This window comes from Rhodococcus sp. T9N, assembly GCF_024436645.1.
Classification (GTDB): domain Bacteria; phylum Actinomycetota; class Actinomycetes; order Mycobacteriales; family Mycobacteriaceae; genus Rhodococcus_F; species Rhodococcus_F qingshengii.
The window spans coordinates 1-57,671 of the sequence record NZ_JAMSKS010000025.1 but is presented as its reverse complement, the minus strand read 5'-3'; the positions used below and the strand labels follow the sequence as shown (position 1 = coordinate 57,671).

Genomic DNA, 57,671 nt, shown 5'->3' with positions numbered 1-57,671 from the left:
CGCGAACAGAACGGTGGACTCGTCGAGCGTGTATCTGAGGTCGTTCGCGCACAGGTACTCGTCCACGCGGACGTCTTCGAGCAAGTCCGTCGCAGACCGATCCTGCAGCGTGACGATTACTTTCAATCCGGGAAGCCGCACGATCAGATCCACGATTCGGCGTCCCACCTCGTCACCCTCAACCAGGTCGATGCGGTTGAACACCAACACGAATGGTGCGGGTGACGAGTCGAGGAGTGATTCGATCGCGCCCACTGGATCCTCGCGCATTCGTGGCGGGGCCTCGAGTGATTCCAGCGAATCCTGAATTACTGCGAGCGCGGTGTTCCAGTACTCGAGGGGGGTCATCCGATGCGATGGCGCCGGCACCCAGACTACCGGTCTGCTCGGCACCTGCCCGAGAGTCGTGAGCCACAACGCGGCGAGTTCCGTCTTGCCGAACCCAAGTGGCGAATCGATGACAGTCAATCCCGCCGAGCGTTCCATCAATCCGAGGAGGCGGGGACGAATCGCCGTGGCTCCACGCCCGGCAAGCCGCCTTTGCAGCGTGCCCCTTCCTCGAGGATTTCGCTTTGCTCGAGATAGCTGCGATCGATTCGAAGTGGACGTCATGATGGCCGACAAACGAGCAGTCGATCCCCGCCGAACTCGAGATTTCGTTCGAGCATCGAACTCCCAACCTGTCCACCCATAACGAACAACATAGACAGCTTCGCCGCGACACGCGAGCACTGGCCGTCTCACAAATACGCCCGATTTGTCTCATTATGTGGGCTCGGTCACTATTGACGTCTATTTGCGGGAGAGTGACTGCGACCTGCGGGATCTGACATATCATGCCCGCGTGTCGATGAATTCCGCCCGCATCCGCGTGTCGACCCGATCGGTCGATCCTGCGGACGCCGACGACTTCTGGCGCAGTGTCACACGTCCGTTCTTCGTCACCGACCGAATTGACCCTGACACATCTCTCGAAGGCTCGATCACAGCGCTTTCCATCGGAACCTCGTTGATCGGTCAAACTACCTTCAACGCACAGAAGTACACCCGAAACAATCGGCTGATCGCCGAGAGCGGACTCGACGATGAATACATGGTCCAGGTCGTCCTCGACGGGCAGTTGAGCGGCAACGCCGACGGAGTCGATTTCGTCGCACGTCCAGGCGATGTCACATTCTTCGACCTCGGGCGTACCTGGACCGCCGACGCGGAGGCGGAATCGACAGGGCGCACCATCACGCTCCTCGCACCGCGTTCCCTCGTCGAGGCCGAGTCGAAGGGTCGTTCTCTACACGGGACGGTACTGCGCGGAGTTCCTGCCGTCGTGCTCGCTCAGTGCATGCAATCGGTCGTACTCGCGCTACCGCATCTCGATCCCGATGCTGCGGCCGGCTACGAGGACGTCGTCGCTTCCCTCCTTCGTGTCAGTTTGGGTATCGCCGAACCTGATCTGTCGCCGCGGCCCGATCACTCTCTCCGCGATCGTGCGTACGCCTACATCGCCGAGCATCTCTCGGAGACCTGGCTCGGCCCGACGAGCATGTGCGCAGCATTGTCCGTCTCCCGGGCACAGCTCTATCGCGCATTCGCATCCGACGGCGGAATAGCTCTTGTCATTCGGCGGAAGCGTCTCGAACTCGTCTACCGCGAATTGACCAGAACCGAGATGCCGAACGAAACGATCGAAGCGTTGGCCCTGCGATGCGGCTTCACCTCGAAATCCCAGTTGGCGCGAGCGTTCAAGGACTTCTACGGGATGACCCCGAGCCAAGCCCGAACCGACGGCAGACGCACGATCGGGGACCCGTCGATCGCACGCCTGCACCGCCGACTCGAGTTCTTCAGCCCCTGAATCCGAGATACTCCACAGCCTCGCGAGCGTGCCTGTGTTCTAGTTGATCCATGAGCTGGGTCGACAAGGAACTGAGTCTGGCTGCGCTCACAGGTGCGGTCACAGGTGTCGCCGTGATGATCCCGATAGTCGGCGATGGAGCCTGGTCCTGGGTAGGACTGTTCATACCCGCCTTCATCGGAGCGCTGGCAGGGCTGATTGTCGGCTCGAGCGCTGTTGCAGGTGGGCGCTGCGCCCTGAGAACAAGCCACACATGGCCGGCGCGCACAGTCTGCTGCTGGAAGCATCGGTTCGCTGCGTGCTCTGCCTTGGCGGTGACATTGCTGGTAATCGGAGTGTCCATGGCGGCTGTCGTCGCTACTGGTGACCCGGTGCGAGATGCCGCAGGGTTCCCGATGTCCTTGATCGTACTGGCGGTCATCGCCGCAGTTACGTACGTGTTCTCCTACCTGCTCGCCCCCGCCCAGGCCTCCCAGACGCCGTAAGAACCTCTATTTCATCGCAATTCATCACTCGAACCGCGGAAGCGACGACTGAACTATCCGCACCCGGCAACGAGCTCAGATCACTTCAGCTGGAAATGAACCGGAGAACAAACTGCTCGATGCCTTCCGATATGACCTTGGTCAGCGCGGTGAAGTCGTTCGACCAGCGTTGAATATCCAAGCTGCTCATCACTTTCCTCCGTTCTTCGTCCCGCTGCCCGTGACGCACAACGTAAGCGGGACATTGGGGCGCATTGGAACTATCTGCGAGAACACGGTTTCCGTTACCAATTGACCGATCGAACAGCGACGCAGGTTCATTCGAACCTGATACTGCAACTTCGCCGAACGGTTGCAACAACGCCGAGCAGAGTTCGAGCGAAAAGCACTATCCACCAGAAGTATTAGCTCGAAAGAACTACGATTAACTCGATTCCTGGACGCACCACACCAGACGCGCCGACTTGCGATAAGGGCGAGCTGACAGGCAACAACCGGGACAAAGCCATCCGACGATCATGCACGAAATACGGCCACGCCGCTCGAGGAATAATTCGAAGTCTTCCAAGGGATCGGCTCTGCTCACTCACTTCGCTGATTTCGCCTGGCGACGATGGCGAAGTTCAACGGTATCCGCGGAGAGTGGCTCGGCAGAGTCCATCCGTTGGCGCATGGAACGAGTTCGGGGAAGGCCGGCCAGTCCATATAGGGAAGTTCCGAAACTGATTCGATATGAAGACCCGCATCCAGCAAGGAACCAATGACCTCGCCTAGGTCGTGGCGCCATTCGTGGTTGGCAGTGTGCGCTATCTGCCCATCGGAGGTCCCGGTGTAAGTCGCCGAGTCTTCGTACGATCGCATGCCGCCTCCGGAGAGGTAGTCGTCGGTGATCATCCACGGCTCGAACGCCATTGCGCCGAGGATCGGATGATCGTCCCGGATCTGAAACACCCCACCAGGCTCGAGGAGGTCGTGGATCGACTGAGCCCAAGCGGTGAGTTCCGGCAACCAGACGATTGTTCCGGCACTGGTGACGATCGCGTCGAAACGTCGGTCGATCAGCGTCGAGGCGAATCGCGCATCACCTTCCACCCAGGTGATCTCGCGGTTGTCTGCCTTTGCGATACGAGCAGCGTGGTGCAGAGAGTTGGGTGACAGATCAAGCCCGTGTACGTCGATCGCACCAAGACGCGCCCAGGAGATCGTGTCGATCCCGATGTGGCACTGCAAATGCAGGAGCGAGTGACCTTGCACTCCTGACTGTGGCAGATGCGGGGCCAGAATCGACAAGTCGTTCTGCACAACTGTGGAAATGGTCGCTCTGTTGGCGAGAAACCCGCCGACGTCATACATTTCGGAGCGCACATGCACATCGGCGCGATCGTCCCAATTTGCCTTGTTTCCGGCGATGGCTTCGGCCTCGTGCTTCGCTGCTGCCCCTTGCATGACTACCCCTCCGAGATCGGCCTGAACTGCCTTTCTAACACGTCTGTAGTCGTGTTCGCCGTCGTGTCTTCGAGGACACTTTCGTCTACCGGATCAGAAGGTAACTTCTTCGACCGGTTTCTCCTCGTGGCTCGCCGCGCCGAAGACGGCCACGGCGACGGCACCCGCGATTGCCCCGACGAAGCCGACGACGGCAAGCCATTCCAGGCCCGGTCTCGACGCGTCGCCGAGCACCACGACGCCAACGATTCCCGGAACCACCGTCTCGCCGACAACCAGAGCCGCTGTCGCTCCGTTGACGGATCCCAGTTGCAGCGCCACCGTGTGCAGATAGAAACCGCCCAGGCCCGAAACGAGGATCGCCCAGCCGGCCGGATCGCGGAGCATCGTACCGATTTCGAACGGATCGATTCCGTAGACCACGCGTACGGCAATGGCCAGACAGCCGAACAGCACACCCGAGATCAACCCGGCGACAACTGCTGCGCGTGAGCCCAACCATCGGATCAAACCGATGCCGATCAGCAAGATCAACGCCGAGCCCACGAGGACACCCCAGTGGACGACGTCGTTGGAACTCCCCCCGCCCGCGTGACCTGACGACAATCCGAGCAGCAGGAGCGATCCGATCACCGCAGCGATCGCGAACCAGTCGCGACGATGCAACTGGATGCCGAGGACCACGGTCCCCAGCACTGCCGTGATGACGAGATTGGCACTGACCACTGTCTGCGACAAGAACAGTGGAATGAGCCGCGCGGAGATGGCACTACCGGCGAATCCGACCGCATCGAGCACGGTGCCCAGGATGAACGACGCCGTCAGCGCGGCCGCGAACGTCGAACGCAAGGTCGGGCCACCCGACGCCGTCACGTGTCCGGCCTCGCCACGCTGCTCGGCGGCAGCTGCCGACTTGCGCGCGCCGTAGGCTTGCAGCACGGATGCAACGCCGTACCCGACGCATGCCACGATCGCGGCAATCAGTCCGATCAGCATCGAAATTCCACACGAAGTTCCCGGGCAATGGTCATGGAGATAGACCCTGCCCTATTTCCCCAGGCCTGACATCACCCTCAGGTATTCGAACAAGTGCTACCCGAGAAGTACACCGACCGCCCCTGACCGGTACCTGGGGACACCCCGCCCCCTAGTGGAATTGCTTGAGAGCCCTGATCTTGTTCATGACGTCGAGCGCCGCCACCTTGTACGCCTCGGACAGTGTCGGATAGTTGAAGACGGCGTCGACAAGGTATTCGACGGTCCCGCCGCACCCCATCACCGCTTGGCCGATATGCACGAGATCCGTTGCACCCGAGCCGAAGATATGAACACCGAGCAGTTTCAGGTCATCCGTCGACACCAAGATCTTGAGCATCCCGTAGGTGTCGCCTGCGATCTGCCCGCGCGCGAGTTCGCGGTATCGGGAAACGCCAACCTCGTACGGCACCGATTCCTTGGTCAAATCGACCTCGGTGGCGCCCACGTACGACACCTCGGGAATCGAGTAGATGCCGATCGGCTGCAGATCCATCAGCTTCGCGCCTGGTTCGTCGAAGGCATGATAGGCCGCGAGTCGACCTTGATCCATCGACGTCGCCGCCAACGCCGGGAATCCGATGACGTCACCGACGGCGTAGATGTGTTCGACCTTGGTGCGGAAATTGTCGTCGACGTAGATACGGCCACGTTCGTCGGCTTCGAGCCCGGCGTTCTCCAGCGCGAGTGGCGCCGTGAGGCCTTGCCGTCCAGCCGAGTACATCACGGTCTCGGCGGGAATCTGCTTGCCGCTGCGCAGCGTCGTAAGCGTTCCGTTCGCTCCGACGTCGACGGCCGTCACTTCTTCACCGAATCGGAAAGTGACCGCCAGATCGCGTAGATGGAATCGAAGCGATTCGATGACCTCGGGGTCGCAGAAGTCCAGCATCGACGTCCTCTTCTCGACGACGGTGACCTTGGTGCCGAGTGCCGCGAACATCGATGCGTACTCGATACCGATCACTCCCGCGCCCACGACGACCATGGTGGTCGGGATGGAGGTCAGATCGAGGATCCCGTCGGAGTCGAGCACCCGGTGACTGTCGAAGGACACCCCCGCCGGGCGAGCAGGCAACGTTCCGGTCGCGATCACGACGAACTTCGCCGTGATCGTCATCTTGTCTCCGCGGGAGGAGTCCTCGACGAGGATGGTGTGCTCGTCGACGAACGAGCCGACCCCTATCAACAATTCGACGCGGTTGCGCAGGAGCTGAGATCGAACGACTTCGATTTCTTTGGTGATGACATGCTGGGTTCGCGCCAGCAGGTCGGCCGGAGTGATGTTCTCCTTGACGCGGTAACTCGCGCCGTACAGTTCGCGTTGGTTCATCCCGGTGAGGTAGAGAACCGCCTCACGCAACGTCTTCGACGGAATGGTGCCGGTGTTGACGCACACACCCCCGAGCATGTTGCCTTTCTCGACCATCGCTACCCGTTTACCCAGCTTGGCCGCCGCGATGGCAGCCTTCTGCCCACCCGGGCCGGAGCCGATCACAACCAGGTCGTATTCCATCGGATCAGTCATCGCTTAGAAATACCGTCTGCATACGACCGGCAGATGCCGAGCATGTCAATACTCGGTGAACAATCCGCGCGCCGAAACGACACGACGGCAGTACACGAACCCTGTTGCAATTAAAAGAGATACAGCCGAATCCATACGAAACTTGCTACACATAAACATATTCCGACGTTCGCATGCGCACATGCTTCGTCGCCGACGGAATTCACAACGGTCTGTTGAAATTTGTTTCACCACAGAGTGATTGATCGATCAACTGACAGGTGACCAGAGCCGTAAACCGGATGTCCAGTATTCGAATTGTCCGAAATAACGAGCGGAATGTTCCTCGTCACATCCCGCACCGAAGCAGTTGCGCGGAGCCTCGGGCCGCGTTCTACTTGCCTTGACTAATCATCTGTCACTCTCGGTTACAAACATCCGCCCCGTTCACGATCCCCACCTTTCGCCATCTCGAGAGATCAGGTTTCCCAATGGAATTCACGGAACTTGCCGACTATCCCCTACCTCCAGGGACCGTCACCGAGTGGACTCCCGCCGCGGTGAATCCGCCCGAACTGTGGCCTGTCGACCAGCGTCCCGCCAGCTACATACACGAGGCACACTTGAAACATGCCCAGCAGGCGAAACGGCAGGTGCACCATCAGACCGACGTGTGCACTCCGTCGTGGCTGGGTACCTCGTTTCGCATCCACGACCGACTCGACCGAAGGATCTGGGCGGCCGCTCTCGATCACTGGATCGATCGCCACGAAGTGCTCCGAACACACGTCGCCGTGGAGGGCGAAACGATAGTCCGACGCACCGCGGCGTCTGGAGACGTCCGGATTCTGGGCACCGAGGTCGGACACCTTGCGTCCTCGATGTCTGTCTTCACGCATCTGCAGCAACTGCTCGACCGATCGACCGATCCACTTGTCTGGCCTGCGTATCAGTTCGCGACGATCGAAGGCCCCAACCACTTCACCGTGGTTTTTGCCGCTGATCATGCTCTGCTGGACGGATATTCGGTGGCGTTGACCGCGCACGAACTGCAGACGATCTACCGATCGTTGAGCGAGGGAAGCCCTCCCTCGCCGCCGGAGACCGGAAGCTACATCGACTTCGGCACCAAGGAACGAGATCTCGTGGGACACGCGGACCGCTCTCACCCGGCAGTGCAGACGTGGCGCGAGTTCTACGCGCAGGGCGAGGCTCCGTACTTTCCAGCGCTACCCGAACCGGTCACCGGACGCCGAGTCCCTCAGCAGAGCCTGTCCGCCTGGCTTCTGAGCGCCCGGGGAGCCGAACGCCTGGCAGAAGCGAGCAAGCGCAGCAACCAAGGATTCCTGGCCGCGATACTCGCGTGCGCGGCCAAGGTGACCGGCGATCTCACCGGTGCAGACGAATTCCGCGTCGTCGTGCCGCAACACACCCGTTCGGAGCTTCGATGGGCCGCGTCGCTGGGATGGTTCATCGGTGTTGTGCCGGTGAGGATTCCGATTGCCCCCGCCGCAACCCTGAGCGATCTGGCCAAGGTTGCCGGCACGGAGATACGGCGCGTCCGCCCCGCCGCGGCACTGCCGTATTCGAAAGTGTGCGAGCTGATCGACTCCCCGCAGCACCTGCCGTTCGTGCTCTCGTACATGGACGTTCGTCACGTTCCTGGTGCCGAGCAATGGACGAGCTGGCAGACCAGGGGCCTTCGTAGTCGAGATCATTCGGGAACCGACGTCTACATCTGGCTCACGCGGACTCCCGAAGGGCTCAATCTGGCCATACGCCACCCGGGCAACGCGCGCACGAGCCGCCACATCCATCAGTTCGCGGGACTCCTACGCCGCGAAATGGAGGACTTTGCCTTCTCGACCGACACTTTCGCACCTCCGACCAAAACCGCTGCACCGATCGAGGAGAACTCTCATGGAAATGACACCCATCGATCTCTGGGCACCGAAAGCCGGGACGCTCACCGAGTTCAGGCCTACTGAACAATCCCTGGCGGCGGCATCCGGGGCACCGCGGAGCGACCAACCGCTCTCGTTCCTACAGGAAGGACACATTCGTACCGCCGATCACAAGCGCGCACAAGGCGTCGACTGGTCACCGTGGATCGGATTCACGTTCACTCTGCCCGGTGATCTCGATCGGGAGGCACTGCGTCGGGCGGTCCAGGCGTTTGTCCTGCGGCACAACACACTGCACAGTTGGTTCGAGGTGAGATCATCCGAAGATCCCGACGGTAGCGGGGTCATCGACCGTCACGTGGTGGATGCGTCGACGATCGAACTCACGCCGCACAGCATCGGTTCTCTGAACACGACAGATGCGGTTCGCGAGCATGTGAGCCGAAGTTTCGCCGGCGATACCAGCCCATTGCAATGGCCCTCGTTCATCAGTGGCGTCGTCGAGCACGGCGCCGGCTTCACCGTCTACTACGGCGTCGATCACTCGCACACCGACGGCCTGTCGTTGATGCTGGGCGTCGAAGAACTTCGTGCGCTGTACATCGCCGAAAGCGCCGGCATCGACGCTCAACTTCCCTCTCCCGGCAGCTACGTCGAGTACAGCGGCGAGGAACGGACATCCGCGGGGAACCTCGACCTGGCCGCAGCGCCTGTGCAGCAGTGGATTTCGATTCTCGCCGCCAACGCCGGCCAACTCCCGACGTTCCCCCTCGACCTCGGTGTCGCGCGGGGCGAACAGACCCGGTCGACCCGCACACATATCGACGTTCTCGACAGCGACGAGTCAGCCGCGTTCGCAGCGCTGTGCAAGTCCAATGGCGTCGGCTTCTCCACGGGGATCTTCGCAGCCCTCGCCCTCACCGAGATCGAAGTTGCGGATCGAGCGAACTACTTCGCGCTCAACGCAGTCGGCACTCGCTCCGATCCGAGATACCTCTATTCCCAAGGCTGGTTCATCAATCTCGTCCCGGTCTCGTTCACGCTGAGCGGTGTCACGAACTTTACCGATGCACTCCCCCTTGCCCACGCTGCTCGCGCTGCGGTGAAGGGACTCGCGGACGTGTCCATTCACTCGGTGATCGCCCAGGTGTCGAAGTTGACCGGATCCGACATCGGTGGAACCTCGGTCCCGCCGATGGTGTCGTACATCGACATGCGCCTGATTCCAGGTGCCGAGCACCATGACGAACTCGAAGCGCGGGCACTGGGTGGGCCAGGAACGACGGGTGATCTGTCGATGTGGATCAACCGGAAGGAAGACCGTACGTACGTGATGGTCAGTTTTCCGGACACCGAGCAGGCGCACACATCGGTGAATCGGTACCTACGACACCTTCGCAACGTCCTGAGAACGGTCGCTGATACCGGCGACTACCGTGTCGTGCGTCAGGCGGATGCACGTCAGGAAGTGGAGACCGCCTGATGCACATCACGTTTCTCGACAGGTTCGAGGCACGGCCGGGCCGCATTCTGCAGTGGACGCCGAGTGAAATCTCCACCGGAACGACGTATCCGGTTCCCCCGACCTCCAATCAGCAGCTGCATCTTGCCGGCAGCCGCGGCGATACGACTTGGCTCGCTGCTACTTTCGACGTTCCCGGCCCCATCGACACGGACGCACTCAAGGCCAGCTTCGAGGAATGGACGTCCCGTCACGACGCCCTGTCGTGCTCGTTCTCCCAGGCCGAAGAATCGGGTGAATCCTCGGCACTGTTCGTCGACGTCGCCGACGTCGGCGATCTGCGCCTGCGTGAGGAAACAGTGGCTGACGCGCGAACACCGGAGCAGGTGCGAGAACTCTTGGGCGAGCGCTTGGATCGATGGTGCAATCCTTTCGCGTTTCCCGCGTACTTTCTCGGTGCCATCACCCGCGAGGACCAGTCGACAGTGGTCTGCGGGTTCGACCATGCCATCTGCGACGGCTGGTCCATGAGCATCGCAATTACCGAGATCAGCACTCTGTATCGCGAATACACGCGGGCGGACCGTGATCCGATCGCGTCTGATCTCCTTCCGGAGCCCGGGAGTTTCCTCAACTACTGCTTCCGGGAATCGGCAACCGCGGATCCAGAGCCCGGCGACCACCGGATTGCGGGTTGGCGGTCCTTCCTCCGAGCATGCGGGGGTGACACTCCCCATTTTCCCGTAGATCTGGGACTGCCCGCCGGGGCGATGTCGCCCCAGGGCACAGACACCCGAATGCTCCTCGACGCCGACGAAGCAGAGTTGTTCGACCAGAACTGCGCCGATCATCGGCACTCGTCGTTCGGTGCAATTCTTGCGTCGATCGGTTTGGCCACAACACAATTGACCGGCAAGAGGGACACGCACCTACTGTTCCCTGTTCACACGCGTCGGGAACCGCGACACAACCACACCTTCGGATGGCTGGTAGCCAATGCGCCCATCACCGTGACGAGCATGGACAATCTTCACAGCACTGCCCGGGCAGTCAATCTCGCTTTCCACGAGTCACTTTCACTGTCGTCCGTCTCGTCGAGGCAGGTGTTGCGGAGCTTGGGGCCCGAGGTTTCGCCCACTCGCAGAGACATCTTCTCGGTGTCCTACGCCGACTACCGAACCATGCCCGGTGGATCTCGCCCCCGTCAATCAAAGTCCAGCGAATCACAGCCTGCGCCGATCAATCCGCAGCAACTCAGTCGCGTCTCGAACGCCGACGACGTTCAGTTCTGGTTCTCACGAACTCACGACGGATTGGCAGTGCGGACCAGGTTTCCTGCGCCCGCTGCCCGGACAGTGCACACCTTCCTCTCGCATGTCTCCGAGATCCTGTCGACGCCGTAGACGAACGGCCGCCTATCCGTAGATCTATTTGACACTTCTTTGTTGTGCACAACTTAACTGTGCGCTACAGTTGTTCTCGTGACCAACCCACTCGCTCTCGAACGCCAGGTCTGCTTCGCCCTCTATTCGGCGTCGCGGGCCACTACGGCCGCGTACCGGGCAATGCTCGACGACCTGGGAATCACGTATCCCCAGTACCTCGTCCTGTTGACACTCTGGGAACGAGACGGCCGGGGCGTGCGTGAGATCTGTGAGGCACTCGATCTCGATACCGGAACTCTGTCGCCGCTGCTCAAGAGGCTCGAGGGTCTGGGATTCATCGAGCGCCGACGCCTCACCACGGACGAGCGTCGCGTCGAGATTCACCTGACCGAGGCGGGTTCCACCTTGCGTAGCAAGGCCGAGGACATCCCGGCCAAGCTCGCAGGCGCCACTGGTCTGAGTAACGACGAACTCACCGAACTCCGAGACGTTCTCACGCGTCTCGGTGAGTCACTTCAAGCATCCAACGCCCACTCCGACGGAAAGAAGAAGTCATGAACATCGTCTACACCGCAGAAGCACTTGCCACCGGCGAAGGCCGCAACGGTCACGCTCGCACCTCGGACGGACGCCTCGATCTCGGCCTCGCCATTCCCAAGGAAATGGGTGGCAGCGGCGAAGGCACCAACCCCGAGCAGCTCTTTGCCGCCGGATACGCAGCATGCTTCCACTCCGCTCTGCAGATGGTCGCCCGTGCCGAGAAGGCCAACGTGGCTGATTCCGCAGTCGGCGCGCGGGTCGGCATCGGCCCCAACGGTGCAGGAGGCTTCGGACTCGCTGTGACGCTGGAGGTTTCACTCCCCCATCTACCCCATGATCAGGCCGTCGAGCTGACGGAGAAGGCACACCAGGTGTGCCCGTACTCCAATGCAACTCGCGGCAACATCGAGGTCACCCTCGAAGTAAGTAAGGACGACGAATGAGCACTACCACTGTCAGCCGGGAAATCCGTCTCGCTTCACGCCCGAACGGTTGGCCCACGTCGGAGAACTTCGCCACCGCCGAAGTAGAACTCCCCGAACTCGAAGACGGCCAGATCCTGGTCCGCAACATCGCCATCTCCGTCGACCCGTACATGCGCGGCCGAATGAACGACGTGAAGTCCTACCTTCCGCCGTTCCAGGTCGGTGCGCCGCTCGACGGTGGTGCTGTCGGCGAGGTCGTCGAATCCAAGTCGACTGATCGCGCCGTGGGCGACGTCGTCGTCCACGGCCTCGGATGGCGTGAATACGCCATCCTCGACGGATCCGCAGTGACTCCGGCCGACACGTCCATCGCGCCGGCGACGGCCTACCTGGGTGCCCTCGGCATGACTGGCCTCACCGCGTATGCCGGCCTCACCGCGGTTGCGGAGTTCAAGGAAGGCGATACCGTATTCGTCTCCGGCGCAGCAGGTGCCGTCGGATCGCTCGTCGGTCAGATCGCCAAGTTGCTCGGAGCGAAGCGAGTAATCGGTAGCGCCGGTTCACCGGCGAAGGTTGCCCGACTTCTCGAACTCGGATTCGATGCGGCATTCGACTATCACGATGGCCCGATCACCGAACTACTCGCCGCTGCCGCCCCTGACGGCATCGACGTGTACTTCGACAACGTCGGTGGCGAGCATCTCGAAGCCGCAATCGATGCCATGAACCAGGGTGGCCGGATTGCCCTGTGCGGAGCCATCGCTCAGTACAACACCACCGAGAAGCCCACCGCTCCCCACAACCTGGCACTGGTGATCGGCAAGCAGCTCACACTGCGCGGATTCCTCGTGGGCGGCTACCGTCACCTCGGTGGCGAATTCCGCACCCACATGGCAGGGTGGCTCGCCGACAACAAGATTCAGTGGGACGAGACCATCGTCGAAGGCCTGGAGAATGCACCGCAAGCGTTCATCGACCTGATGCGCGGCGCGAACACCGGCAAGATGGTTGTCACGCTGTAACCCGAACAACATCTAGCTCGAACGGATATGAAGGTGGCCGCGAACTTCTCGAAGTTCGCGGCCACCTTCATATCTCAATCAAATCCCGAACGAGACTCCGGTCAACTTCTCCGACAGTGTCCACAAACCCGAGGCTGTCTTCGTATCGTGTGACTTCTTGTTCGACCCCACGACCTTCGGATACCCTCGCTGCTCGAACGGACCGTCCGGTCCGATGTAACTGCCGCCGAAGGCATCCGGCGCGGTTGCCGCCCACAGTTCGGGAAGGGCGCCCGTCTCCGCGGACTGCGCGAAGATCGAATTGCCGATTCCCATCAGCTTGTCCTGGATCGACTCGGTGTGCCCCTGCAGGTTCGTCGACGCGTACCCCGGATGCGAAGCGAGCGCTTTGAGCGAAGATCCCGACGCCGCGAGCCTGCGTTGAAGTTCGTACGTGAACAACAGATTGGCAAGCTTCGACTGCCCGTAGGCCAACCAGCGGTTGTACTTCCGACGCTCGAAATTGAGATCGTCCAGATCGACACTTCCGAGCTGATGCAGGGCACTGGACATCGTCACGACACGATCGGTGAGCTTGTCCTTCAGCAATCCGGTCAACGCGAAGTGTCCGAGATGATTTGTGCCGATCTGCATTTCGAATCCGTCGACCGTCCGGCGGAACGGAACCGCCATCACGCCGGCGTTGTTCACCAGGACGTCGACCTTCTCCGTTGCGTCGGCAAAGGCTCGTACCGACGACAGATCCGAGAGGTCCAATTTGCGGACAACCGCGTTGGGCCCGATCTCGGCGGCTACGGCGTCGGCCTTCGTGGTGTCACGACAGGCGAGGACGACGTCGGCCCCGGCTTTGCCCAGCGCTCGTGCGACTACCTCACCCAGTCCGCTGTTCGCCCCCGTGACGACAAATGTGCGGCCGGTCTGATCGACTACGTCTTCTGCGGTCCATTTGGTCATGCTTTCCAGCGTACGTGCCTTACTCGCCGGTAGGGAGGGGTCGCTTTCCGTCATCGCCTGCGCTTGGCGCGGATGGGCTTGGCGCCCGGCAGCGGCGGTGCAGCCACTCTGGGCGACGGGGGCGCGGTCATTCCGGGAGTCGGCGACGATTCGGCTTCCTTCTGCTCCGCAGCGATGCGTCCGTACACAAAATGCTGTTGTCCCAGCGTCCAGCAGTTGTTACTCACGAAATACAGCAGGATCGCCACGGGCGCGAACGCACCGAAAGCGATCACCCCCACCGGAAACACCCATAATGCGAGCTTGTTCATGATCGCTGTTTGAGGGTTGACGGTTCCGGTGTCCACTTGGCGCGCGATGGATGCCCGCGATGTGAAATGTGTAGCGACGGCGGCAAATATCATCAGCGGTACAGCTACCAGAATGATGGAGATACGGCTGACGTCGCCGAATGCTTCCAGTTGTGCTGCCGGGCTCGAAATCATGGCGGACAACGGTGCGCCGAACAGTTTGGCGTCGAGAAAAGACTGCACATCCGAGGCACTGAAGAAGTAGTTGGCCGTGTTCGCGTTGTCCGCCACCGACATCGGTTCGGTCGGGCTCAGAAACGGGACGTGCGATGCCGCTCCGGTCCGATTGAACGATCGCAGGACGTGATAGAGACCAATGAACACCGGTGCCTGAACCAGCATCGGCAGACAGCCGAGCAACGGACTGTAATTATGTTCTTTCTGCAGCTTGGCCATCTCTACAGTGAGTTTCTGCCGGTCACCCGAATACTTCTTCTGCAACGCCTTGATCTGAGGTTGCAGCTTCTGCATCACCAGTTGAGTGCGGACCTGCTTGACGAAGGGTTTGAACAGCAGGGCTTTGAGCGTGAAGACGAGAAATACGACCGACAACGCCCACACGACGCCGTTGTCGGGTGATCCGGAGACCAGTGAGAAGACCTTGTGCCAGAACCAGAGGATTCCGGACACGGGGTAGTAGACAAAATCGAGCATGACGAATGAACCTCACCGAGAGGCACGCTCAGAGAGATGAGAGCGCGGGAATGGTTGTGGACGCAAGACGTCTGACCGACCTACGACGAGTTCACACCCGTCGACTGCCGATCTACAGACCGATTCCCGGAGCTCGAGGTTGCGGACGACCGGGCGCGTCCGGGCTGCTCTGCCTGCGGAAAGCACCACGCAGGCAGCGTTCGTCATCAGACGGGCCAGTGGCCGAAACCGCGCACAGTTGCAGAAGTTCGTACTTCGAGGAAGTTGCGAGCGCAGCGACCACGAAGACGGCAATCGCAGTTCCCAGCACCGCGGCGCTACCCGAGGAACCAAGCGGAGGCACTGCGAGAAGAGCGATGAACGGCAGCAGAAGCAGCAACAGTGACCGTGTCACCGTTCCTGTACTCCGCTGTTGCATGACTGCGAGAGTACAGAACGTCTGCCGAATCCAGCCAGACGCTTGCCTCACGTACTTTTTCGCGCAGCCATTTGTGCGCAGGATCGTGGTCCATCCGACCGTGCCACTGTTGAGCGTTCGGCGCTCCCGCTGCGAATCGCCTGACCGGAGCCGGGGGACGCCGGCCGCCGTGCCCTCCTTGATTCGGATCACGAAAGTCCGTCGAAGTTCTCGCGATCGATCAACAGGCCTTGCACCCACAATGCCGCTCGAAACAGGTATGCACCCCGTCCAACTGACCGGTGCGAACACGTCGAGGCGCAACCAGGCTGAGTGTCGCAAGCCGAAGCCCGATCACACCCATCTGGACACCTGCTTCGGGACGCATCGACGCAAAGGCAACACGCGAAATGTCGCACCACCGATTCACCGACCCCCGCACGAAGAAGCATGCACTCGGAAGGGCGCTTGTCGTCGGCGTTCTTTCCCTGACAACCCTTGCCGTGAGTATCGACACCGCGAACGCTCAGGCCCCCGTGCTTCGGGACTGGAACATCGCCGCAGTTTCCGTCGACACGAATCCGGCGAAGGTGTCAGCTTTCGCTTCCTCGGATACAGGCCGCGTATTGGCAGCCGCAGAGTCCAAGATCGGCGCTCCGTACGTCTGGGGCGCGACCGGGCCGGACTCGTTCGACTGCTCCGGTCTCGTTCAATGGGCCTATGCACAAGCGGGCGTTTCGATTCCGCGAACCAGCTACGACCAGGCGGTTGGCGGCACTCCAGTTTCCCGGGACGATCTACAGCCGGGTGACGTGGTCCTGTACTACGGCGGGGAGCATGTGGGGATCTACGCCGGAGGCGGTGAGATCGTTCACGCCCCGACGTCCGGGGAGTCGGTCGAACGCGCACCCGTGGACTCGATGCCGTACTACCTCGCCCGACGTTACTGACATGAATCCCGCAAGCTCGATGAAACAGCGTGTATCGCGGCGATATTCGAATCGCTCGTCGCGAGCCGAACGATTGACACTCCCCCATTGCGCGGAATGTGATGTCATCCTCTCACCCGCGAGCGCGGTCTGCGCCAGGTGTCGTGGGGCGCGGTTGGACGTGACGCGGTGTTGCGGAGACGGCACTGTCGTGTCCTGGCGAACGGTTCACGGCGACCCCTCGACCGTTCTCGCCATCGTGGAATTGGACGAGGGGCCGTGGCTGTACACTTTCCTCACCGAATCCCCTCGCGCGGATGCGCCTGGACCGCTACGAGTGTCGTTTCAGGGGCGTGAAGAAGGTAAGCGCTACCCGGTGTTCTGCTTGTGCGGCGACGACCGTGGTGAACTGCTATCGGACGTCAACTCCGGCCTGCTGAGCCATTGACCTCACGCGAGTCACGCTCCTGCGCGGTCGAGACGTACCACGCTGCGATCTGCGCTCTGGAACTGAATCCCAGTTTTGTCAGTACGTGTTCCACGTGTCCCTGAGCGGTGCGCAGCGAGATTACCAAGTGCTCCGCAATCGCGCGATTGGTCAACCCTTGGGCAACCAGTTCCGCAACTTGCTGCTCACGAGGAGTGAGGTGAGGCCCTTCAGCCGACGACGCAGTCGTGACACTGGAGCGCTTGTCGAGCGCATATGCGACAGCTTCACCCTCGGACATCGCAAACCCGCTGCGAAACGACTTGTCGAAAGCATCGTCACCCATGGCTTTGCGAGCAGTCTCTGCAGCAGTGTCGTGATGAGCTGACAAACCCGGCAGGCCCGCCAGCCGTCCCCCGACCTTCTGCCAATACATGGCTGCCGCGCCGAGCAGAACCGCTGCATGCTTCCAATCACGTTGCGCTGCAGCAATCCACGCCAACGGCTCGATACACCACGCCGAGTTCATCGGGGCATCGAGAATTCTCAGACTTCGAGTCAAATAGTCACTTGCGGCCTCCAATTCACCTCGGAGCCAGCTCACGAGCCCGAGAGTTCCCAGCGCAAATGCCTGGAACATCATCTCGTCGGCGGGCACGGTGATCGCGAGAATCTCTTCGTTGCACTCCACAGAGCGATCAAGAGCGCCGGACAGGAAGTACGCGACTCCCAAGGTGTCCAGGCCGATCACAACATGCAGCAGATTCTTGTCGAGTCGAAACAGCGTCAACGCGGATTCCAGCTTGGCTGTAGCGGTATCGAAGTTACCTCTGAAGGTATCGACGTATCCGTCTCCCCACGTCGCCAAGCCGCGCGAGCGCACATCCGCCAAGTCGTTTGCCAGGCGCCAACTCTCGTCGACCAACTCTTCTGCCCGTTCGAGTTCCCCCTGCATCGCGTGATTCACGGCGTCGATGGCCAAGACATCCACTCGGAACGGATCCAGCTCTCGATCCTCTGCATTCAAGGCTCGATCCGTCCAGTAACGCGCCTGCACAAGTAATCCACCTGCAAGCCAGAATCTGTACAACGCACCGACCATTCGCGTTGCAGATCGCGCCTCTCCGGCAGTGGAAATCGAGTACTCCAACGCATCGTTGACGTTGCGCTGTTCACGACCGAGCCTTGCGATCCAGGCAGCTTGCCGGCCACTGATCCACTCGGCTTCCGCATGAACGACCAGTGCCTCGAACCAATCACGATGGCTTCGACGCAGAGCGGAATACTCACCGGCGGACTCCAACTTTTCATGTCCGTACTCCCGGAGTAGGTCGAGGAGGTGGTACCGAACATCCCCGTCGGTTTCCTCACGAATCAGGATGGACTTCTCGACCAACGCGGTGACGAGATCGAGCACTTCGGTCGAATTCATGTCCTGCCCACACACGCCCTCAGCGGCGTCGAGGTCGAACCCACCCGAGAACACCGACAACCTCCCCCACAACTGCTGTTCGGTTGGCGAGCAGAGGTCGTAACTCCAATCGATCGACAATCGCAGCGTCTGTTGACGACTCGGAACGTCGCGTCCACCCGTTGTAAGAAGTCGGTATCGATCCGAGAGCCTGTTCATGATCTGCTCAGCAGACATACCACGCAGGCGAGCTGCCGCCAGTTCGATCGGAAGTGGGAGTCCATCCAAGTCGTGACAGATATGCGCAACGGCGCGCTTGTTCTCCTCGGTGAGGGTGAAACCAGGTACGACGGAAGCCGCACGCTCGGTGAACAACGACACCGATTCGTACTGGGCAATTCCCTCGAATTCGGGCGGCTGTTGCTGCGGTGTGGTGAGTGAGGGAACGCGCATCGTCACCTCACCGCCCAGGCCCAGCGATTCGCGGCTCGTCGCCAGGATCTTGACGCCGGCACATCGCCGTAGGATCGCGCCTACGAACACAGCGACGGCATCGACCAGATGTTCACAGTTGTCGAGCACCAACAGCAGACTCCGATCGGCGCAGTAGTCGATCAATGCCTGCAGCGGGTCCGCCGACGAGACCGACCGGACACCAAGGGTCACGGCGACATGATCTTCGAGGAGATCCGAATCTGTCTGCTCCCCCAGTTCCACCAACCAGGCACCGTCTCGAAACACCCTTTGCAACGCGCCCGCAAGTCGGATCGCGAGCCGTGTCTTGCCCACGCCACCGATCCCGGTGAGTGTCAACAAACGGGACGTCTCGAACAATCTCCTGGCGTCGGCCAACTCACGCCGACGACCGACGAAACTCGTCAGCTCCAAGGGCAGGTTGCCGACAACTCGCTGGTCGGCTTCTGAGCGCACAGCGGATGCCATCGACCGACTCGCTTTCTGCCATACCACTACACAACAACGCTACCCCCACGATCGGCCTCCCGAGCAGCACTCACGCGAGCATGTGATCGGAGCCCACTTGTTCTCCCCCGAGTGCGAGATGCACGACGGCCACACCGGTGTCACGCAGACGAAACAACGTATTCCTACTCTGGCAGACAGACGAAGGGAGAGCGACATGCCGCCGCGCCGTAGATCGGTACTGCTGACGCAACTGGTAATCGATGCTCCCGGAAGTCCCCAACAAACGATCCTCGACGAACTGCGGCGAGTGATTCTGTCGGGTTCGGCGCCTCCGGGTACCCCGATTCCTCTCGGCGACGTGGCTGATGTGTTCGGTGTCAGTCGAATACCTGTGCGGGAATCACTGAAAACACTGGTCGGAGAGTCCTTGGTCGACCATCGACATCAATTCGGCTACACCGTTGCTCAGCTGACGCCGGCAGAACTGCGAGAGATGTACATCGTCCGCGAAACTCTCGAATCAGCTGCATTGGCCGTCGCCGTCGAGCAGGCAACCGAAGAGGATCACGAACACGCCGTCGAGGTGAACTCCCGTTTGGAGATCGCGTTGCGCTACGACGACTCTCAGTCCTATCACTGTGAGAGCCGAAACTTTCATCTCGCACTGACCCGACCGTCTCAGATGCTTCGACTTCTGCACATGTTCGAAGCTGCCTGGAACATCACCGAACCTGTACAGCCGATGGTCCATGTTGCCGGCGTCGATCGCCAGGTTCTGCACTCCGATCACACCGCGATGCTGGACGCATTCCTGCGTCGGGACGCATCCGCACTTCTGAGCGCTTCCGAAATCCATCATCGCCGACTCGATACCGTGATCGCGACTCTACCGACAGACACCGGTCTATTGGCCGAAAAAGATATACCGATCGCGCAATAGTCGTGCAACACAGCATCGATACCTTTCTCTCAACACAGTTTTCATCACTGACGCTGAGAGCTCGTGGCACCGTCCGCTGATTTCCTGCACTGACGCACAGGAGCTGTCATGACCGACATTCTTCCGTCCCGAACGACCACTACCCCCACTCCCCCAAAGGAAAGCGGATCGGGTGACCTTGTCGAAGCCGCGGGTCACCCTGTCGGAAGCGGCCTGATCAAGCCGGGCTACGACCCTCGTTTGACCAACGAGGACTTGGCGCCGCTTCGCAACCAGACCTGGTCGTCGTACAACATCTTCGCCTTCTGGATGTCCGACGTACACAGCGTCGGCGGATATGTCACTGCCGGTAGTCTTTTCGCACTGGGATTGGCCAGCTGGCAAGTACTCGTCGCCCTGCTGGTCGGTATCACGATCGTCTACTTCTTCTGCAATCTCGTCGCCAAGCCCAGCCAAGTTACCGGCGTGCCGTATCCGGTGATCTGCCGCAGCGTGTTCGGCGTCCTCGGCGCGAACATCCCGGCAATCATTCGTGGCCTGATTGCCGTGGCTTGGTATGGAATTCAAACCTTCCTCGCTTCAGCAGCCCTCGATGTCGTACTGATCAAACTCTTTCCGTCACTCGCGCCCTATGCCGTCGTCGAAGACTACGGATTCGCCGGACTCTCCGCACTGGGCTGGGGAAGTTTCATGCTCCTGTGGGTACTTCAGGCCTGTGTCTTCTGGCGAGGCATGGAATCGATCCGCCGCTTCATCGACTTCTGCGGGCCGGCTGTGTATGTCGTGATGTTCATGCTGTGCGGCTACCTGATCTACAAGGCAGGCTGGAGCGCCATCGATCTCACGCTCGGCGACGTCAAGTACTCGGGTTTCGACGCCGTGCCGGTCATGCTCGGTGCGATCGCTCTGGTTGTCTCGTACTTCTCCGGACCGATGCTCAATTTCGGCGACTTCTCCCGCTACGGAAAGTCGTTCGCTGCCGTCAAGAAGGGCAACTTCCTCGGTTTGCCGTTGAACTTCCTCGTATTCTCGGTGTTGGTCGTCGTCACTGCATCGTTGACGCTGCCGGTGTACGGCGAACTGATCACCGATCCCGTTGCGACCGTTGCACGAATCGACAGCACCTTCGCCATCGTTCTCGGCGCACTCACCTTCACCATCGCCACGATCGGCATCAACATCGTGGCCAACTTCATTTCCCCGGCCTTCGACTTCTCCAACGTGAGTCCGCAGAAGATCAGCTGGCGCGCCGGCGGAATGATCGCAGCGATCGGCTCGATCCTCATCACGCCGTGGAACTTGTACAACAATCCGGACGTCATTCACTACACACTCGAAACCCTCGGAGCCTTCATCGGTCCGCTGTTCGGAATTCTGATTGCCGACTACTACCTCGTGCGCAAGCAGAAGGTCATCGTCGACGAACTGTTCAGCATGTCGCCGACCGGAACCTACTGGTACAGCAAGGGATACAACCCTGCTGCAGTGATCGCCACCGTGGTGGGAGCCGTCGTCGCGATGGTCCCGGTCCTGGGCAAGGACCTCACCGGGATGTACACCGCAGCGCAGTACAGCTGGTTCATCGGTTGTGGGCTCGGATTCACCGTCTATTACCTACTCGCCGCGCGCTCTTCCTCAGCTGTCCGGAATGCTTCCTCTCCCGACACTGTGACGGTCGACTGATCGTCATGAGAATCAAGGTGATCAACCCCAACACCACGTGGGCGATGACCGCCAAGATCGAGGAATGTGCCCGGACCGTCGCAGGCTCAGGCACATTCGTCGAGGCTGTCAGCCCTGCCATGGGTCCCGCGTCGATCGAAAGCCACTACGACGAAGCTCTCAGCGTCCCCGGAATCCTGACCGAGATCGCCGCCGGAGAAAAGAACGAAGTCGACGGCTACGTCATCGCTTGCTTCGGTGACCCAGGTCTTGATGCAGCCCGAGAGTTGGCCAAGGGCCCCGTCGTAGCTGTTGCCGAAGCGGCCATGAACTACGCAAGTTTCCTGGGTCGCGGATTCAGCATCGTGACCACTCTCGGTCGAACCCGCGGCCGCGCAGCCGATCTGGTGGACCGGTACGGCATGCAGGCTCGGTGCCGGGGTATCCACTCCTGCGAGATTCCGGTTCTGGAACTCGATCGTGATCCCGACGCGCGAAAGGTGATCTTGGAAGCCTGTTTCGACGCATTGGAGCAAGACGACTCGGACGTCCTCGTGCTGGGTTGCGCCGGCATGGCGGACCTGTGCCAGGACTTGTCCGACGAACTGGGTGTCCCGGTAGTCGACGGCGTTGCCGCTGGGGTCACGATGGTTCAGTCGTTGGTCACCCTCGGGCTGTCGACCAGTTCGCGCGGCGAGTTCGCACGCCCACTTCCCAAGAACTACACCGGTACACTGACACCGTTCTCGCTGTGAGCGTGCCTGAGCGAGAGTCGAACACCTGTCACCAGCAGCGCCAGGATCGCGAACAATACTCCAGCCCAGACTAATTGGCGGGTTTCGAAATGCGCGAGAAACAGTCCACCGACCGCAGTGCCGAGCGTGATCCCCAGGTTGGAGAACGAGATGAAAAGGCTGTTGCCGAATTCAGGCGCGTCGACTGCGTCTCGCCCCATCCAGCTCTGCGAAACCACCAGTCCACCGGAATGCACTACACCCCAAACCAACACGGCTACAACCATCGCGCCGAAGTACGGGCCCGCCAGATAGAGCATCACGTAGACGACGATATACAGCAAGGGAAAAGCCACAACCGTGCGCACCACCGCCTTGGCGAGCAGAGCCCCGAAGACGAAGTTGCCGAAGATCATCACGACACCGAAAGCCAAGAGCATCGCGCTGATCCACGATCCGCTCATGCCGGTCACTTCGCCGAGGTATTCGGCAAAGTATCCGTACACCGAGAACATGGCTGCGAAGACGAAGGTGACGGAAAGAATGGTCAACCACACGCGCGGCCGGCGAAGTATCCCGACCTGTGCACCGTACGACAGGCGTTGTGTCACAGGAGCCGAGGGCAGAAGTACGACAATCCCGAAAAACGCGAGAACGTTGACCACGGCGCCGAACACGAATGCTGTCGACACCGAAAAGTTCTCGGCCAAATAGGACGTCAAGGGCACGCCGAACGCGAATCCGACTGTGACGCCTGCAAATACCTTGGTCACCGCGGCGGTCGCCTGTTCCGGCGATACCAGACGAACCGCACTTGCAAGCGCGACAGCGAAGAAGACCGGATGAACCACGGCGGGGATGATCCGAAATGCAAACATCACCTCGAAACTCGATGTGGTCGCATACACCACATTGGAGACCGCAAAGACTGCAATCGCCACCAACAGAACGGTTCTCCTGTTGATTCCCGAGGTGATCAGCGTTGTGAACGGACCGGTCACCGCCACGACGAGTGCAAACACACCGACCAACCATCCGGCAGTCGACGTGGTGATACCGAACTTTTCGCTGATCTGAGGCAGAACCCCGATAATGCCCATCTCCGTAGTGATGATTCCGAATACACCCAACGCCAGAACCGGTATCAACAATTTCGACTTCACGACACACTCCTCACTACTTCGTCACACAAGAAAGTTACATATCTAGATATGTAGATATATTTGGTTGAACAACCCAGCCGACGAGGGCAATTCGGCCGCTACAGCTTTTCGCGAACGAATTCCCTGAACTCGCCGATCACGGATTCGTTTCGTCGGTAATACGTCCACTTCCCGATGCGCTCGGACTCGAGCAGACCCACATCTTTCATGCCCTGCAGGTACCCCGAGATCACCGACTGGGCAAGTCCCGATCGCCCCTGGATGTCACCGACACAGACTCCGATGTGAAACCCGAGATCCTGCTGCGTATACGAGTCCTCGTCGAAGTACTTCGCCGGGTGCGCGAGCCACTCCATGATCTGCAGGCGAGTCGGGTTGGACAGCGCCTTGAAGATCGCCAAAGCATCCATGGACCACACCCCTCTGCACGACAACCGGAACGCATCTACTTTTATGGATATGTTTGGCGAAGTCAAGCCCGATCCGGACCGAAAGCCGTCTGTATCACATCGAAGCATTCGAAGTGAGCTGCGACACTTACGTTTCGACGACCTGCGGAAATCTCAGCGCCGACTTTCTATCTGTGACGACTTGTTTATAGTTATCGCCAACAACGAATTGCCGGAAGTTTTCGGTTCACCTCAGAACGTCCGTGGGTGAACACAATTCGCTCAACACCAGCCGTACCCGGCTTGTCATTCGGGAGTCGAACCATGAACACACCGCATCAGTTCAGGGTCGTCACCTCATGGTGATGTCGAAGCTCGCCAAATGGCAGCTGGTCGCCCTCGTCGTGGTTGCACTCCTGGGCTTGATCTATGTCGGAGCGAAATACGTACGGCTGGACAATCTTCTGGGATTCGGCCAATACACGGTCAAAACCGAACTGGCGACGTCCGGTGGCATCTTCACCAACGCCGAAGTGACCTATCGCGGTGTACCCGTCGGACGCGTCGGTGACATGTCGCTCACGTCCGACGGAATCGAAGTCGACCTGTTGATCGACAGCAGTGCTCCTCAGATTCCCGCATCCGCGCGGGCCGTGGTGGCCAATCGCTCAGCCATCGGCGAGCAGTACGTCGACCTTCAGCCCGATACCGACCAGGGCCCGTTCCTCGAAGACGGCTCGGTGATCGCCGTGGGCGACACAACCACGCCGATCCCGATCGAGAATGTCTTGACCAGCGCCAACGGTCTGGTGCACTCCGTTCCGGTCGACGCACTCCACACCGTCGCGAAAGAACTCGGCGCGGCATTCAACGGCAAGGGCGAAGATCTGCAGGTACTTGCCGACTCGCTGTCGGGGATCTCCCAGTCGGGCCTCGACACCCTTCCCCAGACCCTCGGACTGATCCGCGACAGCCAGACGGTGCTCACGACCCAGTCCGATCAATCGTCGGCGATCAAGCAGTTCAGCACCGACCTCGACGCACTGACGGCGCAATTGCGCACCAGCGACCCCGACATCCGACGCGTGATCGACAACGGCATACCGGCCAGCGAACAAGTCGGCTCTCTCGTCACCGAAGCCGGCCCCGCGCTCACGACCAACCTCTCCAACCTCTCCGCCGTTGCAGCGGCAGCCGCACCGACACTGCCCTCGCTGCAGCCCTTCCTGCTCTTCCTGCCTGCGCTCGCCGGGGCGGCGCCCACCGTTGCACCGGGAGACGGCACAGTACATCTGGGCTTGGTACTCGAGACCAACAACCCGCTCTCGTGCACCGTCGGTTACGAAGGGACCATGGCGATCCTCGACGAGATGAAGCGCAAGGACCCGAACTTCGACGACACGACGCAGAACTTCCCGTTGAACACTGCCGCCAACTGCCAGGCACCTCAGGGCAGCGAAACGGGGGTTCGTAGCGCCAACCGCATCGCGTTCGCCGACCCGAACACCTCGCAACCGTGGGACGGCAAGCCCAAGGTGGACCCGGACAAGCTCAACCTGAACCCGATTGCCACTCAACTCGCACCGATGCTCGGCGCCACCCCGAAGTAGCCGTAAACAACTGGCACCGTCGACCCTCCGCGACGATGATGATGTGATGTCGGAAGGAACGCCTGAAGGCGAGTCACAGAGCATGTCACGAGGTTTCGACGAACTTGTCGCCGAAGCGGAATCCGCCTCCGTCGACGGGTGGGATTTCTCGTGGCTCGACGGACGCGCCACGGAGCAGCGTCCGTCGTGGGGGTACCAGAGGCTGATGGGTGAACGTCTCGGCCGCGCCGGCGCCGCATTGGACATCCAGACCGGCGGCGGCGAAGTCCTCGCCGCTGCACCGTCACTCCCGCCGGTGATGGCAGCAACCGAATCCTGGCCACCGAACATCGCCAAGGCCACCGCCCTTCTGCGTCCCCGAGGTGTGGTGGTGGTCGCGGATCAGGACGAGCCGCCGCTACCGTTCGCCGATTCGGCTTTCGACCTGGTGACCAGCCGACACCCAGCGACGGTGTGGTGGACCGAAATCGCGCGGGTACTCGAACCGGGAGGAACGTACTTCGCTCAACATGTGGGTCACGCCAGCGTGTTCGAACTGGTCGAGTACTTTCTCGGTCCTCAGCCGCAGGCTCGTCGCGGACGGCACCACGAGGACGAAACTGCCGACGCGATTGCGGCCGGGCTCACCGTCGTCGACCTTCGTTTCGAGCGTCTGCGCATGGAATTCTTCGACATCGGCGCCGTTGTCTACTTCTTACGCAAGGTGATCTGGATGGTTCCGGGATTCACCGTCGCGCAGTATCGGGACCGGCTCCGCGAACTCGATCAGCAGATCCGTCGCGACGGATCTTTTGTCGCCCACTCGAGTCGATTCCTGATCGAGGCACGCAAGAGCTGAGCGCACCGCGACGGGCCGCACATCCCGAACGTGATCGATGCTGCTAGTCGGACTCGTCGGCGTCGCTCCGCGAGCCGATCGCAGCGGCAAGATAGTCGCCGAGTTCACGCTGAAGGTTCGCGTCGAGTGCCCGGGCCAGTGCCGAATGTACCGACGCCACACCGAGTTCACGCATCGTCTGGAGCATCTCGGCTGTTCCGGCAACCTCGTCGCCCTCCGGGAGCCAACCGACCCCGTGCTGATCGACGATGCGATCCTTCGCCGCCTGAATCAGGTCTTTGGCGATCCCGTCCACAGCGTTGTGAAGCTTTTCGTGCACATCGACCAGTTGATCGAGAGTGAAACCGTAGTCGAGGAGACTCGAAAATCCGCTGAGCAAAGCAGGATCGGTGAAAACGCAGTTCTCTCCTTCGATCTGTACCAGTCCGAGATCTACGAGACGATCCAGTTGACCATCTGAATCTCCCCCGAGAAACTCGCGTACGACGGCCATCTCGATACTCACGGTGTCGCTGCGGGACCATGGTTCGGTGACCGCGTGCTGCAGACCCAGCACCTCTGTCAGGTCTTTCCCGCTTTCCCACCCGGTGATGAAGTCGTCGATATGCGCAGTGGTGAAACCTCGTTGAAGAAGCGTGTCGATCAGCTTGAGGCGTTCGAGGTGCGCGTCGCCGTAGATGCCTACCCGCCCACGCTTCTCCGGCGGAGGAAGCAATCCACGTTCCTGATATGCCCGTACATTCCGCGAGGTGGTGCCCGCAGCGCGCGCTAGATCGTCGATGCGGTACTCGGTCACCGCCTCGTCTCCTCTGCCGCGTCGGTCGTCACGATTCCAACTTAGTGGCAACACCAGGCCGATCAGAACCCGGGATCAGGTCTGCGCAGTGTCTTTCTCGCGCACCGTGCTCGTGTAGTCCCGAAGATCCACCGATTTCAATTGGTTCACGTACTGGGTCGCGAAACCGGGAAACATAGTGGCATTGAATCCTTCGTCGGTGAGATACCAACTCGAACATCCCGAGTTCCACGTGGTCTTCGACAGCCGACGCTGCAACTCGACGTTGTACGCATCTTCGACATCTTGACGAACATCGAGTGCCTTGAGGTCGCGCTCGAGAACGATCTTGATCGCTTGGGCGAGATAGTCGAGTTGCGCTTCCATGTACACAAGGGCGGAGCTGTGCCCCGGACCCGAGTTGGGTCCGAAGGTGAAATACAGGTTGGGATAACCGGATACCGCAATGCTCTTGTACGCACGCGCCCCGGATTTCCACTCCTGAGCGAGCACACGTCCGTCCCGGCCGATGATCGGGACCGGTGTTCCGGTCTTGCAAACGTCGAAGCCGGTGGCGAAGACGATGCAGTCGAATTGATGCTCGATCCCTTCGACCGTGCGAATGCCATGTGGCGCCAATCTCGCGATCGGCCAGGTCACGAGTGTGCAATTGTCTTGCTGGAGAGCCGGGTAATACTCGCTGGTCATCAGCAACCGCTTGCACCCTGCCCGAAAGTCGGGAGTGAGTTGTCGCCGCAACCACGGGTCCTTCACCTGCATGCGCAGATGAAGACGCCCGACTGTTTCCACCACCCTCGTCAACGGGGATTCCCACACCACCCCGAGAGCAACCGATTCGTGTCCCCAGTACCAAGCCCGACGCGCCAGAGTCTGGACGACCGGATGACGGCGGTACAGATCCTTCGTGCGAGATCGGGTGCGTAGGTTTGCCCGCGGCAATGCCCATCCCGGTGTTCGTTGGAAAACCTTCACTGATCGTGCAGTTTTCACGAGTTCCGGGACGATCTGGACGCCACTGGCCCCGGTTCCGATCACTGCGACCCGCTTGTCGGTGAAGTCGTAGTCATGGTCCCAGCGAGCACTGTGAATCTTGTGTCCTTCGTAGCTCTCCAAACCCGGAACAGCGGGAAAGCTGACGTTCGCCAGCGGACCGGACGCCATGACGACGGTCCGGGCAATGACCGCTTCACGGCCCTCGAGCGCGATCGCCCAGACACCTGTCTGCTCGTCCCACTCGACGCCCGTGACGTTGCACCGAAACCGAATCTTCGGCTCGAGGCCGAACTCTTTCACCATCGTTCGGATGTAGCCGAGGATCTCCGCGCTGGCCGAGTAGGTGTGCGACCAGTCCGGGTTCGGGGCGAAACTGTACGAGTACAGACGGGACGGAATGTCGCACGCAGCTCCCGGATACGTGTTGTCGCGCCACGTCCCGCCGACCTCCGTGCCGCGTTCGAGAACGACGAAGTCCTCGATACCGTTCTGCTTCAACCGAATCGCCGCTCCGATTCCTGCGAAACCTCCACCGATGATCGCCACTGACAGTGGCTCGGCAGTACTCATGCGAGTGGCTCGTACGTAAGTTCCTTGGCCCAGGTCGGCTCGGAATTGAGCCTGCTGCCGGAAAGTCGGCCAGTGACCTTGACCATCCGATCGGCAAGCAGATGGTAGGGATGGTTGCGATTGATGACCATGTTGCCGTGCCACTTCACCACCCGATACATCGGGACGCGGAGCGCGGCCGGACTCCGTTCGCCTACGTTCCTGAATCGCTTCATCGCGGTGTAGAGCCGTTCCTCGTTCACTCCCATGTCGACGATGTTGTCGCGCATCTTGTTCAGCAGCGGGATGTAGCGAAGTGTCCCGATGATCAACGCCGGATTCATCCAGGCGCCGACGGTTTCGACAACGAGCTTGCGCGTCGTCGAGTGCCCGAGCATCTCGATCACCGCAAAATCGACCGCCAGATGCCTGGACTCGTCTGCATTGATCTTCTTGAACACAGCCTGACAGACCGGATCCTCGATCTCGTCCATGATGAACTTGACCAGGGCTCCGTCGAGCGCCACCTCGAGCATCGGTATGACGGTCCCGAGAATCGAGAGCGACAAACCGTCGGAATGCTTGTCCAGCCAGTCGATGACGAGCTTGACGTTGATGTTGGGCTCGGGCATCTCGTCGCCGTCCAGCATTCCCCAACGACGCATCAGCGCGAGTTCGGCGTTGGCGTGCTTCTGTTCCTCGGCGTGGAAATGCCGATAGATGTCTCGGAGAGTTTCAGTCGGCGCCTTGAGAGCCATCGCAGCGAAGCCACGGGCACCGACGTTCTCGATCCACATCAGGTCCGACATGAACGGTTTCAGCTTCGCATGAAGCTCTGGACTGATCGTCTCGGCGCCCGGAGCATCCCAGTCGATGTCCACCAGAGCCCATTGGCGGTCCTTGATCTTGTGCAGCATGCCGTCGAAATCGAAGGACATGTCACGCTCCTTTCGTGCTCGGCGAGTTCGTCTCCGGCGCCGCCGAAGTTCCAGATGAACCCGACTTCTGTTTCGGTGCAAAGCGATTGAGAACTCCACAGCCCCAGGTGTATGCAACGGGTAGATACCGTTTGAGTCGCCAGATCACCTTCGCATCGAACTGCGGCACCACGTAAAGTCGACCCTTGTCGTAGGCGTCGAGAGTGGTGACGGCGATGCGCTCCGGCGAAAAGCCGGTTCGCCGCATCAACGCTTGCGCCAATTGTGTTGCTTCCGCGGTGATTCGGCCGTCGAGAGCAACATTTGTCTTGACGAAGGTCGGACACAGCACCGTCACCCGCACTCCCGTACCGGCAAGTTCAGCGGACAAGGTCTCCGAGAGCGACATCACGGCGGCTTTACCGACGTTGTAGGGCGCCATCAGTGGCGCAGCCGCAAACCCAGCAGCCGAGGCCACGTTGATGAATCCCCCGGCCCCACTCGCACGCAGTTGTGGAGCGAATATCTCACAGCCGTGCACGACACCCCACAGATTGATCCCGAGTGCCCACTCCCAATCGTCGAAACCGATCTGGCCCACAGGTTTTCCACCGATACCGACCCCGGCGTTGTTGATCACCAGCGAAAGCGGACCCGCAAGTTCGAGTTCCGCGAACAACGCCAGGTCCTGAACCTGCTCACGAATTGACACATCGCATTTGACGGCGTGCGCGGTACCACCGATCTCATCGATGAGTGCCACTGTTTCCTTGGCCCGTTCCAGCGAGATATCCGCGCAGATCACCTCACCGCCTCTGCGCGCCAACTCCAACGAAAAGGCACGGCCGATTCCGCTGCCGGCGCCGGTCACCACTGCGCGGGCATTGTGGGACACCTTCGATCCGCGGTTCTTGGTCGGTTTCTTGGTCGGCACCGGTCGGCTCACCTTGAAGACGCTTCGACTGCTGTGTGTTTCTCCATCTCCAAAGAGTCATCCACAACCGTGCCAGTTGTCAATGGCCTAGAATTCGATGGCGGAATACGCGGCAGTCGAACCAGTACCCGGACTGCTCGAATGAAGTCTTTTGTCGACCGACCGTGATCTAAACGGGGTGCGCGGTCTTCCAGTGCTCGGCGATGTCGATGCGCCGCGCGATCCAGACCTTCTCGTGTGACTGCACGTGGTCCAGAAATCGCTCGAGAGCGGCCGCACGGGCAGGGCGGCCGACTATGCGGCAGTGCAACCCGATCGAGAGCATCTTGGGCGATCCGGCCGTCCCCTCCGCATACAGCACGTCGAAGGCATCGCGTAGGTGCGCAAAGAACTGATCACCGCTGGGAAATCCTGCGGGAGAGGCGAAACGCATGTCGTTGGTGTCAAGGGTGTACGGAACGACCAGGTGCTTCACCGATTCTGCGCCACGCGGAACGTCGACCCAGTACGGCAGATCGTCGGCGTACGAATCGGAGTCGTAGACGAAGCCGCCGTGCTCGACCACCAATTCGCGGGTGTTCGGTGAATCGCGCCCGGTGTACCAACCGAGGGGCGCCGAACCCGTCAGATCTCGCAGAATCTGCACTGCCTCGGCCATGTCTGCGCGTTCGCGCTCGATGTCCACGGATTGGTAAGACTTCCAACGTAATCCGTGGCACGCGATCTCGTGGCCCAACTCCTGAAAAGCACTGACTGCTTCGGGGTTACGCTGCATCGCCCGCGCCACCGCAAAGACTGTGAGAGGCAGGTTTCGCCGCTCGAAGGTTCGCAGTACACGCCACAACCCGGCCCGGGAGCCGTACTCGTACAGCGATTCCATGCTCATGTGTCGATTCGGAAATGCCTCTGCCGGAGTCATTTCCGACAGAAATGTTTCCGAAGCCGCGTCCCCGTCCAGGACGTTGTTCTCGGCTCCCTCTTCGTAGTTGAGCACGAACTGAACCGCTATCCGCGCGTCGCCGGGCCAGTGCGGATGCGGCGGATGAGGGCCGTACCCCACCATGTCCCGGGGATAGTCGTCGCGCGGATAGTCGCTCATGCCAACAACTTTACCGTCAGCGCCCGGAGATCACAGCGCGAGCAGCGTCGGTGAGTACGCCGAAGACTCTCAGCCGCGCCAGGCCACCGTCCGGGAAGATGTCCAGACGAACATCGGCGACCTGGACTTCGGAATCGATCGGAAAGCGATGGCGCGTATCCGGACGCAGCGTCGTGCGCGGCAACAGTTCGATCCACTCCCCCTCCGACGTCCGCCCGGTCAGAGCACCCTCACCTGGACTGTTTCCGAGGAAGTACGAGGTGTCGATCTCGACGAAACTCAGCACGCCTTCACCCGCGAGTTGTACTTGCACCCAGTCGTTTCCGTTGTCGCGGCGCCTGGCGGTCTCCCACCCGTCACCCATCGAAGCAGCGCGTCCGGGAAACAGGATGTTCTGCGGTGAGCTGTAGAACATGTTGGAGCAATCGGTCACGCGGCCACCGTTTTCGAGTGCTGCGAGGTCCAACGGCCCGGCATCGAGGAAACGCGGGTCCGGCCGCGCTTCGCCGTGAACACGGAATCTCGCCACGCCGCCGTCCGGGTAAATGGTCAGCTTGACGTGCGTCCACCGCTCCTCCGACGCCACCGAGAACGGATTCTCCGAGTCACCGTGCACGGTCGAGCGCTCGACGATGGTTGTCCACTCGCCGGATCCGGCCAGGTCGGCGGGATCCGGATACCCGTCGACCGAGATTGCTTCCACCGAGATCTCGGGCGGGTAATTGCCCTTGAACCACGCGGTGTCGACCACGACGCCTCGCACCACTCCGGGAACACCGAGTCGAACGATCGCCTCGTCATGGCCTGCCACCCGGCGGCGACGCGTCTCCCAACCGTCGTACACCTGCCCCTTGTGACCGAACGTCGCCGGCTGGTACCCGGCCTTGCCTGGGCGGATCAGGGCCTCACGCTCGGCAAACGCCTCGTCGTTCGCCCAGATGACGGCTCCGCCGAGGGTGCGCAGTGCGAGATCGGGCAGCAAGGTGAATTCGGTGGTGCTCATCGGTCAGTGTTCTCCTGTGATCGGTGTGGTGCGTCCTACGAGGTGACGGAGTGCGTTGGTGTCGGCGCTCGGGGCGAGTCGGAGAACTTCGGATTCCGGATAAGCCCCCGCGTCGAGCCCGCGCAGTACCACCGCTGCGAGCGCCTGGGCGGTTGCAGGTTCGTCCATCACGTCGCCACCTTGGCGCCCCAAGTACGACTGGATGCGCGGGGCAGCGGCGCCGAGCGCGTTGCGATAGAAGCCGAACGTGGCGAGCCAGCGGGTGACCAGATGCCCGGGGTGCATGTCCCACCCCTGGTAGTAACCGCGTTCCAGGGACCGCGTGACGAGGCGATGGTGCCGAGTGATCGCGTCGCGGATCGCCGTGGCGCTCCCGACAGGCGCGACCTGAGTCGACCCGTCGCACACCCAGACACCGGTCTGCGCGGCAGCAGCCAACATGACAGCCTTTGCGTGGTCTGCCACCGGATGTTCGAGCGACTGATGACGCGATGCAATTCCGCAAGCTGCACTGTAATCGTAAGTGCCGTAATGCAAACCGGTCAGACGACCGGCACCGCGATGGATCGCCTGAGCAACTGCCACCGTTCCGTCGGCCGCGATGACCGCCTGCGGGCTCTCGATCTGCAACTCGAACCGAAGCGAACCGAGCTCGAGTCCGTGCGCCTTCTCCAGCTCTTCGCAGAGCAACACCGTCGCCGTGACCTGCTCCACCGCGCGCAGTTTGGGAACGGTGAAGACAAATCCGTCCGGCACTCCGCCGGCCGCGTCGAGCACAAGCTCGAGCGTCCTGATCGAGCGCCGACGCTCACCGGCCGGCAACCCCTTGAACCTGATGCCACTCCAGTTCGGCCCGGCAGGATCAGCGCTGAGCGCGGCAAGCGTCTGTCCGGCCGACGTCGCTGCATCGTCTTCTTCTTCGTCGCTGCGGCGTCCGTACCCGTCCTCGAAATCGATCCGAAAGTCTTGGACCGGCTTGCGGCCGAGTTGAACTCGCACATCAGCGAGCGCATTCTCCGTGTCGAGATCGGCGAACACATGAGCATGGGAATCGAGAAGCGCGATCGCCTGCTCACCCCAGAGTCGAGGGGTGTCGACGGTTGCATCCGCAGCACTGACGTAAATCGTGTGCACGGGTTGGATCTCGTCACGGTTTCCCGGGTACTGCGCCGCGAGCCGCTCGTCCACCGGATCCAGAAGTCCGTCCAGACGATCGTGGACGGCGGCGGAGAGTCGGGATTCTGTCATCGGACGATCTTCTCAGAACGTCCGCGAGCCCGCAGGTTCTCACGCCGCCGATCCAATCCGAGTCAGCGGCCCCCGACGAACGGAACGTTGACGAAGCTCGGCCGGTCTGCAGCCAACTCGATGTGCTGCGGTTTGAGTTGGCTGTCGGCGAGCATCGGGCCGAGCGCCAGGTATCGCGGCACGCTGGCAGCGTAGACGTCGACGCGGAGCCGGTGCCCCGGTTGCAGCACTGCGTCCGTCGGGAGCATGTTGATGTCGACGGTGGTGACCTCACCGGGAACCACCGGCTGACGCGTGTCGATCGTCAGATAGTGGTGCGGTTCACTGTAGTCACCGTTGGCCGAGCGAGTGCTCTTCGAATCGTCGACTGCCCGCAGCGACGCAGTCAGAGCGCCGTTCGTGATCGGTGTCGATGTTCCGTCCGGTGCTACGTCGTTGACCGTCGCTGCCCAGAATCCGTCCGTCGCGTCCAAGACTGTCTCGAGATGGACGTTGATCGGGCCCGAGAGTGAGGTCGGCTCCGTCACTGCCTCACCGGTGAACGTCAGGCCCTCCGCTTCCTGGAATCGGGAATCCTTGGAACACGTCGCACCGAGCACCACGGAGATCCCGGCAGTTCCCTGAGTTCCGTCACCGGAGCAGAAGCCTCGCAGTCCTGGTGCGACTGTCAATCGCGCTGCGGCACTGGGCGGGTCATTCGTCAGCGAACCGTCGTGCGCTGCGTGGGCGGCAGTACCGCTGGGCGCAGAGTTCAGATACATACGTTCGTAGCTCGCACCGGCTCGCGGGAACTGATCGTCCGTGATCCATCCGCCGCCTTGCTGGAACATCGTCACCGGACCGTAACGATCGATTCCGTTGTCGATGCCCTTGAGCCACTTGTCGAACCACGCACGTTCGAGCACGTCGAGGCGCGGCGGCGCACCGTCCTTGCCGAATCCTCCACCGGGAGTGACGTGATAGCCGTTCCCCATGATCAACTGCTTCTGCCCGGGCGGCAGATCGATTCCGTTGTAGATCCGCGGCTCACTGTTGGCGAAGATGTCGTGCCAACCGCCGTAGACCATCGTCGGAACGGCGATGTTGCCGACGTCAGCGGCTCGGTCCTGATAGAACTGCCCGTCTTGCGCGACTTGCAGAGTCGACGGTGACACGTCCTCGATTCTCTGAGCCGTCATCGCTTGCACCAGTTCGGGAATCAGCGTACCGGGATCCTCGAGGCGGCTCGCCAACCACAGGGGATCGAAGTTTCCTTGCAGGATGTCCTGAACGTTCGGGATGAGTTTGAGCCCGTTGACCGCGGTCAACCACAACGGCATGAACCCGACTCCGAGGCCGCCACCGGTTCCGACGATGTCGCGCAGCAGATCGTTGCCAGGTTCGACCGGGAAGATCGCCTTCAGTGCAGATGGATTGTTGCTCGCCGCCTGCACCGAGTTGATCGCGGAGTACGAGATGCCCGCCATCCCTACTTTCCCGTCGGACCACCCCTGCTTGCTCATCCAGTCGATGACCTCGACCGAATCCTGTTGCTCGCGCTTACCGAGCACGTCCCAATTACCTTGGGAGAAGCCGGTTCCACGTGCGTCGACCACTACCTGCGTGTATCCGTTCTGGACCAGATCACGGTTGACGCCGAGAACCCTGGCGCCTCCGCCGGCGATGACGCCCGTCAACTCCGACACGCCGTCGAACGGCGCCGCGAGGTCGAGCGAGTTCGCAACGTCCATCAGCGTCTCACCGACCTGCGGGATCGACAGAGCTGAATCCACCAGTGTGTCCAGCAGTTTCGTGTACGGCGTGATGTTGAGGACCGAAGGCGTCTTCGATTCCACGGCCCGCCCGGATGCATCCGCCGGTCGGTACACATTCGCTTGCAGAACTGTGCCGTCACTCATCGTGATGGGCACGTCCCACTCGATGGAGACCCCCGGATACTGCGGCGTCGCCTCCGTTGCCGCGAGCCAGGCCTGCCCGTCCGACCCTCCCGTCGGATCCGCAGAAGCGACGGCGCTCGGCACCGTCAATCCCACGACGCACAGCCCCACCGCAATCGTTGTCGACCTTCGACGTAGAAGTCGTGTCCTCACGAAAACCCCAATTTTCTGTTGTGATGACCCAGCCCTGCCCCCACGACAGTGACCGGTGTCACGAACTTACCGGATAGTAACTTCCGTCCCATATGTCGTCAATAGGTCTGAATGCCGACCGGACGGCTAGCTTTGAAGATGTGTCACGATCACCGCTTCCCGTCCGCGACGGCCTGAACCCCAGTCGCATCCGTCAGCCAGACGACGGCATGTGGACGACGACGCTCGACTACCTGCTCGAACGGTTCCCCCAGGACGCCGTCCGATTGCGGGAGAAGGTCGCAGCCGGGGAGGTCGTCGACGAGAAGGGTGTCGGAATCACCGAGACGAGCGCTTTTGCTCCCCGGCGGTTCGTCTACCTGTACCGCGACCCTCCCGTCGAAACGCGGGTGCCGTTCGAGATCGACATCCTTTATCGGGACGAAAACATCCTGGTCGTGGACAAGCCGCACTTTCTCGCGAGCACGCCCCGCGGGCGATACATCGCCGAATCGGCCTTGGTGCGGTTGCGTCGAGATCTCGATTTGCCGGAGTTGAGTCCAGCGCATCGCCTCGACCGCGTCACGGCGGGACTGCTGCTGTTCACCGTGCATCAGTCGGCCCGGCGCGGCTATCAGACCATGTTCGCCGAGCGCCGCGTCGCCAAGGAATACGAGGCCATCGCGCGTTACGACGCGCAGGTGAGCACTCCCGTGGTCGTGCGCAGTCGCATCGTGAAAGAACGCGGCGTGCTCAAGGCCGCGGAGATCGAGGGCGAACCCAACAGCGAGTCGCGGATCGAACTGATCGAAACGCGAGACGGCTTCGCGCGGTACCGGTTGATTCCCCATACCGGCAAGACCCATCAACTTCGCCTGCACATGACCTCGCTCGGGCTACCGATCCACGGCGACAACTTCTATCCCGACTTCTACGACGTTGCCGCAGAGGATTATTCGAACCCGCTGCGCCTGCTTTCGAAGGTTCTCGAGTTCGAGGATCCCACGACCGGCCGGCTGCAACGGTTCGAAAGTCGGCGGACCCTGTCCTGGCCGGACGAATCAGGCAGTGGCGACTCGCCGTAGGGACCCCGGACCCTTCCACTGCGCCTCCGATACCGGGAGGATGGAAGCGCAGACCGCACCGCAAGAGGAGACCAGATGAGCAAGACCGCCGTCGTACCCGAAGCCGTACGGGAGATCGAGCGCAAGTACGAGGCGCCGGCCGAGCAGGAAGTTCCCGCCTTGGGCGGACTTCCCGGTGTTGTCGGCGAACCGGTCCACGACTCGATACAGCTCTCTGCCACCTACTTCGACACCGCGGACTACCGGTTGCTGGCCGAGAAGATCACGCTGCGCAAGCGTGAGGGTGGCGACGACGCGGGGTGGCACATGAAACTTCCCGCAGGCCAGGACGCTCGAACCGAAATCCAACTTCCCCCGGACGAGAGCACCGATGTGCCCTCGCCGCTGTCGAGTCTGATCCGGGCGATCATTCGCGGTCACGATCTGGTGCCGGTCGCCCTGATCATCACCGATCGGGAGCGCACCAGGCTCAACGGCGAAAACGGTGTGCTGCTTGCCGAAGTGGTCTCCGACACCGTCATCGCCTGCAAGGCAGACGGTTCCGGAGAGTCGACGTGGCAGGAAGTCGAGGTCGAACAAGGCGCAGGCGGGCAAGAGCTGGCCGATGCAATCGAGTCGGTTCTACTGGACGCCGGGCTGGAGCGCTCTGCGAGTCCGTCCAAACTCAAACGAGCACTGGGCACGTCGGTCACACCGTACGCCGGTCACGAGGTCACCTCGGGCAAGGCGTCGAATCCGCGGATTCTGTTGCGTAATTACCTCATCGAACAATTGCGCGCACTGGTCGCCGCGGATCTCGGCACGCGTCGGGCCGACGACGAAGCCGTTCACGACTTCCGGGTTGCGGCACGTCGCATCCGCAGCGCTCTGCAGTCGTACGCCGGCCACTCCCCCAAGACCGACGATCTCATCACGGATCTGCGGTGGATCGGTGGAAAGTTCGGTGACGCCCGCGACGTCGAGGTCCAGTGGGAGCGTCTTGTGGAACGCCTCGGCGAAATCGACGAGATGCCCGAGCGAGAAGCTGTGCGAGCTCGAATCGACGAGTTCTTCTCTGCACGTGGTGAAACCGCCCAGGAAACAGCCCTCGAGGCGCTCGATTCCGAGCGATACACCACGCTGCTCGATCGCCTCGACGAGTACGTCGGCGACCTCGAATTCGACACCGCCACCCACCGCGTCGGAAAGAAGGCATCGGCACGAGAGTTGGCCCATACCCTGCGGCACCTGGCACACAAGGTCGGTAAGCGGGTCGATCACGTCTTCGATGCCGATAGCCGCACCGAGCGTGACGAGCGAATGCACCGCGCCCGCAAGGGAGCCAAGCGGATGAAGTACGCGATCGAGGTCATGGAACCCGTGTCGAAGAGCCGAGCGAAGCGTGCACTGAAGCATTTCAGCCACTTCCAGGATGTTCTCGGCGAGCACCAGGATTCCGTTGTCGCCCAACATCATCTACTTGCAATGGCAGCCGAGCAGGAGCATACCTCGCTCACCAGTTTCGGATTGGGCATGGCCTACCGACGAGAACTGGAAATAGCCGACGGGCAATCGACCCTGCTACGCAAGACGTGGAAGGAAGCCGTGAAGTCAGCATCGTCACTCTGGTGACGTCGCTGTAACCAGTCGACCGATCTCGATCATTTCAGAGGGAGTAGACATGAACACACTTGCAGGACACCAGGATATCGTCGCCGGTATCGACGGATCCGAGGCCTCGACGGCGGCGGCCCGGTGGGCGGCCTCCGTCGCGAACGCGGTGAACTCACGGCTGATTCTGGCGCACGCCCTGCCGCAAGAGGGCCCGATCTACAGTCCCGCTGCGGTGATGTTGCAGTCACAGTTCCTCAGCCAGATCCGCGAAGACGGCGAAGCGATCGTCGAGGCCGCCGCCACGGTGATTTCGGCCGAATTCCCCGGACTGACCATCGAATCCGAGATCGCGCCAGGGCCGGCGTCGACGCATATCCTCGAATCCTCGGGTACCGCACGCCTGATCGTGATGGGGTCGACCGGATCGGGTGCACTGCGCTCACGGCTGCTCGGATCGACCGCACTGAAGGTGGCCAATCATGCAACCTGTCCGGTCACCGTGTGGCGTGGTTCGGCGGAGAATCCCGGTCCGGATCAGCGTCCCGTCATCGTCGGAGTCGACGGAAGCGCGTTGAGCAAGAAGGCCGTCGAGTACGCGTTTCGATATGCCGATCAGTTCGACGCGCCGCTCATCGCGGTCCACACCTGGCAGGGTTCGTCCACCTTCCGCGAAGGCGGAGCGGGAATCCTGATCGACTGGGAGGCTGTCGAGCAGGAGGAATCGGCGCTACTGGCGGAAAATCTAGCCGGTATGGCCGACCAGTACCCGGACGTGCCGGTCACCCGCATCAGTGAACCCGGTGCCGCTGCTCCCGTCATGCTCAAATACGCCGACGACGCACAGTTGATAGTTGTCGGAAGTCACGGCCGCAGTGCGATGGCGGGCGCCGTGATGGGCTCCACCAGCCAGAATCTGCTGCACCATGCGCCAGGGCCGGTCATGATCTGTCGCGCCTGAATTGCTGTGCGCCTTTATTAACCCCCCGCGGTTAATAAAGGCGCACAGCAGGGGTCAGGCGAGACCCGTGCCCACCAACTGACCTACTCCGTACGTCACGGCCATCGCCAGCGCGCCACCGATCACCACGCGTAGCACCGCTCTGGTCTTGCGAGCTCCGCCGAGCGTCGCGCTGATCGTCCCGGTCAGCGCAAGTGCGATCAGCACCGCGAAAAATGCGATAGGGACGCGGATGCCTGTCGGCGGCACCAGAATTGCGACCAACGGGATCGCCGCGCCGATCGTGAACGAGATTGCCGACGAAATCGCTGCATGCCAAGGATTGGTGAGATCGTCTGGATCGATGCCCAATTCGACTTCTACGTGCGCCGCGAAGGCGTCGTGCTCGGTTAATTCTTCGGCGACGCGGCGGGCCGTCTCCGGACTCAATCCCTTGTTCTCGTAGATCTCGGTCAGTTCCTGAAGTTCAGCCTCCGGGGTCTCGAGGAGTTCCTTCTTCTCCTTCTGCAGGAGTGCGCGTTCGGTGTCTCGCTGAGCGCTGACCGAGACGTACTCACCCAGCGCCATGGACACAGCGCCGGCAACCAGACCAGCAAAACCCGCTGTGAAGATTGCTGAGCGCTCGGTTGTGGCTGCCGCAACACCGACCACGAGGCCTGCGGTCGAGACGATTCCGTCGTTTGCACCCAGAACACCTGCACGCAGCCAGTTCAGGCGATTGTTCAAACTCGGTGCATGAGGTTCCGATTCCCCACCGGGCGCCCCGTCGGTCAACTGCACACTGTCTCCGGACATGGCAACAGATTAGGACGATCAGTCCGGTTGCGATAGCAATCTGAGCCTGTCCTTCGCGCACTGATATATTCCGATTGGCACCCCAACCAAGCATTTGTTAGGTTTGGAATCGGCAGACACCTGGAGGCATTGTGAGCGCAGTACGCACCGCTTTTGTCAGCGGCGGAACCGGTGGAATCGGGTCGGCGATCGCCCTGACCCTCGCCGAACGCGGACACGACGTCGCCTTCACCTACCGAAACAACAAGGGCGCTGCCGAGCAACTGAGCGAGCAGATTCGAGCGCATGGTGTGCGCGCCCACTCGTACTCGCTCGACTTGACCGACGAGTTGTCGATCAGCGCCGCCGTCAACGATGCGGTCAGTGATCTGGGCGCATTGACGACCCTCGTCCACGCTGCGGGACCGCACGTCCCGATGACGCACCTCTCACGTGTGACGCCGGCGTTCTTCACCGAACAACTCAACCAGGAGGCCGCGGCGTTCTTCACCCTCGTCCACACCGCCCTGCCTGCGCTGCGTGCATCCTCGGGTTCGGTGGTGGCGGTGACAACCGCGGCAACGGATCGCTTTCCCGTGCGCGACGGACTCTCCGCTGGCACCAAAGGGGCTGTCGAACAACTTGTTCGCGGATTCGCCGCAGAGGAAGGACGCTACGGCGTCCGGTTCAACGCTGTAGGACCAGGCATGTTGACGGACGGAATGGCGGAGCGCCTGATCAGCTCCGCCGAACTCGACCAAGGCGCGCTCGACGTGACGATGAGCCGAATCCCGTTGAAGCGCTTCGGATCAGCTGCCGACATCGCCGAAGCAGTATGTTTCCTCGCAAGCGACGCGGCCGGATTCATCAGCGGTCAGAAGCTCAACGTCGACGGTGGCTACACCGTCTGAGCGCTATCCGCCCAACTTGCGAAAGACCAGTCGCACGGCAAGTTCCAGGTGCGCCATCACCTCGTCCGTCGTCATCCGGCCCGCAACCCACGAGACGAGACTCGACATCCAGACGTCGTCGATCACCTTCACCGCGTCCAACTGCTGCTGCGAGACTTCCTCGACACCGATCGCCTTCGCGAACATCTCGGTCACGACCCCACCGAGCGCGTTGAGTTCCGGGGTCGCCGACGCGTCCGCGAACATGTACGCCCGAACCAACGCTTCGTAACGGAGGTGATCGGTCTCGAGGACCTCCGTATTCTTGCGCAGCACAAACAGAATCCGGTCCGACGGAGTCTCGCCCGGGATTACAAAGTCTTGGAATCTGTCACGCAAACCCTCGAACATCCACAACAATGCGACGACAAGCATGTGGTTCTTGGACGGGAAATACCGGTAAACAGTGCCGATCGCGACGCCGGCGCGATCGGCCACCGATCGCATCTGCACCGCGTCGTAGCCGCCTTCGGAGGCGGATTCCATTGCGGCGTCGACAATCCGGCGAAAACGCGCTCGCTGCGACGGCGTCGTACGACGTCCGGTCACCGAGCTACGTTCGACCACCGACTGGTCTGCCTTGTCGCCACCTGCCATGTCCACAACCCTTATTAGACGTCGTTTTGCCGACTCCCAATGTAGCCGCCCAACGCAATTGTCGGGTGCATGACTGCCCGCTTCCGAACTGCCCGCCAGTGGAACTGGCCCAGATCAGGAAGCGCGCCGCGGCCGATCGGATCGGCCGCGTCTACGTGGATCTTCCGACCAGTCGCGAGAGGGTGCGCGTCGGCCCGGAGCTGGAGCCCGGCGTCTGTCGGGTTGTGGTGCCCGTCGTTCCGGTCGGCGTTGCCCAGTTGGAGCAGGCTGGGCGCGGCGAGCTGGCGGCCTCCGTCGATCGGTCTGTGGCTTCTTGGCAATGCCGAACCGAGGCTTGCCGAAGACCAGAGGAATCCAGCCGCGACCGCTGCTCTCGGCCGAGGCGACAGCCTCGGGCTCACGGAAGGCTGCGTGCGCGATGAGCCCGAACATCAGCAGGGTGGTGATCATCGACGTTCCGCCCGCCGAGATGAGCGGTAGTTGCAGACCGGTCACCGGAATCAGGCCGACGACGTAGGCGATGTTGATGAACGCCTGCACGACGATCAACGTCGTTGCCGTCGCTGTCATGACTTTGAGGAACGGATCAGTGGACCGTTTCGCGATCCGCAGCCCGACGATCAGAACCGCGGCAAAGAGAGCGACGACGATCAGCGCGCCGACCAGACCCAACTCTTCACCGATCACGGCAAAAATGAAGTCGTTGTGCGCCTGCGGGAGATAGCTCCATTTGGCGTCGGACTGCCCCAGACCGCGACCGAAGATGCCGCCGTTAGCCAATGCGTACTTGGCCTGAGTGCTCTGGAAGTTCAAGCCTTGCGGGTCGAGATCAGGATTGAGGAAAGCCTTGATGCGATCCGAGCGGTAACCAGCAGTAAGCCCGAGCACGAGAAATGCGACTGCGGAACCGAGCGTGAGGCTGATGAACGTCTTCATCCGGAACAGCCCGAACCACAGCACCGACATGAAGATGATGCCGATGGTGATGGTGGTTCCGAGGTCCTTCTCCAACACCACCAGAACCAGAACCAGCAGCGTCGTACCGCCGATCACCGGCAGCGCGCGGTTGACGTCCATCCGCGCCTTCATGAACGACGCAACCGTCGCTGCGGACCAGATCGCCAGAGCAAGTTTGGCCAGCTCCGACGGCTGGAAGGAAATGCCCGCGATCACGAACCAGCTGCGAGCACCCATTTGTTCCGAGCCGATACCTGGAATCAGCACCAGGACAAGCAGAACAAGACACAGGATCAGCAGCCACGGGGACGCTCTACGCATCGTTTCGGTCGGCAACCGCACGACTGCCACGAACATCACCAAACCGATCGCTGCGAACATGCACTGCGGCCAGAAGCGGGCGTAGGACGTCCCGGACAGAACATAGGATTCGACGCCCGAAGACGACAGCACCATCAGCAGTCCGAACGCGACGATCAGCACGACCAGACCGACGATCATATGGAAATCGAACAGTGGCCGATTCGTCCACATCGCCGTTCGAGCGCGGAAGGGTGTCGATGTGCGGTCACGTTTGTCCGACGCTCCACGGGGTGAGTTAACTGGCTCTCCACTCCCGCGACCGTTGGGCTTGTCTTCACTGCGACCGGTCACCACACAAGTATCGTCCCACGACTCCTAACCCATGGGTAACACAAGTCCCATGAGTCACACGGGCTCGGCCTCCCGAGGTCCATGTAGACCCACGAAATACCAGGTCACGTCCTTCGCCGGCGTCGGTCTGCCACCGCTCCCGCCAACGAGAGCGTCAACATGACCACGCAGACGGCAAGCGCGATCCCGAACGCACGTCCGTATCCGTCGGGCGACGATCCGAGCACACCGAGATACAACCCCGATACCGCGGCCAGCGAGATGGTCGCTGACAGGCGCTGAGACAGTTGAAGGAAACCCGCCGCAACACCGTTCGCGCCCGGCGGTGCATATTCGAGAGTCAGCACCCGATTGGGCGCGTCGACCAAACCGCTGGCAACTCCCGACAACACCGCCAGGACCACCAGCACCGGGATCAGATGTTCCCGCGGAATCAGATTGACCGCTGCGATGTAGCCGAGGATGACAAGGATCTCGCCGACGATGGCAAAAACCACCGCACTTCGGCCGAACCTGGCAACCAGCCGCCATCCGAAAGCCGACGTCAATGCCATCGCGAGTGAGCTACCGGTCATGATCAACGCCGCACTCAGCGGGGCGAAGCCCAAACCCTCGATCAGATAGAGGCTGAGCACCGCGTTGACGGCGAGGATGGATCCGAACCAGAAGAGTGCAACCGTTGTACCCAACCGGAAGCCCCTCGAGGCGATCAACGACGGAAGCAGTACCGGCGTCCCGCCGCGCTCGGCGTACCGACGTTCCCAGAACCAGAAGGCAACGGCAGCGCCGAACGCACCGATCAGGAAAGCCGCAGCCACAGTGACACTGGTTCGGGTCACGATGGGCCACAACAGGAGCCCGGTCGTAGTCGCCAGCAGACACAGCCCAACCGGATCGATCGATGTGCCCGATCGGGTAGTTCGATCACGGCGCAGAAAGCGAAACGCCAGAATCAGTGTGATCAGAGCAAACGGCACGTTGAGAACGAGAAGCAACCGCCATCCGAAGTCGGCGTCAGAATACTTCAGCAGAACGCCACCGAGGATCGGTCCGGAAACGCCGGCCAGACCACCCGCGGTGCTGTACGCGCCCAACGCCTTCGCCCGAGCCTTTCCGGACACCCGGTCGGTGATGATGCCGAGCACCTGCGAACTGATGGTGCCTGAGCCGATCCCTTGCCCAAGACGAGCCAACACGATCATCGACGGATCCGACGCACATGCCCCGAGGATTCCCATCACAGCGAAAATGCTCAGCCCCGCCAAGAACAAGCGTCGACGCCCGACGACGTCACCGAGTCGGCCCGCCGGCACAAGGGCCAAGCCGAAAGTCAGCGAATAGCTCGCAAGGATCCACTGCACCTCGGAGGTCGACGCGCCCAGCGACGCCCGGATCGACGGAACCCCGATTCCGAGCACCGCCGAATCGAGAAGAGTGGTGAACCCCGCGGCTACGCAGACGATGATCTCCCAGCGGACGGCCGAATCGAGCTTGGTGGATTCGGCCGCCGCTGTGACCGTGTGGGACAGGACCCGTTACCCCGCAGCTTCAGACGCGGCCCGACGCGTGAGCGGCGGTCGCAACCCCAAGTGCTCTCGCAGCGTCGACGTGGAGTACTCGGTGCGGTACGCCCCACGCTCCTGCAGTTCCGGGATCAACCAGTCCACGATCTCGTCGAGGCCGGTCGGCACCAGGTACGGCGAGATGTTGAAGCCGTCCGAAGCTCCGTTGCGCACCCAATGGACCAACTGATCTGCGACCTGCCCCGGAGTGCCCGCAAAACCCGAACGCTGCGAGGTCTCGATGGCGACCTGACGTAGGGACAGATTCTTTGCCTCGGCGAGAGCCCGCCATTCACGTGCGATCGCAATGGGGTCGTTGCCGTCTCGTGCGGAACCGCGCGTCTCGGACACCGGGCGGGCAACCGGATCTTCCTCCGGTAATGGACCGTCCGGGTCTCGGTCGGAAAGGTCCTTCCCCCACACCAATCCGACGAGGGACAGTGCGGTTTGGCCGGTGAACTGACCTTCGAGGACCCACCGCGCCTTCTCTTCGACCTCGGACTCGTTCTCCGCCAACACGATCTGCGTGCTGGGCAGGATCTTGACGTCGTCCTCCGGTCGCCCGACGCTACGCAACCGAGCCCGAATGTCGTCGGCGAAGTCGAGTGCGCCGTCGAAATGCGTCCCGTGTCGCGAGAAGATGACGTCGGCGTGCGTCGCCGCGAAATCGCGTCCAGTCGGCGAATCGCCCGCTTGAAAGATGACCGGATGTCCCTGTCTGCTGCGGGGAAGCGTCGGCGTCACGGAGATGTCGAACTGCGAAGTCTGGCGGCGTACGTCGCTCACGGCTCCCGGAGTCGACCAGTTCTCGGACGTGCGAGAGTCCGAGATCGCGTCGTCGGCCCACGAATCCCACAGTGCCCGTGCAGTTTCGATGAACTGCCCGGCACGCTCGTAACGCAGGGCGTGGTCGAGGAAACCACCGCGACGGAAATTCTCTCCCGTCCAAGCGTTGTCGGTGGTGACCGCGTTCCAGCCGGCCCGTCCGTCGGAAAGTAGATCGAGGCCGGAGAGTCGACGGGCGAGGTCGGCCGGTTCGTTGTACGTGGTGTTCTGTGTCGCGACCAGCCCGATCTTGTCGGTGATACCGGCGAGGGCGGCCAACTGCGCAATGGCGTCGGGGCGGCCGGCGATATCCAGATCGAGAATCTTGCCGTTCTGCTCGCGAAGGCGAAGGCCCTCACCGAGGAAGAAGGCGTCGAACAGACCTCGCTCGGCGGTGAGTACCAAGCGCCGAAACGTCTCGAAGTCGATCTGGGATCCGCTCGAGGAATCGGACCAGATGGTGGTGTGGTTGACCCCCTGGAAGAAGACGCCGAAGTGAACGTGAGCGTCGGGTCGAGGTACGGCGGAGCGTGATGCAGTCATAGCCGAAATGTCCTTAGCGCGAAGTCAAGTCAGGAGGAGTGGACGAATCGATTTGCGGGCCGCTGCAGGCCGAGGTTGCCCCTCAGAGTCGATCCCGGAACCGGGCGTCGCGTCAACCCGGCCTTGGACAGCGCCGGAAGCACGAATTTGGCCAGCACCGGAAGGTCCTCGTCGATCACGAGAGGGTGAAAATGAACACCGTCGAGGTGTCCGGCCAATTCCTTCAGAACCACGGCCGCTTCCCCCGGATCTGCAGCCAGGAGCAGTCGGCCGGTGACGACGGCATTCCCGTACGAGTTCAGCTCGGTCCTCCGCTGCGCCGCAGACAGATTCGGCGTATCGAATGCCACATCGACCTCGGCGACCACCAATGACGCGCCCTCATCGCGCGCCTTGGCAGCCGACTGTGCAATGGTCTCCACCGAATCACCGGAAACGAGAACAACATCCGGCTGGCGTGGATCGATTTCGCCGTAGCGGCCGAACACCACCAACTGGCCTTGAGGCGGCCGCGGAACGATTGCCGGCCCCTTCACCGAGAACGTGTCGCCCTCGAAATTGACGTAATGCAGACGATCACGTTCGAGGAAACGCCCACTGAGATAGTCACGAACGACGGCGTCGTCCTCCCACGAGTCCCAGAGATCGGTCACAACGGTGACCGAATCCCGCTGCTCTTGCTGACGCGCCGACTCCGTTGTTACCGGAGCCCTCCCCCACGCCCTCGCCGCGGCATCGTCTTCGACCGGAACAGCAAGCCAGCCGCCACGCCCACGCGAGGAGTAGTCCAACGTCGCCAATTGCGAGGACGTATGAAACGGTTCGGCGTACGTGGTCCCGACGACGGGGACCAGCCCGATCGTGCTGGTTGTCGCCGCCACGTACGACGCCCTCGAGACGGCATCGATGCGGCCGACGACGTCACCACTCGGGGGGAGGATGGAATCGTCGAACGTCGCGAACGTGAAGCCGGCATTCTCGGCAGCCGCGACGCGATCGCGCACGGCTTTGCCCGTGAGCAGCTGGTCCGGGCGGTGTGAGCTTCGGCGCCAGGCAGCGGGGTGAGTGCCCTCGCCGTCCAGTTCGATACCCACGGCAAATACAGTCATGTGTCCTCCATCGGTCCTGGCGGTAGCACCCACACTGCGGTTAGGTAGCGGGTTGCTGCGGCATCATCGAGCCAGGTCTCTCAGCCACTCTGGATGGTGGATGCAATCTATGCGGGCCACGCTGGGCAAGTCAAATCACGCTTGTCGAATCATATTGACCTACAACATATTTCAATACAATCATCCTGATCGAAAGGGTTGCGCAACGCTAGCCGACGTAGACACGAAAGAGCCCCGCCCGACTCGCGTCGGACGGGGCTCTCGGTGTGCGCTGGAACGCTACTTCGCGCCCATCCATGCCTGATCGAACAGCATGATGCCGGTTGCAGTCGGAACCACACCGTGCACGTTCTTCTGCCAAGCCCAGAACGACGTCAGCCCGCCGATCGGCGCCGACGGAACCGTCTCGTTCCACAGCGTCTGAATCTTGCCGATGATCGCCAGGGTCGACGAATTATCCTTGGCTTGTTGTAGATCTGCGATCAGCTGATCCATCGCCGGGTTCGCATATCCAGCAGTATTCGCCATCGAGGTGCTGTTGGTCGTGGAGAACAATCCGAGATCGAGAATCGACTCGTACATTCCGATGCCCGCGTGCGCGAGGTCGAAATCGTGCTTGACGTAGACGTTCTGCACGATGTCGCCGGCGTTGTTGGCCAAGATCAAGTTCACCTCGAACCCGACGGCCTGCAACAGTGACTGCACGGCGAGGCCGATCGCGTGGTCCTTCGGCTCACTGAGAACGACGTAGTCGAGGCTGCCGTCGTACCCGTCTGCCTTCGCCTGATTCAAAAGTTCCTTCGACTTTTCGGGGTCGTAGGCAATACCCGGTGTGTCTACATGCCATTGAGACGTCGGACCGAACAACTCCGAGCCCGGCAGTCCCTCACCGTTTTCCACTCGCTGATCGATCAACGTGGTGTCGAGCGCGTAGCCGATAGCCTGACGGACGCGAACATCCGAGCCCGGTCGGCCCTCACGGTTGTTGATAATCTCGGCACTACCGGCATTGAGCACGTCGATGTAGCCGGGGTAGCCAGCGGACTTGGCGGAATTGATCGCCGACGTGAGGCCGCGAATGTAGGCGACATCGAGCTGACCGCTGTTCAATGATTCGAGATTGGCCTGCGGACCGTTGAGCGCAACCATCCGCAACTTGTCCAGCTTGGGGGCGCCGCCGTAGTAGGACGGGTTGGCCTTGAAGATTCGCTCGACGCTCGGTGTGAAGACATCTTCGGTGAAGGGTCCGGCTCCGACGGCGGTGAACTTGTCGCCCTGCTGCGAACTCGGGGCGACGATCATCCCGTGCCCGAGAGCGAGCATCGACGGAAAACGCATCCACGGCGTCTTCAGCTTGAATTCCACTGTCGTCGGACCGCTTGCCTGCGCCGATTCCACCGAAGCCAGCCACAGTTCGGCGCCATTGCCCTTGCCCGCGTTGTACCGATCGATGCTCGCGATCACGGCGTTGGCGTCGAGGGTGGTGCCGTCACTGAACTTCACACCGTCGCGAAGTTTCAGCGTCCAGGTGGCTCCGTCGTCAGCTGTCTCGAGCGATTGAGCCAACTTGGGCTCGAACTCGCCGCTCGCAGTGTCGTAACTCATCAGGACGTCGTACACAGCAGCGAAGGCCTCACCGCCGGAACCGCCGCGCGCGGCCGTCTTCGTCGGGTCGAGTGAGGGAACGAGCACCTGTACGCCGTACGTCATGGTCCCGCCGGCCACCGCAGTTCCCGGATCGGGCTGCTCGTTGACCATGCCGGTCACGACGTCCGCCGACGCGGTCGTCGTATCGGTCCCGCTGTCGTCACCGTTGCTCGCGCAGCCCACCAATAGAACCCCGGTGCCGAACAATGCGACGGCGACCCGGCTGACTTTCCCGATGCGCCAAGATCTCGAGTGCGACACGGAGATTCCACCTCACTTTCAGTAGACGCAGCCACGGATCGGCCGCAATCGGCTAATAGTGAGGTTCTTGACGGAGTGACGCGCAGCACGTTCCCGGTCACCGGAATCATTCACGGAGACAAAGGATGCGTATAACTCAGATGATCGAGCCGAGCGGTTTATGGCGACTGACATCCGAATACGAAAAAGCTCCAACCTTATGTTCGAAGAACATGAGATTGGAGCTTGTCGATAAGAATTATGGTGGCCAGGGCCGGGATCGAACCGGCGACCTTCCGCTTTTCAGGCGGACGCTCGTACCAACTGAGCTACCTGGCCGGACGGCACCCGAACCGAATGCCTATCGCATTGCTTTGTTCTCAACCGATTGATTGAGAACAAAGCTTTGCGACCCTGACGGGACTCGAACCCGCGACCTCCGCCGTGACAGGGCGGCGCGCTAACCAACTGCGCCACAGGGCCTTGCTTTTTCCTTGCTGTGAAACCGTACTACATCTTCGAGCCGCTCCCAAACCACTGTCCTGGCCTGGCATTTGTGCATCTCAAAGCGTGTCGTGCGGGTCAAACCATACTGCATCGTTTCGCTTTCGCAAAACGTACCCCCTACGGGATTCGAACCCGCGCTACCGCCTTGAAAGGGCGGCGTCCTAGGCCGCTAGACGAAGGGGGCCCGCCGGATCTCTCCGAACTAGTACCCCAACGGCGTTCCGTTGGGAGCTTGGATAGCTTATGGCACGGCATTCGGAAATCACAAATCGCCTGCTCACGGGCAGAAAAGTGCACTATTCAGTGTCAGGGAACTCGACTTGGGGCCACCCGTCACGATGGAACGTCTCCAACCACTGCGGCGTAGCCATGGCTTCGAGGACTACTTCGAGAGACTCCTCGAACCACTCGCCCAGATCTCCACTGGAGGCAATCAGGTCTGCCATGTACCGCTGGCCGGCAAGGCTCGCTGCCAGTACACGCGTGAATTTGTCCGGGTCGGCGTCTTCTCGGAGCAAACCGTCGTCCTTGGCACGCAATGCCAACTCATAGGCGGTCTTTCCCCAGACCTGCCCACCACCGGACTGCACATCCTTGTAGAACTCGGGCTCGATGATCAGCCGGAATTCCGCCTGCACGATCACCTCGGCACGGAAGACCTCGGCAATGTCGAGCACGAGACCGTGCAAAGCGACGAATGGATCGAGGTCTGTTCTCTTGGCCCAACGATCAGTAATTCCAGTGAAGGTTTCGATAGCCGAGGTCAGAACCGCTCGCGCCAACTCTTCCTTGGACTGGAAATGGAAATACATGGCGCCTTTGGTGGCGCGGGAGCCCTCGAGGATCGTGTTCACCGACGCAGCTGCATAGCCGCGCTTGGCGAATTCGACTGCAGCCGCTTCGACCAGGGCGGCGCGGGTACGCCGCGCACGCTCTTGTTGACGTGCCATTTACGGTGTTGTGCCTCTCGCAGAGTTGGTACGCAGAGCCGCCGTGATCGGCGCCTGTCATCCCCCGAAACTTCACAATATCCCCTCCAACACACCCTACGTAAGGACTAGAGCCATACCCGCCAAAAGTACTAGACGCAATCGGCTGTTCAGGGGACAAGAACCGACTTTATGCCCAAAAGACACCAAGTGGTATGGTTTTGGCCGCTCGGGTGCGCCGCAGGGGGTGCGCATCCGAGCTTTTTCGTGCCCGAGATTCTGATAATTCGACCTCGCAGACGGAACTGCTTCGCCGACCGATGGACAGCAGTCCCAAGGTTTTAAACAACTAGTGCAATTGTTTATTCCCCCTTTTCCGTCGAAACCGTACTGGCAGCATCGAAACAACACAGTTAGACTGTCTAAATGAATGTTGGAGAGGGTCGCAGCAAGGCTCGAGACGAGATCGACGTACTTTGGGACGATCTGGGTGCCTTCGTCCGACGTCTACGCACCAAACGCAACGACCACAAGCTCACGCCGAGCCAGATCCAGGCCCTCGGCCACCTCGACCGACAAGGTCCGTCGACCGCCAAAGAGTTGGCAAAATTCGAGCGCGTCACACCGCAATCAATCGCCAAGACCGTGGCCGCGCTCGAAGAACAGGGCATGGTGACGCGAAGGGCGGATCCATCGGACGGCCGCGCGGTCTTGGTCACGATGACCGAACTCGGCACATCGACCCTTCACGAAGACCGAACGAAACGAACAGAGTGGCTGGCCGAGGTCATCGACGCCGAGTGCACCGAAGCCGAGCGTGACTTGCTTCTGATCGCCGGCCGAATCCTGCGCAGACTAGGCCAGGGCGAGTCCCCAGCATCGACATCGATATCAGAGGAGTCACTGATGAACTCGTGACCACCGTCGTCGAAACGCCGACCCCCCAAACTCCCGTTCCACTGAAACTGAGTCTTGCTCTCGGCTCCGGAACCGTTCTTCAAGCGCTGAACTCGTCGATGATTGCCGTGGCAATCGTCCCGATCGCCACATACTTCGGTTCCAGTTCAGGCACAGCGTGGGTCATCTCGGCCCTCTACATCGCGACTGCGGTCACGGCGCCGGCGGCTGGTCGACTCGGATCGATCCTCGGCGCCAAACGCGTCTACCTCGCCGGATTGGGCCTGATCGCTGCCGGATCGATCCTCGGCTCGCTCGCCCCGTCGCTGGGCTGGCTGATCGCCGCACGAATCCTGCTCGGAATCGGCACGGCGACACAGTATCCGAACGCAATGACCGTCATCCGCGAATACGCTGACCGCCACCGGACTCAAACCCGTTCAGCTATAGCAACACTCACCATTTGCGCTCAATCGGTCGTCGCGCTGGGGCCCACTCTCGGCGGGTTGTTGGTCGGCACACTCGGTTGGCAATCGATCATGTGGGTGAACCTCCCACTTGTCGTCGTCACTGCCGTATGGGTCTTCTTCGCCGCCCCTAGCGACTCCGCCCTGCCCGACCGGGCCGGCGCCGCTGCGTTGTTCAAGTCTCTCGACCCACTCGGTATCACCCTGTTTCTGGCTCTGACGACATCGACGATGCTCTTTCTCCTCTCTCTCGCCGAGCACGCGAAGTGGTACCTCGTCCCGTCGACGGCCCTCTTCGCGTTCCTGTTCGTCTGGTGGGAACGTCGAACGGCCTCGGCGTTCATCGACGTCCGCGCCGTCGTCCGAAACCGCGCACTGAGCATGACTCTCGGCCGGACCCTGCTGACTTACACAGCGTTCTACTGCATCTTCTTCGGACTCCCCCAGTGGCTACAGGTAGCCCGCGGAATGTCACCGATCAGCGCCGGGCTCTTCATGCTGCCCGTCGCTGCGGTCGGGATCTTCGCGACCATGTCCGCGTCCAGGGTGTACGGGAAATTCGGCGCACGGATCACCCTCCTGATCGGCACCGCCGCGTTGGCTGTCGGCGGGATTCTGATCGCCTTTGTCGAATCGAGTTCGACTCCCCTTGTGGCACTCCTGCTGATTGCGGCGATCCTGGGCATTCCCAACGGCTTCAACAACATGGGAAACCAGAACCTGATCAACTCGGTGACCACCTCCGCCGACGTCGGAACTGCGATCGGTCTGTACCGAACAATCCAGTACATCGGCGCCAACCTTGCGGCCGTCGTCATCGAGCTGACCATGCGCGGAACCATCGACGACGCGGGTCTGCATCGCACGGGCGGGACCATCGCCGTCATCGGAATCGCCCTTCTGGTGGGGGTGGTGTTTTCACGGACTCTGCGGTCCCGTTAGACTCTGCGCCGCGCCCCTATAGCTCAGTTGGTAGAGCTACGGACTTTTAATCCGCAGGTCGTAGGTTCGAGTCCTACTGGGGGCACATAGCCTGACCAGGCAATATGCTTGGTCAGGCTTTTTCATTCCCTCGTTCGTGCCACAAACGTGCCACAGTTGCCCAATTTGATCGGAGCGTTTCGAAGTGATTCCAAATCCTCTGACCAGGGAGATTTCGTCCGACCGGTCTGGTATGCATTGCTGATGAAGAAGATTCTTGCCGCCTCAATCCTTGCTGGAGCGCTATTGGTTTCGGCCTGCAGTTCCTCTTCGGGAGGTGCCCCTGTAGCAACTGGCGAACCAGTAACCAGTGGTCCACTGCAGTCGAGCTTCGGCACGCCTGTCGACGTGACGGCAGCGGGTGGCGAGAAGTTGGGCACCGTCACGTTCCTTGAAATCGAGAACGACCCCAAGTGCACAAAACGCTACGGCCCGATCACTGATCCCAAGGGCATGTTCGTCGCCGTGAAGATGCAGGTTTCAACCACCCCGAGCCATGATGAGTACAAATTCATGCGCACAACAGGGCGAGATTTCTCCGAGATCACACCTGCCGGCATCACCAAGAGTGCAGACTCAAATGAATACAACTGCCTTGAAGGCAGGGACGATTTCGGCAGTCCATTTCAGGCGTCAAGCACGTATGAGGGCTGGGTTCTGCTGGATGTCTCAGATCCCGGATCTAAACTCTCATACCTTCCGCAGTATGCGCCCCTAGGAACGTCGGCAATCCTGCTCCCGCCTCGCTAGAGGTGCCAGTACGTAGAGTCCCCTAGAGACGACGAAAAGCCCCCAACCTCGCGATGAGGTTGGGGGCTTTGTTCTAGTTGCCGCGAGTAATGGAGGGACCTTCGTCGTACGATCCGCGAACCAAGATCCATAGGCAGGCAGGCCAGCTCACCGGACAATGAAACGATGGCTGACCTAACGCAGGACCGTGTCGATGCTTGATCCTGAAACAGTGGACACCGCGATCCTCGTGATCTTCATCGGAACCGCCATCGCAGCAGTCGGTGCAATCGTCATGCCGTGGTCATTCAGGCGAGCGTCTCGAGTCAAGTCGACGCCATACGACAACTACCGACGAGTCTTCGGCCTGCTCGCAGCAGTGCCCATGCCGTGGTTTCGCTCCGCGTTCTGCGCAGCTTCAGTGCCTGGGATATTTCTGATCCCAATCAAGCCGCTGAATGGATGGCCTCGATGGAGTAAGGCGCTCATTGGGGCGGCCATCGGGGCTGCATCCATGATCGCCGTCAGCGCTTTCGTTCAAGGGGTGCCACTTCCCGTAACAGCCGTCGCATCGCTACTCGCCGCGGCACTGTTCACATCATCGGCGGTGAAGTTGACGGCTGGCGAACGAGACGCAGGACAATTGATCGCCTGGACCGCTGCCGGCCACACCCTGTTTTTCATCTTGATCGGCACTAGCAATACATCAGACACATTCGAACACCTATGGAAGTACGGGATCGCTACACCCGTGACGATAGTTCTGATTTACATGGCGGTGTCGGCAGGCAAAACATGGCTGTCGGCCACACTGCTCGCGGCCCTGGGTGTCACCAGCATGTCTCTGGGGTTCCGGTCTCACGCACTCGTCTGCCTGATTTCTATGGTCCTGTTGATGGCGAAGGGTTCGTCAAGCCGGCCTAGATGGGCGAAGGTTGGGGTCGCACTCGTCGGCATCTACGCTCTGGCTGTACTTCTGCCGAATGCTATTTCGTCTGGCACCTTCGGCGCTGACGTACAATCTCGGACCATTGCTCAAGAACAGGTTTCCGATGCACCAGCCTTCCTCGCCGGTCGGGTCGAGCCGCCATTCTCAATCGCAGCCATCTCAGAGAAGCCGCTGATGGGATGGGGCAACCTCAACAAGATCGACCGCGCCACCGAAGCGTCAGGAGTCCAAATCGCCAAAGACTTGGGAATGACGAACCCCGATTCGTACCGAAAGATCTGGATCCGGGACGGGGGCCAGGTGTCGCTGCATTCAGTGTTCTTTGAATCGTGGGCCGCTGGTGGAATTTTGGCCGCCGGATTCCCAGCCTTGCTGATCTGCCTATTCTCCGCTGCAGCCATCCGAGCACGAGGGCAATACGCCGCGCTGGTGATCCTCGTGTCGATACAGGGCCTTTGGGATGTAGTTTTTTCGCCGTGGGGCTACAACCGACCAATACTTTTTGCGACCTCGGCGGTGCTGGCGTGCTGGTGTATCACGGAGCATCGTCGAGCGAAGAGTAAAACTCAGGCTTACTCTTCGCTCGACGCGGGCATACGGCAAAGCCAATCTGCCTAGACTGCGGTACCCAGCGCGTCGCGCCATACTGACCCGTCCGAAAAGATCGGCTTACCCAGCGTGCTGTCATACAGCATGGCGCCCACACCTGCTGCGTTCGCTGCCGGGCGGGCACCTGTTGCAACTGGCCGAAGCGCCACCGTCCCTGTAGATCGCTTAGCGGTAAGGGGTTCATAGAGCAGCGCACCCGCATCACTGTATGCGCGAAGCGCCCAGCCCGAGCCGGCATTTGAGCCACTCTCAACGATTCCGTCGACCTCAAGGCCCCAGCGATCCACAGCAGCGGTTTGCCATTTCATCCGCCTGCGCGATCCTGGCGCACCGTTCATGTCGAATCCCGGAGCGTTTCCGGACGATGTACTGCCGCCGGCGATCACGCCGCCAACCGCACGGATCGAACTCAAGTAGTTCGACCCGCCCGCATGCTCGGTGTAGATCGACGATGAATTCGATACAGCTTGGCGCGTGTTGACGCCTCGGACATTGCTCCACGTCGGGTCGGCACTGCCGGTGAGGTAGATCGCATAATTGGCCAAGGGCGTGGTTCGAGTATCGACTACTGTGACGTTAGTAGCTGAGAAGCGCGTGATCTTACTCGTGCTACCCGGCTTAGCGGCGATGCCGAAATTCTCGGCAGTGGATGTAGACGAAATTAGCGTCCCCGCATAATCGTTCAGGGAACCCGGATTGACAATCATTCCGTTTCGGACTGAGACATCCTGTGCGCCCGAGACGACAATTCCACCCTTGGCGCAGTCGATCAGCATAAACTCGCTGATCTCCAAATTGGTGGCGACGGCAGTCTGGTTGGGAAGATCATTGGAAGGCGAGCCGCCGATGCGTATTCCCGTCCCAGCGCTGGAGTCTCCGAAATCGCCTGAGACCGTGCCGCGCAGGATTCCCTTGACAAAGATGCCTGTGACCTTGCCATTCCTCGGTGCGTCGTCCAGGTAGACCCCACCGATGGCACAGTTCGTCGCGGAGATATTTGTGATGTTCAGGCAAGTTGGGCCATAGTCGTTCGCGTTGCCATTAACGATGAAACCACCTAGCCAAATCCCGTACGCTGCACAGTTTTCGGCATACAGGTTGGATGCAGTGACGGACTTGTTTCCGCGACTGAAAGAGAACCCGTTGTCGTGTCCGTTGATCGTGCGGAGGTTGTGTGCGACCGCATGTTCACAAAAGATCCACGAGGGGTCCATCGTGTTGACGCACAACGTATTTGTGACCGTTGCATCCCCACGAATTCCCGACAGTAGCCACGATTGGTTGGCGTTCTTGATCGTCACGTCGTCGATGCGGATATTCGAGATCGGATAGAGCGACGGGTCTACGTCCCCTGTTGCGGTCGGTTGCAGATCTCCCTTGAATGAGAAGGGTTGAGCGACCCCACCGCCGCCAGACTTGGTTCGTGATCGCCGCGGGATGCCATTTGTGTCATCAACGAGAGTGCCCTGCACAGTGAAGGATCGGAACGTAATGTCTCCACACCCACCGCCGGATCCGGTGCAGGTGAACCCGGCGCCGAGCATGACGGAGTTGTCCGCCAAGGTTCCCGTGAAGGTGACAGTGGTCTGCTCGCGACCTAGTCCCTCGAAGACTAGGCCGTAAACGCCAGCGAAGTTGATTTGCTTGCGGCATGTGTACGAGCTTTTAGTGAGTCGTACGCGTCCGATTCCGAGGGTTTTCGCAAAGGTGATCGCCTTCTGGATGCACACATCATCCGACGCGTCAGTACTTCCGACATTCCGGAATGCCTCCACATCCACGAAGGTAAGTGGGGCGTAGGTGTCGTCCAGAAATGCCTTCGTCGCAGCGCCGGTGGCGACCAGATCGGCCACCGTGGCATCTGTCACCTCAGCCTCGGGAATCACTGCGCGTCCAACTTCAGTCGCGAGTTCATCGTCAAGTTTGAAGACGAGTTCGTCAGTTGCCGAATCTGTTTCGACCTGTCCGATGCCGAACCCGCGAGGACCCCGAGACAACTGAACCGCCAACGATGACGGCGCAACATTCACATTGTCGGCGAGGTTGATCTCGGCGCCAG

The 57,671-nt window shown here is 61.0% G+C and carries 50 protein-coding genes, 4 tRNA genes and 1 riboswitch (1 of these 55 running past the window's edge); of the genes, 24 read left to right on the top strand and 30 right to left on the bottom strand.

Annotated features, from left to right (window positions below; all coding sequences use genetic code 11):
- Positions 1–486, bottom strand: partial view of a LuxR C-terminal-related transcriptional regulator gene (locus M1L53_RS28840; RefSeq protein ID WP_007733956.1) — the start only. It extends 2,034 nt beyond the left edge of the window; the window shows 486 of its 2,520 coding nt (coding positions 1–486); its start codon is at positions 484–486; the stop codon falls past the left edge of the window.
- A gap of 364 nt (positions 487–850) precedes the next feature.
- Between M1L53_RS28840 and M1L53_RS28835 the strand changes: the two genes are divergently transcribed.
- Together M1L53_RS28835 and M1L53_RS28830 are read left to right on the top strand one after the other, a co-directional pair.
- The gene (locus tag M1L53_RS28835) at positions 851–1,852 is read left to right on the top strand and encodes a helix-turn-helix domain-containing protein (protein WP_228402298.1); all 1,002 of its coding nucleotides are present in this window, start codon (positions 851–853) and stop codon (positions 1,850–1,852) included.
- Positions 1,853–1,902: 50 nt separating this feature from the next.
- On the top strand, positions 1,903–2,337 hold the full coding sequence (locus tag M1L53_RS28830; RefSeq protein ID WP_054188914.1) for a hypothetical protein: 435 nt from the start codon (positions 1,903–1,905) through the stop codon (positions 2,335–2,337).
- A 582-nt stretch (positions 2,338–2,919) separates the two neighbouring features.
- Here M1L53_RS28830 and M1L53_RS28825 read toward each other — a convergent pair.
- The 3 genes from M1L53_RS28825 to sthA all read right to left on the bottom strand — a co-directional run bounded on the left by M1L53_RS28825 (position 2,920) and on the right by sthA (position 6,343).
- Positions 2,920–3,783, bottom strand: coding sequence for a bifunctional 2-polyprenyl-6-hydroxyphenol methylase/3-demethylubiquinol 3-O-methyltransferase UbiG (locus M1L53_RS28825; protein WP_007733954.1), 864 nt, complete (start codon positions 3,781–3,783; stop codon positions 2,920–2,922).
- 93 nt (positions 3,784–3,876) lie between these two features.
- The gene (locus M1L53_RS28820) at positions 3,877–4,779 is read right to left on the bottom strand and encodes a hypothetical protein (RefSeq protein WP_054188915.1); all 903 of its coding nucleotides are present in this window, start codon (positions 4,777–4,779) and stop codon (positions 3,877–3,879) included.
- Positions 4,780–4,930: 151 nt separating this feature from the next.
- The gene (gene sthA, locus M1L53_RS28815) at positions 4,931–6,343 is read right to left on the bottom strand and encodes a Si-specific NAD(P)(+) transhydrogenase (protein ID WP_054188916.1); all 1,413 of its coding nucleotides are present in this window, start codon (positions 6,341–6,343) and stop codon (positions 4,931–4,933) included.
- A 470-nt stretch (positions 6,344–6,813) separates the two neighbouring features.
- Between sthA and M1L53_RS28810 the strand changes: the two genes are divergently transcribed.
- From M1L53_RS28810 to M1L53_RS28785, 6 genes are all read left to right on the top strand, one after another.
- Entirely contained in the window at positions 6,814–8,310 is a 1,497-nt protein-coding gene (locus M1L53_RS28810; RefSeq protein WP_050654763.1) for a condensation domain-containing protein, read from the top strand.
- Positions 8,243–9,709: a condensation domain-containing protein gene (locus M1L53_RS28805; RefSeq protein ID WP_050654764.1), complete on the top strand. Its 1,467-nt coding sequence runs from the start codon at positions 8,243–8,245 to the stop codon at positions 9,707–9,709. The genes M1L53_RS28810 and M1L53_RS28805 overlap by 68 nt, the downstream gene beginning before the upstream one ends.
- Positions 9,709–11,091 (top strand): condensation domain-containing protein, encoded by a 1,383-nt coding sequence (locus M1L53_RS28800; RefSeq protein WP_054188917.1) that lies wholly within the window; start codon positions 9,709–9,711, stop codon positions 11,089–11,091. The genes M1L53_RS28805 and M1L53_RS28800 overlap by 1 nt, the downstream gene beginning before the upstream one ends.
- A 78-nt stretch (positions 11,092–11,169) precedes the next feature.
- Complete coding sequence (locus M1L53_RS28795) at positions 11,170–11,631, top strand: MarR family winged helix-turn-helix transcriptional regulator (RefSeq protein WP_003940568.1); 462 nt, start codon at positions 11,170–11,172, stop codon at positions 11,629–11,631.
- A complete protein-coding gene (locus M1L53_RS28790) occupies positions 11,628–12,056 on the top strand; it encodes an organic hydroperoxide resistance protein (RefSeq protein WP_003939720.1) in 429 nt (142 codons plus the stop codon). The genes M1L53_RS28795 and M1L53_RS28790 overlap by 4 nt, the downstream gene beginning before the upstream one ends.
- Positions 12,053–13,060 carry an NADP-dependent oxidoreductase gene (locus M1L53_RS28785; RefSeq protein WP_007733944.1) on the top strand — a complete coding sequence of 336 codons (1,008 nt, stop codon included), beginning with the start codon at positions 12,053–12,055 and terminating at the stop codon, positions 13,058–13,060. The genes M1L53_RS28790 and M1L53_RS28785 overlap by 4 nt, the downstream gene beginning before the upstream one ends.
- A 78-nt stretch (positions 13,061–13,138) precedes the next feature.
- Here M1L53_RS28785 and M1L53_RS28780 read toward each other — a convergent pair whose 3' ends face one another.
- The 3 genes from M1L53_RS28780 to M1L53_RS28770 all read right to left on the bottom strand — a co-directional run bounded on the left by M1L53_RS28780 (position 13,139) and on the right by M1L53_RS28770 (position 15,436).
- Positions 13,139–14,014 (bottom strand): oxidoreductase, encoded by an 876-nt coding sequence (locus M1L53_RS28780; protein ID WP_054188918.1) that lies wholly within the window; start codon positions 14,012–14,014, stop codon positions 13,139–13,141.
- 50 nt (positions 14,015–14,064) lie between these two features.
- Entirely contained in the window at positions 14,065–15,018 is a 954-nt protein-coding gene (gene yidC / locus M1L53_RS28775) for a membrane protein insertase YidC (RefSeq protein WP_003939695.1), read from the bottom strand.
- Positions 15,019–15,130: 112 nt separating this feature from the next.
- Entirely contained in the window at positions 15,131–15,436 is a 306-nt protein-coding gene (locus M1L53_RS28770) for a DUF6412 domain-containing protein (RefSeq protein ID WP_029256089.1), read from the bottom strand.
- 389 nt (positions 15,437–15,825) lie between these two features.
- Between M1L53_RS28770 and M1L53_RS28765 the strand changes: the two genes are divergently transcribed.
- Together M1L53_RS28765 and M1L53_RS28760 are read left to right on the top strand one after the other, a co-directional pair.
- Entirely contained in the window at positions 15,826–16,365 is a 540-nt protein-coding gene (locus M1L53_RS28765) for a C40 family peptidase (protein ID WP_039973374.1), read from the top strand.
- A gap of 190 nt (positions 16,366–16,555) precedes the next feature.
- Positions 16,556–16,792, top strand: coding sequence for a hypothetical protein (locus M1L53_RS28760; protein WP_007733940.1), 237 nt, complete (start codon positions 16,556–16,558; stop codon positions 16,790–16,792).
- Here the strand turns inward: M1L53_RS28760 and M1L53_RS28755 are convergent.
- Positions 16,767–19,124 carry a LuxR C-terminal-related transcriptional regulator gene (locus M1L53_RS28755; protein WP_007733939.1) on the bottom strand — a complete coding sequence of 786 codons (2,358 nt, stop codon included), beginning with the start codon at positions 19,122–19,124 and terminating at the stop codon, positions 16,767–16,769. The two genes, M1L53_RS28760 and M1L53_RS28755, sit on opposite strands and share 26 nt — an antisense overlap.
- Positions 19,125–19,320: 196 nt before the next feature.
- On the opposite strand from M1L53_RS28755, the gene M1L53_RS28750 reads away from it, so the two are divergent.
- The 3 genes from M1L53_RS28750 (at position 19,321) to M1L53_RS28740 (ending at position 22,463) form a co-directional block, all read left to right on the top strand.
- The gene (locus tag M1L53_RS28750; RefSeq protein ID WP_007733938.1) at positions 19,321–20,046 is read left to right on the top strand and encodes a GntR family transcriptional regulator; all 726 of its coding nucleotides are present in this window, start codon (positions 19,321–19,323) and stop codon (positions 20,044–20,046) included.
- Between the two features lie 108 nt (positions 20,047–20,154).
- Entirely contained in the window at positions 20,155–21,729 is a 1,575-nt protein-coding gene (locus tag M1L53_RS28745; RefSeq protein WP_054188919.1) for an NCS1 family nucleobase:cation symporter-1, read from the top strand.
- Between the two features lie 5 nt (positions 21,730–21,734).
- Positions 21,735–22,463, top strand: coding sequence for an aspartate/glutamate racemase family protein (locus M1L53_RS28740; RefSeq protein WP_007733934.1), 729 nt, complete (start codon positions 21,735–21,737; stop codon positions 22,461–22,463).
- Here M1L53_RS28740 and M1L53_RS28735 read toward each other — a convergent pair.
- Positions 22,430–23,605 carry an MFS transporter gene (locus tag M1L53_RS28735; protein WP_054188920.1) on the bottom strand — a complete coding sequence of 392 codons (1,176 nt, stop codon included), beginning with the start codon at positions 23,603–23,605 and terminating at the stop codon, positions 22,430–22,432. The two genes, M1L53_RS28740 and M1L53_RS28735, sit on opposite strands and share 34 nt — an antisense overlap.
- Positions 23,606–23,703: 98 nt before the next feature.
- A complete protein-coding gene (locus M1L53_RS28730; RefSeq protein ID WP_007733929.1) occupies positions 23,704–24,015 on the bottom strand; it encodes a helix-turn-helix transcriptional regulator in 312 nt (103 codons plus the stop codon).
- 338 nt (positions 24,016–24,353) lie between these two features.
- On the opposite strand from M1L53_RS28730, the gene M1L53_RS28725 reads away from it, so the two are divergent.
- Positions 24,354–25,604 carry an MCE family protein gene (locus M1L53_RS28725; protein WP_202425829.1) on the top strand — a complete coding sequence of 417 codons (1,251 nt, stop codon included), beginning with the start codon at positions 24,354–24,356 and terminating at the stop codon, positions 25,602–25,604.
- An 82-nt stretch (positions 25,605–25,686) separates the two neighbouring features.
- Positions 25,687–26,442: a class I SAM-dependent methyltransferase gene (locus tag M1L53_RS28720; protein WP_007733927.1), complete on the top strand. Its 756-nt coding sequence runs from the start codon at positions 25,687–25,689 to the stop codon at positions 26,440–26,442.
- A 43-nt stretch (positions 26,443–26,485) separates the two neighbouring features.
- Here the strand turns inward: M1L53_RS28720 and M1L53_RS28715 are convergent, their stop codons facing one another.
- From M1L53_RS28715 to M1L53_RS28680, 8 genes are all read right to left on the bottom strand, one after another.
- Positions 26,486–27,238 carry a MerR family transcriptional regulator gene (locus M1L53_RS28715; protein WP_054188921.1) on the bottom strand — a complete coding sequence of 251 codons (753 nt, stop codon included), beginning with the start codon at positions 27,236–27,238 and terminating at the stop codon, positions 26,486–26,488.
- A 75-nt stretch (positions 27,239–27,313) separates the two neighbouring features.
- Entirely contained in the window at positions 27,314–28,801 is a 1,488-nt protein-coding gene (locus M1L53_RS28710; RefSeq protein WP_007733920.1) for an NAD(P)/FAD-dependent oxidoreductase, read from the bottom strand.
- On the bottom strand, positions 28,798–29,718 hold the full coding sequence (locus M1L53_RS28705) for a hypothetical protein (RefSeq protein ID WP_003939862.1): 921 nt from the start codon (positions 29,716–29,718) through the stop codon (positions 28,798–28,800). The genes M1L53_RS28710 and M1L53_RS28705 overlap by 4 nt, the downstream gene beginning before the upstream one ends.
- A gap of 1 nt (position 29,719) precedes the next feature.
- Positions 29,720–30,631 carry an SDR family NAD(P)-dependent oxidoreductase gene (locus M1L53_RS28700; protein WP_007733918.1) on the bottom strand — a complete coding sequence of 304 codons (912 nt, stop codon included), beginning with the start codon at positions 30,629–30,631 and terminating at the stop codon, positions 29,720–29,722.
- Between the two features lie 169 nt (positions 30,632–30,800).
- Positions 30,801–31,730 (bottom strand): allantoinase PuuE, encoded by a 930-nt coding sequence (gene puuE, locus M1L53_RS28695; RefSeq protein ID WP_003940421.1) that lies wholly within the window; start codon positions 31,728–31,730, stop codon positions 30,801–30,803.
- Between the two features lie 16 nt (positions 31,731–31,746).
- A complete protein-coding gene (gene alc / locus M1L53_RS28690; protein WP_054188922.1) occupies positions 31,747–32,733 on the bottom strand; it encodes an allantoicase in 987 nt (328 codons plus the stop codon).
- A 3-nt stretch (positions 32,734–32,736) separates the two neighbouring features.
- The gene (locus M1L53_RS28685) at positions 32,737–33,981 is read right to left on the bottom strand and encodes a DUF6986 family protein (RefSeq protein ID WP_007733914.1); all 1,245 of its coding nucleotides are present in this window, start codon (positions 33,979–33,981) and stop codon (positions 32,737–32,739) included.
- 62 nt (positions 33,982–34,043) lie between these two features.
- Positions 34,044–36,071, bottom strand: coding sequence for a CocE/NonD family hydrolase (locus M1L53_RS28680; RefSeq protein ID WP_054188923.1), 2,028 nt, complete (start codon positions 36,069–36,071; stop codon positions 34,044–34,046).
- Positions 36,072–36,163: 92 nt separating this feature from the next.
- On the opposite strand from M1L53_RS28680, the gene M1L53_RS28675 reads away from it, so the two are divergent.
- The 3 genes from M1L53_RS28675 (at position 36,164) to M1L53_RS28665 (ending at position 39,686) form a co-directional block, all read left to right on the top strand.
- Entirely contained in the window at positions 36,164–37,135 is a 972-nt protein-coding gene (locus tag M1L53_RS28675) for a pseudouridine synthase (protein WP_051649588.1), read from the top strand.
- Between the two features lie 75 nt (positions 37,136–37,210).
- On the top strand, positions 37,211–38,746 hold the full coding sequence (locus M1L53_RS28670) for a CYTH and CHAD domain-containing protein (protein WP_030535267.1): 1,536 nt from the start codon (positions 37,211–37,213) through the stop codon (positions 38,744–38,746).
- A gap of 49 nt (positions 38,747–38,795) precedes the next feature.
- Positions 38,796–39,686 (top strand): universal stress protein, encoded by an 891-nt coding sequence (locus M1L53_RS28665; protein WP_054188924.1) that lies wholly within the window; start codon positions 38,796–38,798, stop codon positions 39,684–39,686.
- Between the two features lie 54 nt (positions 39,687–39,740).
- Here M1L53_RS28665 and M1L53_RS28660 read toward each other — a convergent pair whose 3' ends face one another.
- Positions 39,741–40,481, bottom strand: coding sequence for a VIT family protein (locus M1L53_RS28660; RefSeq protein WP_007733901.1), 741 nt, complete (start codon positions 40,479–40,481; stop codon positions 39,741–39,743).
- Between the two features lie 131 nt (positions 40,482–40,612).
- Between M1L53_RS28660 and M1L53_RS28655 the strand changes: the two genes are divergently transcribed.
- Positions 40,613–41,371: an SDR family NAD(P)-dependent oxidoreductase gene (locus M1L53_RS28655; protein ID WP_042451355.1), complete on the top strand. Its 759-nt coding sequence runs from the start codon at positions 40,613–40,615 to the stop codon at positions 41,369–41,371.
- 3 nt (positions 41,372–41,374) lie between these two features.
- Here M1L53_RS28655 and M1L53_RS28650 read toward each other — a convergent pair whose 3' ends face one another.
- The 10 genes from M1L53_RS28650 to M1L53_RS28605 all read right to left on the bottom strand — a co-directional run bounded on the left by M1L53_RS28650 (position 41,375) and on the right by M1L53_RS28605 (position 51,001).
- Positions 41,375–42,007 carry a TetR family transcriptional regulator gene (locus M1L53_RS28650; RefSeq protein ID WP_007733896.1) on the bottom strand — a complete coding sequence of 211 codons (633 nt, stop codon included), beginning with the start codon at positions 42,005–42,007 and terminating at the stop codon, positions 41,375–41,377.
- A 114-nt stretch (positions 42,008–42,121) separates the two neighbouring features.
- Positions 42,122–43,465: a putative lipid II flippase FtsW gene (ftsW, locus tag M1L53_RS28645; protein WP_223304427.1), complete on the bottom strand. Its 1,344-nt coding sequence runs from the start codon at positions 43,463–43,465 to the stop codon at positions 42,122–42,124.
- Positions 43,466–43,722: 257 nt separating this feature from the next.
- Positions 43,723–45,084 (bottom strand): MFS transporter, encoded by a 1,362-nt coding sequence (locus M1L53_RS28640; RefSeq protein ID WP_185744511.1) that lies wholly within the window; start codon positions 45,082–45,084, stop codon positions 43,723–43,725.
- 69 nt (positions 45,085–45,153) lie between these two features.
- The gene (locus M1L53_RS28635) at positions 45,154–46,548 is read right to left on the bottom strand and encodes an NtaA/DmoA family FMN-dependent monooxygenase (protein ID WP_029256106.1); all 1,395 of its coding nucleotides are present in this window, start codon (positions 46,546–46,548) and stop codon (positions 45,154–45,156) included.
- A gap of 29 nt (positions 46,549–46,577) precedes the next feature.
- Positions 46,578–47,657, bottom strand: a complete 1,080-nt coding sequence (locus M1L53_RS28630; protein ID WP_054188926.1) for an LLM class flavin-dependent oxidoreductase — start codon at positions 47,655–47,657, stop codon at positions 46,578–46,580.
- Positions 47,658–47,661: 4 nt separating this feature from the next.
- Positions 47,662–47,757, bottom strand: a riboswitch (SAM riboswitch).
- 179 nt (positions 47,758–47,936) lie between these two features.
- Entirely contained in the window at positions 47,937–49,565 is a 1,629-nt protein-coding gene (locus tag M1L53_RS28625; protein WP_142006241.1) for an ABC transporter substrate-binding protein, read from the bottom strand.
- A 241-nt stretch (positions 49,566–49,806) separates the two neighbouring features.
- Positions 49,807–49,883: transfer RNA gene (locus tag M1L53_RS28620), tRNA-Phe, on the bottom strand.
- A gap of 70 nt (positions 49,884–49,953) precedes the next feature.
- Positions 49,954–50,027: transfer RNA gene (locus M1L53_RS28615), tRNA-Asp, on the bottom strand.
- A gap of 135 nt (positions 50,028–50,162) precedes the next feature.
- A tRNA-Glu gene (locus tag M1L53_RS28610) sits at positions 50,163–50,235 on the bottom strand.
- 112 nt (positions 50,236–50,347) lie between these two features.
- Positions 50,348–51,001, bottom strand: coding sequence for a TetR/AcrR family transcriptional regulator (locus M1L53_RS28605; RefSeq protein ID WP_003940323.1), 654 nt, complete (start codon positions 50,999–51,001; stop codon positions 50,348–50,350).
- A 405-nt stretch (positions 51,002–51,406) separates the two neighbouring features.
- Between M1L53_RS28605 and M1L53_RS28600 the strand changes: the two genes are divergently transcribed.
- The 5 genes from M1L53_RS28600 (at position 51,407) to M1L53_RS28580 (ending at position 55,621) form a co-directional block, all read left to right on the top strand.
- A complete protein-coding gene (locus M1L53_RS28600) occupies positions 51,407–51,898 on the top strand; it encodes a MarR family winged helix-turn-helix transcriptional regulator (protein ID WP_007733882.1) in 492 nt (163 codons plus the stop codon).
- Positions 51,895–53,286: an MFS transporter gene (locus tag M1L53_RS28595; RefSeq protein ID WP_030535260.1), complete on the top strand. Its 1,392-nt coding sequence runs from the start codon at positions 51,895–51,897 to the stop codon at positions 53,284–53,286. The genes M1L53_RS28600 and M1L53_RS28595 overlap by 4 nt, the downstream gene beginning before the upstream one ends.
- A gap of 12 nt (positions 53,287–53,298) precedes the next feature.
- Positions 53,299–53,371: transfer RNA gene (locus M1L53_RS28590), tRNA-Lys, on the top strand.
- 158 nt (positions 53,372–53,529) lie between these two features.
- Complete coding sequence (locus M1L53_RS28585; protein WP_261949403.1) at positions 53,530–54,075, top strand: hypothetical protein; 546 nt, start codon at positions 53,530–53,532, stop codon at positions 54,073–54,075.
- Between the two features lie 193 nt (positions 54,076–54,268).
- Positions 54,269–55,621 carry a hypothetical protein gene (locus tag M1L53_RS28580; RefSeq protein ID WP_261949402.1) on the top strand — a complete coding sequence of 451 codons (1,353 nt, stop codon included), beginning with the start codon at positions 54,269–54,271 and terminating at the stop codon, positions 55,619–55,621.
- Here the strand turns inward: M1L53_RS28580 and M1L53_RS28575 are convergent.
- On the bottom strand, positions 55,618–57,642 hold the full coding sequence (locus M1L53_RS28575; protein ID WP_261949401.1) for a hypothetical protein: 2,025 nt from the start codon (positions 57,640–57,642) through the stop codon (positions 55,618–55,620). The genes M1L53_RS28580 and M1L53_RS28575 overlap by 4 nt on opposite strands.
- Between the last annotated feature and the right edge of the window lie 29 nt (positions 57,643–57,671).

Excerpts from the sequence above, each read along its gene's own strand:
- puuE (WP_003940421.1), bottom strand. The coding sequence starts at position 31,730 with ATGAGCGACTATCCGCGCGACGACTATCCCCGGGACATGGTGGGGTAC.
- M1L53_RS28740 (WP_007733934.1), top strand. The coding sequence starts at position 21,735 with ATGAGAATCAAGGTGATCAACCCCAACACCACGTGGGCGATGACCGCC.
- M1L53_RS28835 (WP_228402298.1), top strand. The coding sequence starts at position 851 with ATGAATTCCGCCCGCATCCGCGTGTCGACCCGATCGGTCGATCCTGCG.
- M1L53_RS28755 (WP_007733939.1), bottom strand. The coding sequence starts at position 19,124 with ATGGCATCCGCTGTGCGCTCAGAAGCCGACCAGCGAGTTGTCGGCAAC.
- M1L53_RS28805 (WP_050654764.1), top strand. The coding sequence starts at position 8,243 with ATGGAAATGACACCCATCGATCTCTGGGCACCGAAAGCCGGGACGCTC.
- M1L53_RS28830 (WP_054188914.1), top strand. The coding sequence starts at position 1,903 with ATGAGCTGGGTCGACAAGGAACTGAGTCTGGCTGCGCTCACAGGTGCG.
- M1L53_RS28720 (WP_007733927.1), top strand. The coding sequence starts at position 25,687 with ATGTCACGAGGTTTCGACGAACTTGTCGCCGAAGCGGAATCCGCCTCC.
- M1L53_RS28685 (WP_007733914.1), bottom strand. The coding sequence starts at position 33,981 with ATGACAGAATCCCGACTCTCCGCCGCCGTCCACGATCGTCTGGACGGA.
- alc (WP_054188922.1), bottom strand. The coding sequence starts at position 32,733 with ATGAGCACCACCGAATTCACCTTGCTGCCCGATCTCGCACTGCGCACC.
- M1L53_RS28725 (WP_202425829.1), top strand. The coding sequence starts at position 24,354 with ATGGTGATGTCGAAGCTCGCCAAATGGCAGCTGGTCGCCCTCGTCGTG.
- M1L53_RS28820 (WP_054188915.1), bottom strand. The coding sequence starts at position 4,779 with ATGCTGATCGGACTGATTGCCGCGATCGTGGCATGCGTCGGGTACGGC.
- M1L53_RS28800 (WP_054188917.1), top strand. The coding sequence starts at position 9,709 with ATGCACATCACGTTTCTCGACAGGTTCGAGGCACGGCCGGGCCGCATT.
- M1L53_RS28770 (WP_029256089.1), bottom strand. The coding sequence starts at position 15,436 with ATGCAACAGCGGAGTACAGGAACGGTGACACGGTCACTGTTGCTGCTT.
- M1L53_RS28650 (WP_007733896.1), bottom strand. The coding sequence starts at position 42,007 with ATGGCAGGTGGCGACAAGGCAGACCAGTCGGTGGTCGAACGTAGCTCG.
- M1L53_RS28600 (WP_007733882.1), top strand. The coding sequence starts at position 51,407 with ATGAATGTTGGAGAGGGTCGCAGCAAGGCTCGAGACGAGATCGACGTA.
- ftsW (WP_223304427.1), bottom strand. The coding sequence starts at position 43,465 with ATGATCGTCGGTCTGGTCGTGCTGATCGTCGCGTTCGGACTGCTGATG.
- M1L53_RS28810 (WP_050654763.1), top strand. The coding sequence starts at position 6,814 with ATGGAATTCACGGAACTTGCCGACTATCCCCTACCTCCAGGGACCGTC.
- M1L53_RS28630 (WP_054188926.1), bottom strand. The coding sequence starts at position 47,657 with ATGACTGTATTTGCCGTGGGTATCGAACTGGACGGCGAGGGCACTCAC.
- M1L53_RS28730 (WP_007733929.1), bottom strand. The coding sequence starts at position 24,015 with ATGGATGCTTTGGCGATCTTCAAGGCGCTGTCCAACCCGACTCGCCTG.
- M1L53_RS28750 (WP_007733938.1), top strand. The coding sequence starts at position 19,321 with ATGCCGCCGCGCCGTAGATCGGTACTGCTGACGCAACTGGTAATCGAT.
- M1L53_RS28585 (WP_261949403.1), top strand. The coding sequence starts at position 53,530 with ATGAAGAAGATTCTTGCCGCCTCAATCCTTGCTGGAGCGCTATTGGTT.
- M1L53_RS28665 (WP_054188924.1), top strand. The coding sequence starts at position 38,796 with ATGAACACACTTGCAGGACACCAGGATATCGTCGCCGGTATCGACGGA.
- M1L53_RS28780 (WP_054188918.1), bottom strand. The coding sequence starts at position 14,014 with ATGACCAAATGGACCGCAGAAGACGTAGTCGATCAGACCGGCCGCACA.
- M1L53_RS28670 (WP_030535267.1), top strand. The coding sequence starts at position 37,211 with ATGAGCAAGACCGCCGTCGTACCCGAAGCCGTACGGGAGATCGAGCGC.
- M1L53_RS28825 (WP_007733954.1), bottom strand. The coding sequence starts at position 3,783 with ATGCAAGGGGCAGCAGCGAAGCACGAGGCCGAAGCCATCGCCGGAAAC.
- M1L53_RS28660 (WP_007733901.1), bottom strand. The coding sequence starts at position 40,481 with ATGTCCGGAGACAGTGTGCAGTTGACCGACGGGGCGCCCGGTGGGGAA.
- M1L53_RS28765 (WP_039973374.1), top strand. The coding sequence starts at position 15,826 with ATGTCGCACCACCGATTCACCGACCCCCGCACGAAGAAGCATGCACTC.
- M1L53_RS28580 (WP_261949402.1), top strand. The coding sequence starts at position 54,269 with ATGCTTGATCCTGAAACAGTGGACACCGCGATCCTCGTGATCTTCATC.
- M1L53_RS28675 (WP_051649588.1), top strand. The coding sequence starts at position 36,164 with ATGTCGTCAATAGGTCTGAATGCCGACCGGACGGCTAGCTTTGAAGAT.
- M1L53_RS28785 (WP_007733944.1), top strand. The coding sequence starts at position 12,053 with ATGAGCACTACCACTGTCAGCCGGGAAATCCGTCTCGCTTCACGCCCG.
- M1L53_RS28710 (WP_007733920.1), bottom strand. The coding sequence starts at position 28,801 with ATGAGTACTGCCGAGCCACTGTCAGTGGCGATCATCGGTGGAGGTTTC.
- yidC (WP_003939695.1), bottom strand. The coding sequence starts at position 15,018 with ATGCTCGATTTTGTCTACTACCCCGTGTCCGGAATCCTCTGGTTCTGG.
- M1L53_RS28605 (WP_003940323.1), bottom strand. The coding sequence starts at position 51,001 with ATGGCACGTCAACAAGAGCGTGCGCGGCGTACCCGCGCCGCCCTGGTC.
- M1L53_RS28705 (WP_003939862.1), bottom strand. The coding sequence starts at position 29,718 with ATGTCCTTCGATTTCGACGGCATGCTGCACAAGATCAAGGACCGCCAA.
- sthA (WP_054188916.1), bottom strand. The coding sequence starts at position 6,343 with ATGACTGATCCGATGGAATACGACCTGGTTGTGATCGGCTCCGGCCCG.
- M1L53_RS28635 (WP_029256106.1), bottom strand. The coding sequence starts at position 46,548 with ATGACTGCATCACGCTCCGCCGTACCTCGACCCGACGCTCACGTTCAC.
- M1L53_RS28745 (WP_054188919.1), top strand. The coding sequence starts at position 20,155 with ATGACCGACATTCTTCCGTCCCGAACGACCACTACCCCCACTCCCCCA.
- M1L53_RS28790 (WP_003939720.1), top strand. The coding sequence starts at position 11,628 with ATGAACATCGTCTACACCGCAGAAGCACTTGCCACCGGCGAAGGCCGC.